This window comes from Nostoc sp. (assembly GCF_036917515.1).
In the GTDB taxonomy this organism is placed as follows: domain Bacteria; phylum Cyanobacteriota; class Cyanobacteriia; order Cyanobacteriales; family Nostocaceae; genus Nostoc.
In genome coordinates, this window is the sequence record NZ_JBALDE010000148.1 from 1 (window position 1) to 41,853 (window position 41,853).

Consider the following 41,853-nt stretch of genomic DNA (forward strand, 5'->3'; position numbering starts at 1 on the left):
GAATTTACTACTTATTCCTTTCTTTCTTCTGCCTTCTGCCTTCTGCCCTCTGCCTTCCCCTAACCTAGATCACCAAAAGTTGCCAAGAACCCATAATATTTCCAAGATGCATTAGAAGCATAAGCTTTCCCTGACGGAAAAGTTATGCTTCCAGTGACAAGTAAATAAATATATCTTTGTATTCTGCTAGTATCATCCCACAGAGGTAATTTGGGAAGTTTAGATGGATAAATTAACAAAACCAGTGCGATTTTGGCTTTGTGCAACTATCATAATTTGGGGTTTGATCGGCTGCGATCGCTTTATCGGTAATTCTGGAGAACCAGTTGAGCGAGTCAGTGATGGTGATACTTTAGTAGTAAAAGATACTAATGGTAAAAACTTTACTGTGCGCTTTGCTTGTCTAGATGCACCAGAAATAGCCCATACAAACAAAGAAAAACAGAGTAGACGCACTAGTGATCGCAATCAATTTACTTGGGGTGTGAAAGCCCAAGAACGGGTACAACAACTGGTGCAACAAGGAGGCGATCGCGTAACCTTGAATATCACTGATAGCGATCGCTACGGGCGTAAAATTGCCGAAGTCCGTTTAAAAAATGGCACTTTTGTGCAACAAGTATTGTTGCAAGAAGGTTTAGCAAAAGTATATCGTCCCTATTTAAATAAGTGTCCTAGTAAAGACTTAGTTCAACAAGCCGAAACTGAGGCGAAGGCACGACGGCTCGGCGTTTGGAGCGATACTAAATTTGTAAATCCTTGGGAATATCGCAGCCTATATAAAAAGTAAAAACTCTAGCTGTTTCTAATTGAATGCACAACATTTTTTAGCATTGCATATTTGCAGTATGATTTAGCAACTTCCAAAATTCTCCCTGCCTCCCTTATTCCTCTCCCCAAGTTTGCAGTTGCAAATAAATTAGTACCAACGTTGCTGCTAATAACACAGTTGCTCCTGCTGCTGCATAACCAAAATCAAATTGACCAAAAGCTTCTTGGTAAATGTAGTAAACCAGCAAATTAGTCGAATTCAGTGGCCCGCCGCCAGTCATCACAAAAATTTGCTCAAAACTCCGCAATGTAAAAATTGCGGTAGTAATGATTGCAAATATGACAGTCGGACGCAATCCGGGCAAAGTAATATACCAAAATTGTTGCCAAGCATTTGCTCCATCCAAATCTGCTGCTTCATAACGACTGGGAGGAATTGCTTGCAACCCTGCTAAAAAAACCACCATATTGAAACCCAGTTGTTTCCAAATACTCATTAAAATAATTACTGGCATTGCCCAAAATGTGTCTCCTAACCAAGGTATGTCTGAAATGCCAAAAAAAACTAAAAGTCCGTTAACTGGCCCTGATGTTTGAAACAGCCAGCGAAATCCTAAACCTGCTGCCACAATTGAAATAATTGAGGGTAAAAAATAAGCACTTCGCAGGATGCCCCGCAAGGGAATGGAGCGGTTTAATAGTATTGCCAATCCCAAAGAGATAACTAAACTGGGAATGATGGTGGCAACCGTAAAATAAAAGGTGTTACCCAGAACTTGCCAAAAGTCGGGGTTGAGTAGCAAGCGCCAATAGTTTTTTAAGCCTATCCAATAAGTACCTTTTAAGGTAAAACTACCAGCAGTGAAGCTGAGGTAAAACAAATAGGCGATCGGCCAAATGATAAAAACACCGAGCAAAATTAGTGCTGGTGTGAGAAAAATCCACGCGGCTACTGTATCATTATCCAACCACGACTTAGTATATATTTTTGGCATCTATAATTAACCCTCTTAGCTGTTATGACCCTCCGTTCTGATTCTACCCTTGGCTTGGTTTCTCCTAGTATTAGCGATATTTGTCAACAATTCGCCCCTTTAAAACTGGGAATTATGGCATCTGGGAATGGCAGCAATTTTGATGTAGTTGCTCAAGCTATCCAAGATGGGCGGCTAAATGCCCAAATTCAAGTTTTAATTTACAATAACCCCTCGGCTAAGGCAGCCGTAAGAGCAGCCAATAGAGGTGTAGAAACTGTCTTATTAAATCACCGCAACTATCAAAGTAGAGAAGAGTTTGATGAGAAAATTGTGCAGACATTGCAGTACTATAATGTGGAATGGGTGATTTTGGCAGGTTGGATGCGATTATTAACGTCAGTTTTCATTAATGCCTTTCCTGAGAGAATTATTAATATCCATCCTAGTTTGTTACCTAGTTTCAAGGGAATCCATGCTGTAGAACAAGCCTTGGCATCTGGGGTAAAAATCACTGGTTGTACAGTGCATATAGCTTGCTTAGAAATGGATAGCGGCCCAATATTAATGCAAGCCGCAGTACCAGTATTGCCAGATGATACAGCAGAAACACTCCACGCCAGGATTCAAATTCAAGAACATCAAATTTTACCATTAGCGATCGCTCTGGCAGCTTCTTCGTCAAAAGTTACACTAAGCCTAACGTAAAAATACTAATACAGACTTAACCCCAACCCATTCCCAATAAAGAATTCAAAGCCTCTCTCCTAAAAAAAGAGGTTTGGAGTGAGGTCAAATTTTATTGCATACATAGACATATAGCGGCTTCCTGTAGGGTACAAGAACCGCTATGCTTAACGACGAGGTGTTCGTTAAGCATAGCTGCTAACAAATTTTACTAATCTCCCACAAAACTATTCATCAAAGTTAGCTTCAGTAGCTTGATACGCTTGTAGGAGCCTAGCATGATCGAGAGTAAATCCTACTTGCATCGCTATCTGGGCAAATAAATCAATCTCAGATTGTTGCCAATCACGGGGTTCAGAACACTGATGTGCAATTAACAAGCCAAATAGCTGCTCATCTTTAATAATTGGTGCTACTAAATTTGCTTTCACACCAAAAGATTCGAGCAGTTTAATGTGACAATCAGCCAAACTAGACTCATAAATGTTGTTGATTGCGACAACGCGACCAGACTGGTACTTTTCTACATAGCCTTGAGTGAAACAGGGGTCATGGATTTTAGACCGCAAAACTTTGGGATAACCTGGAACCACTGATTCAGCAATAATAATTCCGAACCAATTAGCGTAAAAGCTATAAACCAACACTCGGTCAGTGTTTAGTGCTTTGCGAACCTCTTCCACAGTAGTTTTGATAATATCCTCTTCCTTAAGTGATTGGCGAATTTTGCGGATAATATCCACCAATAATTGACTTCGCATACTTTCAGCTTCGATTCGTTGCAAGAGTCTTGCATGGTCGAGAGCAAATCCTACTTGTATCGCTATCTGGGCAAATAAATCAATCTCAGATTGTTGCCAATCACGGGGCTTGGAGCACTGATGTGCAACTAACAAGCCAAATAGCTGCTTATCTTTAATAATGGGGGCTACTAAATTTGCTTTCACAGCAAAGGATTCGAGCAGTTTAATGTGACAATCAACTAAACCGACTTCATAAATGTTGTTTATGGCTAGAACGCGACCAGACTGATACTGTTCTACATAGCCTTGACCAAAACATGGGTCTCGGATTTCAGCTTGCAAAACTTTTGGGTAAGTGAGAACAACTGATTCAGCAATTACAATTCCAGACCAATCAGGGTTAAAACTATAAACCAATACTCGGTCAGTACTCAGTACTTTACGAACCTCTTCTACGGTGGTTTTCAGGACATCCTCTTCGTTGAGCGATTGGCGAATGCTGCCAATCGTATCCGCCAGCAACCGACTTTGAACACCTTCAGCATCGATTCGTTGCAGGAGTCTGGCATGGTCTAGAGCAAATCCCACTTGCATCGCTATCTGGGCAAATAAATCAATCTCAGGCTTTTGCCAATCACGGGGCCTGGAGCATTGATGTGCAATTAATAAGCCAAATAGATGTTCATCTTTGAGAATGGGGGCAACCAAATTTGCTTTCACAGCAAAGGATTCGAGCAGGTTAATGTGACAATCAGTCAAACTTGCTTCATAAACGTTGTTTGTGGCTTGAACGCGACCAGACTGATACTGTTCTATATAACCCTGAGTGAAACATGGGTCTTGGATTTCGGCTCGCAAAACTTTTGGATAACCTGGAACCACTGATTCGGCAATCACAGTTCCAACCCAATTAGCGTTAAAGCTATAAACCAGCACTCGGTCAGTACTCAGTACTTTGCGAACCTTTTCTACAGTCGTTTTCAAGACATCCTCTTCGTTGAGTGATTGGCGAATGCTGCGGGTAGTTTCGATACATACTTGAGCTCGATCTGCCTTGGTATCTACTTGTTGTAGAAGCTTGGCGTAGTCAAGAGCAAATCCTACTTGCATGGCTATCTGAGCAAACAAATCAATCTCAGACTGTTGCCAAAAGCGAAGTCTAGAACACTGATGTGCAATCAATAAACCGAATAGCTGCTTGCCTTTGATAATCGGTGCTACCAAATTAGATTTGACAGCAAATTGCTCTAGCATCTCAATATCACCATCGCTGAGATTGGCTTGATAGATATCATCAATAGCCCGGATGCAACCATTCTGATATTTTTCTATATATCCTGTTTCAAACCCAGTATTAGAGATTGTAACCCCTAACATTTTCGGTAAGCCAGGTGCTACTGATTCGGCGATAAAGGTTCCATTACAGTTGGAGTTGAAACAAAAGATGGTTACGCGATCAATACTTAAAGCTTTACGAATTTCTTCTGAGGTAGTTTTGAGAACATCCTCTTCATTGAATGATTCTCGAACCCACTGGGTAATTTTTATCGATAGCTGGGAGTAATCAGCTTCGGTTTCTTTTTGTTGTAGCAAACCCGAAAGCATATCTGTGAATAAGTTTATGTTGCTCTCTAACATCACTAATTCATCTTGGCTAGCGATGAATTGAGTAAACTCACTGTTTGGACGTAGCTTATTTTTAATATTATTAGAAGTTGCAGCAGCCTTGCTGACTCGACTCATCACTCGATTTGTTACAAAAACAGCGATCGCACCTGCTAAAATTGCTGTCACTCCCATACCAGTTAACAAGAGTGACAATTGTGTTTGTAGATCAAGTTCACTTTCTGTTAAATTTTTTGCACCTTCTTGTCTAAATTGCGGAATTTCTGTATTAATTAAATTAGTGCCATAGTTGTAAGTAGCTGTTCCAATTGCAACTATAGGAAGTACACTGATACTTAGTGCCCAAACTATTGCTTTAGTCTTTAAACTCCATTTTTGTTGCCAGTATCTCTGTTGACGATTTTGTCTTGCTTGGTTTTGAGAAAAAGACTGACTCATAAATGAAACCTGGATTGTTGCAATTGAGAATCAAGTAAATAACCTTACTACCAAATTCTACACAAACCTTATTAAATAAGGACTAGCTTTCAGGAGTATTTTGAGCACTAATCTTTAAGTCATCTCCCATAATGTATGTTTTTATTTGCTTTCAACTCGAAAAAATTGGATCTGATTAACAGGTTTGTTAAAAATCAAATGGCGCTCGCTTGCTTGGATGTCTTATTTTCTCATTAGGAATTGTGGTTTTCTGGCAAGACAGCGTAAACAATCTTTATTTTTTAATGAGCTTGTACAAACTTCTTTTCGCAGTTACCCTTCGTAATCTCATGTATGCTTTATTACTGACAGCATTTTTCAAGTAGATGAGATGAAGAGTGCTGTTAGTGGTAACAGGGCATTTTTTACAGCCGTGCTGAGTTACAAGACCACCCACAAGCCACCTTACTCAAACCCAAGTACATAACTACTAAGTAATTCTAAATTCACTCGCTTGCTGAGGTACTCACTACTCAGCACTAAGTAGGGTAAAAAATCCAGGATTTAAAATCAAACACAAAGAGTTTCTTCTGCCCCCTGCCTTCTGCCTCTATAGCCTAATCTGCAATCAACTCTACTGCATCTCGTCCATCAGAATTTTGTAAATAAACTTTGACAATTTCTTCTTTAGCTGTAGGCAACTTCTTGCCAATAAAATCTGGGTGAATTGGTAATTCTCGATGGCCTCTGTCTACTAACACAGCTAAACGAATCACCTCTGGTCTACCGTAATCGTTGACTGCATTCAAAGCAGCGCGAATCGTCCGTCCTTTGAAAATCACATCATCCACGAGTACAACCGTTTTCCCAGTAAGGTCAAAAGGAATTTCGCTTTTCGTTGGAGTCCGCAATCCAATTTTGTCAAGGTCATCTCGATAAAATGTAATGTCCAAAGCACCAACTGAGATTGCTACACCTTCGAGCGTCTCAATCTGACGCGCCAATAATTCGGCTAATAATGCACCCCTAGTATAAATACCAAGAAGCACCAGTTGAGACAAATCACGCGTCCTTTCAACAATTTGAGAGGCAAGACGAGTCAAGGTACGACGGATTTCTTCGGATGAGAGAATTTCAATTACTTTAGCAGACATAGCGAGTCATAAGTTAGGAGTGATAAGTTAAGAGTTAGGAGTTTTTATTCTTAACTCCTAACTCCTAACCCCTAACTTTATATTTATCATTACCTATTTGGGAGCATTAAGAATATAGCGATCGCTATCCCTAACCATAGCAAAAAACAATATCGAGTCAGCTGCAAAGCATTCTCAATAGAAGTTGTAGTAATGGCATAAATAGCATCTCCTAGTAGTGGTTTGTATTTAGCTACCCCCCGATACCAATTTGTACCTCCCATCTGCACACCCAAAAAAGCAGCATAGGCGCACTCACTCCAACCAGAATTGGGACTAGGATCGTTAATTGCATCCCGACAACAAATTTGCCAAATATGCATCGGTTTACCCGATAACAGCGCCAGAGTCACGACTGTTAACCGACAAGGTAGCCAAGTCAAATAATCTTCTAACCGCGCAGAGAACCATCCTAAGTAAGTATAGGGTGCTTCCCGATAGCCCACCATTGAATCGAGGGTACTGCTAGCTTTATATGCTAAAGCCAAGGGAGTTGGCCCCACAGCTGGGATAAAGACACCAACAATTGCATAAAAAAGCGGAGCCATTACTCCATCGGTGGCATTTTCTGCAACCGTTTCTAAAACCGCTCGGGAAATTTCTGCTTGTGAGAGGTTTTGGGTATCTCGACCAACGTAATTACTTAAAATCTTCCGAGCCTTCTCCAAATCTCCGACTGTTAAAGGTTGTAAAACAGCCTCTGCTGCTGCTCGCAGACTTCTGCCAGCAAAACAACTAGCCAAAAGAATGCTATCTATTGCAATTCCTAAGAGTGGATGAACCCATTTGGCAACTTGAATAATCAAAAAGCCAACAAGACCGCTACCAATTATTAAGATAATGCTTAGTACAATTCCAGCTAGGCGTTGTGTTAGAGAATTTTGACACAACTGGAGAAAAAATTTGGTTAAGCGAGAAATTACCCACCCCATAACTTGCACTGGATGAGGCCAATCCCAAGGATCACCAATTAAGTAATCTAAAAATGCTGCAATTATTAAGATATAGATATTATTAGTCATAAGTCACCAGTCAAGAGTTAAAAGTCAAGGCTCAATATTTGGACTATTGACGCCTTGGTGGAGCGTCTTTGGCTTTGCTCTTGACTAAACCACAAAACTAGCTTCTTCTCCAAGGGAAGCTTGCCGACTTCGAGCATCGTAATAAAGGTCTGCCAGAGTAATACTGTATAAAGCTTCCTTGATCTTTTGGTTGAGTCTCTGCCAGAGGCTAAACGTTACCCAATCTTCAGCTTGTGTGGGTGCTGGGGTGTGATGAGGTAAATAGCTAATCTCGCCAACAGCTTCTAAAATTTGTCCTATAGATATTTGTGCAGGCTCTCTGGCCAATTGATATCCGCCGATGCTACCACGAATTGATTTCACTAAAGACGCACGACGCATTTCTATTAGTAGTTTTTCGAGGTAAGGAGCTGGAATATCTTGGCGTTTAGCGATCGCTCTCACAGATACAGGCCCATATCTTGGCTGTAAACTTAAATCTAGCAACGCCTTCACACTATAGTGTCCTCTGGTAGTTAATTTCATTTTGGCAAGTTTTGTTTGTCCTTTGTCTTCGTTGGCACTGCATCTCCCTTAAAAGAAATTCTGATGTCGGCTTCTGACTCTTAGACTTCTTTAGTTTGTGATTTGTAAATAACCAATGACTAATTACCAATGACCAATAACTAAGGATCAGTTTTGCTTATCATTCTGTGACTGAGTTCTCATCCTTAAGAAATAGACAACCTCTTGAGCGTTAGTTTAGAAAACTTAAAACTTATATAGTCTAGCAGTAATTCACAAACTATATATATAGTTATCAGCATTGCCAGTATTCTTTCAAATAGATTGTCTTGGCAATATTGGTAATGGCATAACAATTGTGCATCTGAGTGTAATATACTTGGCTAGGTTGAGATAAAAACTAAAGGATTATATTCCTATTAGCTCAACCTCAGCTAAAATAAAATCGATTCAAACACTTCAAACATTCATTTTCGACCTAAGTTGATGCCTAAACAGAAAAAAATTGAACCCCTAATCGGTGAAGAACTGCTCAAAAAAGTCAAAGAGCTAGAGAACGAGAGCAAAGAAGACAAAGCCAAGAAGTGCGGCTACTATACCGTTACCAAAAATGGTATAGAGCGTGTCAATATGATGAAGTTCTTAAATGCCCTAATTGATGCTGAAGGCATTCAGTTAGACAGTACACCCAGTGCTAATGGGCGTGGTGGACGCAGTGCTAGCTATAGAATTAGCGTGCAATCGAATGGTAACTTACTTATAGGTTCAGCTTATACAAAACAGATGAATCTGAAACCAGGAGATGAGTTTGTGATCACTTTAGGCAAAAAGCACATTCGTCTGAGACAGGTAGATCCAGAAGATCGCGAAGATGATGAAGCCATAGAAGCTACAGCTTAATAATTTGTCATTAGTCAATTGTCATTTGTCCTTTGTGAAAACCAATGACTATAAATAGTCAATTGTCATTTGTCTTTTGTGAAAACCAATGACTAATGACTAATGACTATATCTGTAGTGGGTAAGACTGGTAATAGTGGCGAAGTGCTTTGCGCGTTACTGCTAAATTACAGGTTAATGCAATTTGCTCTTTTTCTAATAAACCCAAAATGCGATCGGGTTTGTCTCGTGCTACCACTGGTAATTGATGTAAACCTCGAAGACTCATCCGGTCTAAAGCCTCAGATAAAAGTTCATCTTGCCATGCATAGAGAATTTCAGTAGTACAAATGTCTATGAGGGTTTGACTGGATAAATTATCTGGAATTTCAGTTAGGGAATTTGGGTATGTTTGCCAAATAGCAAGGGCACGGTTAATATCTTCCAAAGAAAGTATACCAACTAATTGCTCTGCTTGATCAAATACTAAAGCACTACGAACGCGATCGCGGATCATTTCCACAGCTGCATCTAATACTCCCAGGGTTGCAGGTAACTTTTTGGGACAGGGGTACATAGCATCTTCGACCAAAATTTGCTGCACAATTTCTGCTTGTTCATCTTTCAATTCTGAAAGCCCAATCTGTTGTAGATTAGAGTTAGAATTAAAAGTTGGTTTAATCCTTTCTACTAGCCAAACACTCAAACCTACAGCTGCCATCAACGGTAAAACAATTCGATAATCGCGGGTTAATTCAAACAGCATCAAAATAGACGTTAACGGCGCTCTCACACTAGCAGCCAGCACTGCTGCCATTCCCACCATTGCGTAAGCTGGGGGAGCCGCCATTTGATCGCAAATTGTCGGGAATGCTACAGCTAAGATTTTGGCGTAAGCCGATCCAAAAGAAGCACCTAAAAACATTGCTGGTGCGAACAAACCACCGATGAAACCGCTACCCGCACTAATTGCAGTCATCAATAACTTCACCACCAACAACACCACTAATAAGTAGAGTGGAAATTCCACATCTTGAAGCATTGCTTCTACTGTTTCATAACCGACACCCAGAATTTGCGGAAAGTGCAAAGCAACAGCGCCAATGATTGCACCGCCAATAATTGGATGAATTGGCTGAGGAATTCGTCCCAAAAAATCAAAACCTGGAACCTTCCCAGCAAAGCAAGCTTTTGCTAAACGAATTGATTGAGTATAAGCCAGAGAAACTAGGCTGGCCCCTAAACCCAAACCAAGATAAAGAGGTAATTCCAAAGGACTGCGAACTTGGTAAACAGGTAAATCAAAAGCAGGTTGTGCCCCCAAACCAATTTGAGCAATTAATGCTGCTACGACCGCCGCTAGCAGCACCACACTGACAGCAGAAGTAGCAAAAGATGTAGCTCCCATCACCACCTCTAGGGCAAAAAAGACTCCAGCGATGGGAGCATTAAATCCCGCAGCCAGTCCAGCCGCCGCGCCAGCACCTAACAGCAAACGTCGTCGTTCTTGAGATACATTGAGGATCACAGACAACAACATTCCAAAATTTGCACCAATTTCCACACTCGGCCCCTCTGGCCCCAAAGAAGCACCACTCCCCAAAGAAACAGATGCAGCCAGCATTTTTGTCACTGGTCGTAGTGGTCGCTTAATCTCTGTTTCCTGAGAAGCGGCGATCAAAGATGAAAGTCCAGGGCCAAAGTCTTGAGTGCGCCAGCGCATCAAACCAACAATTAATCCGCCAAGGGTAGGAACGCAGGCCAAAGTCCAAGCACCCCAAATGCCAATTTGACCCATTAAATTTTCCAGCATCAACTGGTGAATCAGCTGGATTAAATAGTGAAAGGTGACTATACCCATACCAGTACCACCGCCAATGAGCATGGCTAAAAACAGCACAACTGTTTCTGGGGATGGTTGAAAACGATTAATTAGGTAAGCTAAACGAGCGGAAGGTGTAGGAAAGGCAGGTTGTTCCGTTACCTTCCTTAGTTGAGTGGGAGGCAAGAGAGTCATTGAGAGGCGGGGTAAATGTAAGAAAAAATTTAAATTTTTATCTGTTATTTATCATTGTGAGCCATTATTTAGCAACCGGACAAGTAGACTTTATTTGCTTAACTTCCAAAGCTTTAGCTAAAAACGTCATTGTGCAAAATTTTTGTGGAGAGAATGGTTAAATGAGAGAGAATTATTTAAGGGTCAGCGATACCTAAGTTAGGCGTAGCTGCGACTAGTGAAGTGCGAGCGATCGCCAACGCTATTTTTTCTACAGACAACAAAGTTTTTTCGGCTGGGTGGATGCACCCGTAAACATTAACTATGAGTCATCCTTGCTTAAATCTAGCTATACTCGTGTTGCCACCATTAAGCCAACCTTGGTAGTAATAGAATGTATGTATGATTGATGCCTGATGTTAGATCGTACATTGATCTCAATTCAATATAGCTATGGTTATAGAGCGAGAAATGGACTAGGCGGACGAGGTAAATGAATATACACACTTTTGATAATCATTATGTTACTTGCCCAATTTGCCAAAGAAATGCTACACCCAAACCAGTTAAAACGCGTATGGGCTTGTTTTGCTGTCCTTATTGCCAGGAAAGGCTAGTAGTTTGCCAAAGTGGTCATTATGTCCGCGATCCGTTTACTTGGAGACAATTGATGATGTCTTCATCGCTACGTCGTCAAAGCCGACCTTTAGCGAGGATTATCAGAGATTTTGTTTTACTCAAGCGTCCTATGGTAGCCTTGGCTGTAGGAAGTGCCATTTTCTTTAGTGCGATTGCTTTGACCCAAGAAAAGACAAGCTATGATAACCAAATTCTTCCCACAACAGAGAAAATTAATGACCCAGGAAGCAAATCTCAGTAAATGGATTACTTTTGTATAAATCAAATTCTACTTTGATTCTTGTAATATTATAACTAAATACTCTGATAATACCGTGTCTTATTGCCCCAAATAGGACGCGGTTTTATATTATGTCCGTTCAAAAACCGATCGCCTTTTAGACATCTAATGAAATTAAATATAGGTTATCTATAACTCTTGTAAAGACGTAGTAGTACTACATCTTTACATTTATTTTTAGTCGTATCTATATATATTATTAGTTGAACAAAAGTTTTAAGTGCAGTCCTCCCGATAATTTTAATTTAGGTGCTGTCAGGGAAACCATTCTCAAAAGTGCAAGTATATAATGCACCCAAACAACAGTTATTAACCTGATGACTTCTTGTTCCACCAAGTACGATCTCTTTATTTTTGCCAAACTGTGCAAGTAAATATTTCTTTATTGTAGAAAAATCATTAATTCTTTACTAAATTTGTAAAAAGTTAACTGAAAAAACCATTGATAAATTTGTGACTTCGCCTTATTCTTCTCTAATGATCTTTAATTACTATCATCAGAGAATAAAGCTAAGTTTCTTAATTTACAAAATTTTTGCTCAAAAATCATGATTAATAGGATTGTGTTAAAAAATAAAGATTTCAAACCTATTGCTATATGAGATTGAAAAGTTAGCTTCGATTTTTAGTTGGTGAGAGTGATGGAAGAGGGTTAACATATCGAACTTCAAACTACTTATTAACAATCGTGGTAAAAACTAATAACTCTAGCAGCGCGTCTGTTGCACAAAAAGATGATTATCCAGGACGTGCATACTTTATTCGGCATGGTGAAAGCACTAGCAACGAACGCAACATTTTTGCAGGAGTACTAGATGTTGATCTCACCGCATTTGGTAGGTTGCAGGCACGCCGTGCAGGCGCTGACATTAAGAAAAAAAATATCAAGTTTGATGCAGTATACGTATCTCACATGAGACGGGCGCGGCAAACTTGTGAAATTGCTCTTGCTGAAAGTCAGGCGTTGAAGTCACCTGATATTCCTGTTGAGATTGACCATCGGATTAGCGAGAAATCCTTTGGTATTTTTGCGGGTCGTAATCTAAATCTACTTCGTCTTGCCCTTGGCTACGAAGGCTTTGAGGAAATGTTGCATTCCCATAACGAAGCACCTCCGGCTGGCGAGAAGATTGCCCAAGTTTACTATCGCGCTGCACATTTTTACGAGGACAAAGTTGTACCGCACTTGCAACGGGGCGAAACTGTTTTAGTAGTGTGCCACCAATATGTATTAGAGCCTCTAGCACTTTATTTAAGTGATTTACCACCGACTGCTTATGAACACCTGAAACTCCCTAACGGTAAAGCTCTCAGTGGTGAGGAGTTAATCAAGTTTCGCGACAAGGAATCTGGCGGTGCAGCTTCGGTGCGTAAACAGATCAACGATCTGTCAATTATGTGGGCAATTTTGCTCTATGCTGCTACGTTCTTACTGGGATGCTTGGTAAGGGCAATCAGCACCTCCTCAGTCGGAATTCCCTCAGAACTATTTCGAGCAATAATCGTTGCCTGTCTAGCGGCTTCAACGTTTTATACTTACCTGGACATTGACTTTGCAGCGAGTAAACGCAAAGTAACTTCAACAGTGAAGTATATAGTCTACGCTTGGATGTTGGTGAGATGGGTAGTTGGGCTACTTTTAATATTTTCTGGAATCTTATATCAAAATCCGGGAGATTTGTACAAAGTTATGTGGGTGCTTTTTTGGATGGTTCCACCCGCCCTTACTTCCCCAGTTTTATCGGTACTCTGGGGCGGTAATCTTTATCCCTCGGCTATCTTATCAAGGACATTATCAATCATCGCTCCAGTGGCACTGATTGTGACATTTGGCTTGGCAAAACAATTACCAATTAACAGTTCAAGCTTGATATTTTTCGGTGTGATTCTAATTGTTGGTTTGGCAATACCGGGAGCGATCGCTCAATTTTGGCGTGACAAATCTCCTGTTGAATCAAATCACCACAGTAAGAACTGGAAATTTATTGGAGTGCTTGCTGTCGCATTAATGGCTTTGGTAACTGGGTTTCAGTTTACTCCATCAACATTCTTGGGTGATTTATTTTCATCAACGGATGCGAACCGCTCCTTAGCTTGTCTGCAACAACTGGCAGTAGCAACATTAGTCTTTATCTTAATGCGCGTCTTTGCCGTATTAACTTCAGTGTTTACAAAAGACAAGCTGATCAAGGCAGAAGCTCAGGATGCTTATATCCTGCTTGTTAATCCCAACTTTTTCCTTTGGGCAGCTCTTTTTCTCGGAGTTAGTGCAACTGCAAATCCTGAAGCTGTAAGATATGCAATTTTTTGGGCAGCACTGGGGTTCTTCTGCATACCACTCATCGAGCAGATATTGTTTATGAATTCATTTGGTAATGAATTACTGCGAGAAACACTGCGTTCTTCGAGAATGGCAACAGAAGATATGAGAAAACTTTTCCAGCAATTGGATACAGATGGCAGCAATGCACTCGATAAAGACGAGATTATGGAGCTTTTAGGTCGAATAGAAGATATGACAACAGGCGAACGTAGTTCTGAAGATGTCAGGAGGTACGTAACTGATTTTCTTTTCAATATTCTTGATGCCGATAAAAATGGCACGGTTGAGTTAGCAGAGTTAGAAGAGTATGTATCAACCTATGGGTTGGTTGCTAACCTTAACGTTGTCTCTGCTGCTGCATCCCCGGTAACAAGATAATTAATTATTGCTAAATCTACTGATTTAGCTGACAAAGACTTTTTAAATCCCATCGTAAATGAGATTTAAAAAAGTCTTTGCCTTATCATAAAAAGTATTTTATAGCGCAATCGACATCAGTCTTTTAACATAAATTTGAATAAAATACATTTTTACTTACTAAATCGAGAATAAAAACCCTTGGTTAAAGTATTTTTAAATTAGGAAAAAATAAATATGAAATTAGATAAGTTTGTCTTAGCACAAAATATGGCTTTCCTAATATCTATTCCTCCAGAAAGCAATCTAGCTAAATTACTGGCTTTTTGCCTGACTACAAAGGCTGGTAAAAATACTCCGGGAACAAAAATATTGGAAATGACTTATGACCTAATAGAAAATCCATCTAAGTTGCCTTATTGGACTCAAGACATTATGGGACAGGATTTAGATTACACTACTGAAGAGTGGAAAGCACTGGCAAATATAGGTATTAAGGATACTAATGATTTTATAGTTACTTTATGGCAGGAATTAGAAAATTTGAGTTTTTAAAGGAAAAAAGTATGTCTTTAAATGTTGAACTTTTAGAGCAAAGCTTTGAAAAAGTTAAACCACGCGCCGATGAATTTGCAGCTAGTTTCTACGATAATCTTTTTCAAGCTCACCCAGAAGTGAAACCACTGTTTACTAAAACAGATATGAAAAACCAAGAGAAAAAACTATTAAGCTCTCTAGTTTTAGTAGTAGAAAATCTCCGCAACCCAGAAGCTTTAGAACCAGTTCTTAAGGCTCTAGGAGCTAGACACGTCGGCTATGGAGCTATTCCCAAATATTATGGACCAGTTGGGGAAGCACTACTGGTAACGTTTGAGCAATATCTCCAGCAAGATTGGACTCTTGAAGTCAAAAAAGCTTGGCTAGATGCTTTTAGAGCTATTACTGCATTGATGTTAAAAGGCGCGGGAGAAGAATCTTCACCAAAACCTGTCCAAGCTGAAAAAAAAACTGAAGTTTTAGCAAAACCTGCAACATTAAAAACAGAAAGCAAAAAAGAATATCAGCTATTTAAATCTACAGCAGAAGTAGAGAATAAATCTTTGATATCAATTCAGTTAAATGGTAAAGTTCTAAAAGAAATTATCAATGATTTTGTCGTTAATTCTCAGCAATTTCAGACCAAAATATCAGAACAGCCATTAAGTGAAGTCTTCAAACAAATTCCCAAGAAACTTATTGATACTTTCTGGATAGCACCAACATGGTTAGTCTGTATAGTTTCAGTAGTTATTTTTACTGTAATTGTTGTAATTGTTGATGAGAATTCAGTGCTGGCAAAGATTTTGGGTGCTGCTGACACTATCAGTTTGGTGGTGGCGGTAGTTCTATTCATTAAGGAAGCTCCAGATCGTAGAAAACAATTTCATTATCAAGCCTGGAGTACGATTGATGCAGCACACGGTGTGAAAGTTAGTTATGCCAGAATTTTGGCACTGCAAGATTTGAATAAGGATGGTGTTTCTTTAAGAGGTTTGGATGCTCCTGGTGCGGAGTTAGTAGATATTGATCTCTCCTATGCCAATCTGAGTAAAGCTAATTTAATGGAAAGTGATTTTACTAATGCCAATCTCAGCTATGCCAATTTAGATAATGCTAATCTCAGTCAGGTTAAACTTAGTGGTGCAAACTTAAGTTATGCAAAATTGGGTTTTTCTCAATTAAATCAGGCTAATCTTAGTAGTGCAAATTTGAGTAGCGCTAATTTGATTTGTGCAGATTTGAGTCATACCAATCTGAGTGGTGCAAATTTGAGAGATGCTAGTTTGAGTGGTGCTAATTTGGAGGGAGCTTATCTAACTGGTGCTAATCTCAAGAATGCTAAAGTGAGTGACGATGAACTGCGTAATGCCTTCCTGGAAGGTGCGATTATGCCTAATGGCTCACGATATAAATCTTCACTTAGCGATCGCTGAAGTTACAATTGGCAAAAATATCTAGATATCTTGCATAAATATTTTTTAATTAATCTTGCGGTTTTACCCGCGAGATTAGGGAGTTGATCATTTATTCAAACTAAATCTTGGACTTTTTACACTTTTTAGAAGAAGGTGATCGCCACACGATTCTAATTACCTTTTCGGCAACAATCTGATTTTTTCCTGAAGGTTTATTTTGTAGTAGTGAAAATTCTTATAAAAATGTTAAAGAATTCAAAATATATCAATTGTTAACTTTTATAAACCAAAAATATTATTTCAGATAAATTACTTAATTTGTTGTAATTTTAAAAGTGGTTTTGTTTCAGGTAAAAAAACCATGTTCAACAAAATTTTAGCAACCAGTGTCGCAACAGTTGGATTGATGATGACTGTTTCAATTTCTGCCGCTCAAGCGAATCCTAAGGCAATGACCTGGAAAGTGTTCGGAAAACCTTTAGTACTTAACTCCAAAACCTATGTTTTGTTCGGTTCAGATAATGATCAACCTGGTGGTACTAATCCTTATGAAGGCGACACTAGTATCAACAAATATCGCTCACTGCTCTGCATTAAAAAGACAAATGCTCCAGTACCAGTGGGTCTACCTCTGTCTAGCATATCTCCTGGCGGTGCGACTTTAGCCTCTTGGTCTGGCGGTACAGTGTTGGTGATTCCCAATATCCAAGGAAAGCAATTAACGTCTGAAGCAGTTGCAGACAATATATGCAACCAGGTAGGACAAATTATTCGTGGTATCTCTGGATATCGGATGGCAGAATTCCATGATGGTACTGGGTATTCCGCTGGATGGAGTTTCTGGGCAGAAGCCTATGGCTATAAAAACGGTTTGGCACAATATACCCGCTATTGGGTTAAGATTAGTGACCAACCTGCGAATCCTTGGCCTTAGGTAGGTAGTAGAAAACGCAGGAGGGTAGAGGGGCAGGAGAAGTAAGGGAAGATAAGGGAGTGGGAGAAAGCAATGCCTAATGCCCCATATTTAGAGCCGATTAGTATCTTTTGTGACTAATTTCCAACCTTCAGCTTGGTCAATTAGCTTCATCGACTCTAATTCAAGATTGTTGAAAGCAGATGCATGAAGCAGGAAGTAGGGTTGACCGTTGTAGTGCCAATAATATTCTAGTTCACCAACAGAAGCAGGAATAATGGTGCGATCGCTATAGTAATCCAACGAGGGACGATGGTAGGGAAAAGATGTGTAAATCTTCCTCGTCGCTGGATTTGCTCGTACAATCATGGCGGCGACTGGTTTAACTGGATAGGCTTGTGATAATTCCCAAACCCAGTAATTAGATTTCATTAACAGCAGCAGCGAAATATAACTTCCCCAAAACAGAATTTTTAGAAATTGTCCATCACCTCGTTCTGCCAAAATAGCTGCTAAGGTCATAGTTAAAGCTACTGCGGCAAAAATCAGTTGTAAGTCTGTTTTTGGTGTTGTACCCGAACTAAAATAAATACTACCAGCAGAAGCAGCCACAGCAAGTATTGCCAAACCGGCAACCCAAGTACGGGGATAAGATGAGAGTAAAGGCGAATTTTCCGTTTCTGATAACTGGATACCAAAAGCTAAGGCTAAACTAGGGTAAATCGGGAATAGATACCAGGAAACTTTGGTAATCATGAAAGAAATTACCAGCAGATAAACCCCACTCCACGCCATTACTAGTTTCGCCCAACTAAGATTACGATTTTCCCAGGTTAAGCGGATAGTTTGTGGTAAGAATAATAACCACGGCCATGTGTATTTGAGAAGTTCAATCACATAGTACCAAGGTGGTTCAGAATTTCCTTCTACAACTGAGCCAATTCGGACTGGTGATGGGTTTGCAAGGCCAATTTGGGCGAAAGTATAACCATAGTGAATCAGTTGGGCACTATACCAAGCAACCACAGGTAGAATGCCAATTAAGATTGCTATCCAGAAATAGTAACAAGTGAGCAGTCGTGGTGTATCCCAAAACAGAAATACAAATGCGATCGCACCGAGTAATATACCTAGCAGTCCTTGAGTTAAACAAATAAACCCAAAGCTGATGCCAACACCAAGACAATAACGTAAATCTCGGCGCGATCGCAGCACGCACAACATCATCACCATCAAAAAGCTTACCATCGCCCCATCCAACATTGCCAGCCGCCCATGACGCACCACAGGTAGCATTGTTAGATAAATCAAGGCGCCATAAATAGCAGCCCAACGTTGGCGAAATATTTCTCGAGCAATGCAATACAGTAAAGGTACAGATGTTGCTGTTAAAATTGCTCCAGGTAGGCGCGTTGTCAACTCATTTTCGCCTCCCAAAGAATACGCCCAAGCAATCAGCAAATGCATCAAAGGCGGCTTGTCATGATATGGTTCGCCTCCTAACGTTGGGTAAAGCCAAGGCATTGAACCTGCTGGAGCGTGCCAAATTTCACGAGCAACCTGTGCCACTGTACCTTCATCCCAATCTCGCAGCGGCAATCCTCCCAGATTGATGCTAAACAGTAATACTGCTGCCAACAGCAATACTATCAGCCATACCCAATCAATCCATTTGCCAACCGTGCGATGCTGTTTTTCCAAATGACTCCAAATAAAGCTTCCTTCTTGCATATTCTCTGGTAATCATTTTACTTGCTGGTTTGATTACATAGAGACATCTAGCGAATCTCCAATGTTGCCACCCAGTAACAACCTATGTTCTTAACATTTGCTAGTTTCCAAGGTTAACTCAAATTTTTATAATTAGCGCTATTTTCTGAAAAACTTATATTGGTTATTTAAATAACATTTAAGCCAATAAATGATAAAAATAATACAAGTAATCAATTATTTACTACTTTTTAAATAATCCGTAAATAAACTTGTATTTTATTTTGAAGGTGACGGTTAGTACCGCAAGGCGAAAGTCACGCATAATTGTATTTCAAGCTCTTACGCCATTTGAAATAGTATGTTTATTTCCGCCGTGCTGTACTATTTTAAATCTTCAGGACTTACTTTTTATCTTTTTATTTAGTTAATTTCATAAAACTAGTAAGTGATTGCTACGCTAAAACCGTATACTGAATATTCAAATGAATTATTTATATTTTTTAACAGTAGCTTTGAGATAAAACACAATTATTTGTTACATGAAAGTTTAATTTGATCATTAAAAATATCTCTAAATAAATTAGACTTTTTTAACTTTAATTAAGTAGTTATTTAATTAAAACATCTATATTGTACAATTTTTAAGTACTTTTTAGAACAATAAACAACTAAAAAAATATTGGAGACTGTCAATGAATTTACCTGTAGTCGTAGATATTACTCTTGGCTTAGTTTTTATTTACTTGATTTTGAGCTTACTAGCTTCGGAAATCCAAGAACTAATTGCCACATTATTACAATGGAGAGCTAAACATTTAAGAACTTCAATTGAATTACTTTTATCAGGTGGTAGTGAAAGTGAAAAATCAGATATTATTAATGCAATCCAGTTGGTACAGAAACTTTATAATGATCCATTGATTAATACATTGAATCACCAAGCCAAGGGTAAAATAGAAAAGCATTTCCAGGAAATTAATAAAAACCCTGATAAACGAATATTAGAAAAACAAAGCGGCCCTTCCTATCTTCCTTCTGAAACATTTGCAACTACTTTATTAGATACTTTAAAAATTTCTCAGTTAATTAATCATGTTAAGCATCCTAGTGAAGAAGTAAAAACCAACTTGTACATGATATTAGCCTCTTATAAAGAACTTAAAAAAGGTATAAACGATCCAACGAGTGCAAGTTATATGAAAATTCAAGAAGTTTATGGAGAAATTGACCAGAAATTTATAGATTTTGTTAATAATGAGTTACCTGATGAAGTACCTAATAATTTAATTAAGAGCCTTTGTGTAATTGCTCAACGTAGCAGAATAAAAGTTGGCGACCTTACAGAAGAAGCGAATCAATTTAAAAATGAAGTAGAAACATGGTTTGATCGTTCGATGGATCGAGCAAGCGGTGTTTATAAGCGCAATGCCAAAGGAGTTGCTATTTTAATTGGAATATCAGTTGCCTTTTTAACCAATACTGATACATTTCACTTGGTTAAAAGACTATCGGAGGATTCGGTTATCCGCTCTACTATTACTCAAAGTGCAAGTCAACGAATCGATTATATCAATGATGAAGCAGCCCGAAGAGATATTGAAAAACTATTAGGAAATTCTTCTATACCAATTGGATGGCAAAATATTAATCAACAGTTTGAATTATTAGATACGACAAAATCGAATAGAGTTTACATCAGAATTTCACAAGTTGTTAAATTAATTTGTGGTTGGATAGTCAGTGGTTTTGCGATTGCTATGGGTGCGCCTTTTTGGTTTGAGATCCTCAATAAATTTATCAATGTACGGAATGCAGGGCCAAAACCTGTTGCGTATACTAAGGATCAACCATTTGAAAAATAGCATTTAAATTAAATCAAAAAATAAAAATAACTTGGAGTTTTAATTCTTGATTCTGACAAACAATCTCAATTTGTTTGATAAATTCTCGAAAGTAAAATCTTCGTTCTGTTTCTGACAAATCTAACCAAAATTGTGGTATAGAAACAGCTTGAGCAACAGAACGCAAGTTAACTGGAGGGAGAATTGCCAACTTTGCTTCGAGTGCAGAAATTTCTGTGCGGAGTTTGTAAGCCCTTAACTTTGCTGTTTCGGCATCTAAAATTCCAGTTTCAATTAAAGCGGGTAACTGAGCAAGTATTTCTTGCTGACGAGCGATCGCTTGTCCTAAACTATTCTTGACTGCATCCAACTGAGGAAAATTCATTCCTGCTACCGCCAGAGGTAAATCACGGCAAACGGTTTCAATGGTACGTTCCAACACCTCTTGGTAGGGAATAGCTTTACACTTGGGGCGTTGGGGACAGCTAGTAGAACGTAAATAAAGATACTCTTTATCTTGGTTGCGTTGAGTAACACGGGTAACTGTTAGATGCAACTGACATTCAGTACAGACAACCAACCCAGCCAGAGAACGCGGTGCGCTAGCAGTTCGAGATGGTAAACGGCTGTTACGGCGTAAAAGTCGGTCAACTTGGGCTGCTTCTTCCTTAGAAATTATCGGAATATGGGTATTGGAGATAATTTCACCATTTTGGTAAGCTGTATTGCCGCGATAGACTGGATTAATCAGCCAGCGTCTTCCGGTGGTGACAGAGATTTTCTTGCCGTATTTTTTCGCCAAGTAACGCACTGAACCCCGCAGGGAACCATAGAGTAAAAAGTGTTCAAAAAAATCTTTGACTACTGGTGAAGTACTGCGATCAATGGTATATTTTCCCTGACCTCTGCGATAGCCGTAGGGAACTTTGCCCGGTGGTGGTGCAACCTCAAGACGATTACGGGCGTGTCCTTGGCGGATGCGGCGACTACGTTGCTGACGTTGGATTGCGTGTAGCAAATTCAGCAAGTCAGCGCCTAGAGGGTAATTTTCGGAAGTGTAAGGTTGTTCAGTAGCGATTACTGCGATTCCCATAACTTCGAGTTGATTGAGGCGATCGCTAATTTCCTCTACAGTATCTCCCAATTCTTCCAATCGACGAATCAGGAGATAATCTGCTGGTTCAGTTTGGCAATCGCTAAATAATTGTTGTAATTGCGATCGTTCAGAAGAGTCTGGCTTGCCCAAATCTTCATAAACCCGATCCACCTCCCATCCCCAATCGGCTTGATCGGGAGAAGATTCTAATAGCGGATCGGTGTAAGAGTAAGCAATTATTTTCAAAGGTTTAGCGCAGCATCACAAAGAAATGATATCAGTTGTAACTACTAGCTTGACGACAAAACATTAAGTGATACTGTCCGCCTATATAGGAATCCGATTTGATTCCTAAATCACTCGTAGAGGTAGGGGACTGGGAATAAGGAATAAAGGTGTACTGATTTTTGAACAAAAATCAAATATGAGTCCTATATTATCCATAAGTGGTGACACCCACGAAGTAAAGGCAAGTTTCTGAGCGTCAAAAGCCGGGGATTCTACTGTTATGGCAAAACTTACACTTCCAAAGCTGGAACGTCACTTATTTGCAGCGGCTGATATTTTACGCGGCAAAATGGACGCTTCTGAATATAAGGAATTTATCTTTGGGATGTTGTTCTTAAAGCGGGCTGCTGATGTGTTTGAGGTGCGTTATCAGCAAATTGTTAAGGAATTTATGGATAAAGGGGAGAGTGAAGAAGCCGCTAAGGAAAGGGCTGACAATCCTAAACGCTATGTTCCAACTGATAGAGAAGCTTATACGTTATTTGTACCACCACAATCTCGTTGGAGTACTATAGTTAACACCTTTCATCAACAGATAGGTAATAAACTTAATACTGCCTTACATAGTCTTGCTGATGCTAATCCAGCGGTGCTGCGGGATGTTTTTGAGCATATTGATTTTAATCGGCAGGTAGGTGGCAAAAGTACCTTAAGCGATTTGCAATTACGTCAAATGATAGAACATTTTGACAAGCGATCGCTACGGAATGAAGATTTAGAATTTCCCGATTTATTGGGTGCAGCCTATGAGTATTTAATTTATTTCTTTGCTGACTCTGCTGGTAAAAAGGGCGGTGAATTTTATACTCCCCGTGGAGTGGTGAAGTTAATGGTGCGAATTGTCAACCCCCAAGAAAGGATGGAGGTTTATGACCCCTGTGTGGGTTCGGGGGGAATGTTAATTTTATCTAAGCAGCACATAGAAGAACACGGTGGAAATTCTCGCAATTTGAGACTTTACGGACAAGACAATAACGGGGGAGTTTGGGCTATCTGCAAGATGAATTTATTGCTGCATGGTATCCCCAATGCTGTGCTTCAGAATGACGATACTTTGATGGTGCCGATTAAAGAGGGGGGTAACTTAAAGCATTATGACCGAATATTGAGTAATCCACCGTTTTCGCAAAACTACAGCCGGGGTAATAAAGATAATGATATGGAGTTTAAAGACCGATTCCGTGTTTTTTGCCCTACGAGTGGAAAAGCTGATTTGATGTTCGCCCAGCACATGCTAGCGGTGTTAAAGCAAGATGGAATTATGGCGACAGTAATGCCTCACGGGGTACTGTTTCGCGGTGGTGAAGAAAAGAAAATTCGCCAGTTATTTATTGAAGAAGATAATTTAGAGGCAGTGATTGGCTTACCACCACAATTATTTTATGGGACGGGGATTCCGGCGTGTATTTTGGTGATGCGTCCCAAAGGTGCTAAACCAAAGGCGACACAAGGTAAGGTGTTATTTATCAATGCTGATGCCGAATTTAATTTCAGGCTGGACGCGCTCAAAATTCTTTGCGTCCTGAACATATAGAAAAAATTGTCTCAGCTTATGAAGATTTTACAACCAATGCCGATTATCCTGGGATTCCTGGTTATGCGGCGGTGGTGACTCAACAACAATTAGCTGACTACGAATACAACTGCAATATTCGCCGCTATGCTGATAATACCCCACCGCCAGAACCTCAAGATGTGCGATCGCATCTTTTGGGTGGTGTACCCAAGTCTGAGGTGGATGCAAAGCAAGAATTGTTTACTAGTCACGGTTTTGACCCGATGACTTTGTTGCAACGAAGGGTAGGGTAAACCGTTATTCTGTAACTCGTGCGTATGCCGAAATAACAAATGCGATCGCCAAAGCAACAAATGCGTTCGCAAAAGTAACAAATGAGTTCGCAAAAGCAACAAATGCGTTCGCAAAAGCAACAAATGCGATCGCAAAAGCAACAAATGAGTTCGCAAAAGCAACAAATGCGATCGCAAAAGTAACAAATGCGTTCGCAAAAGTAACAAATGCGTTCGCCGAAGTAACAAATGAGTTCGCCAAAGCAACAAATGCGATCGCTCTTGGGGATAATTCCCAAAGATTGGGATGTTGTAAGGCTTGAATCTATATGTGAACGTGTTACAGATGGTTCGCATCAGTCGGTAACTACCTCTGATACTGGCATACCATTTTTATATGTGTCTTGTATAAGAGACGGTCGAATTCTATGGGAACAAGCTGCAAGAATTGCTGAAACTATTTATAAAGAAATATCTAGAGGTAAAGAGCCAAAACACGGCTTGATTTTATATACTGTCGTTGGCTCATACGGTCACGCAGCCCTCATTCAAGACAACAGACAATTTAGTTTTCAGCGCCATATTGCATATATTCTTCCAAATCAAGAAAAAATTATTCCTGGATATCTTTGTTTATGGCTAAATAGCCCAAATTGCAAAATTTATGCAGATAAAGTAGCTCTTGGGAATGCTCAAAAGACAGTAACGCTTGGTGCGCTTAATGCTTTTCCTATTGCACTTTCTGAAACTTTAGAAGAACAAAAATACATACTGGAATATTTTGATATTTATGAAAAAGAAATTGCTAACAAAGAAACACGATTAGAAAAACTCAAATTATTAAAAAAAGGTTTAATGTCAGACCTATTAACCGGACGAGTGCGCGTCAAAATTTAACCAAAAAAGGAGAATATAAAATACAAGAAAAGCCGGGAGAAAAGGCAATGATTGCAACACCTAATAAATACCACTTAACCCCTGACGAATATCTCCAATGGGAAGCGAGATAGGAGATTAAACACGAGTATATAAATGGCGAAGTTTACGCCATGACAGGCGGGACAATTCCCCATAACGCCATAGCTGTTAACCTCATCGCCGCACTTAGATCCCATGTTAGAGGAAGTGCTTGCAGGGTTTTAGGAACTGAAGCCAAAGTGGGAATTACAGAAAAAGGTTCCTTTTTCTATCCTGATGTACTTGTAACCTGCAACGCCCAAGATAGACAAGCGATTCAAGTCATTCGATTCCCTAAACTGATTGTTGAAGTTCTTTCTCCCGGAACTGAAGCCTACGACCGAGGTGCTAAATTTGCCCAATATCGCCGGCTAGAAAGTTTGCAGGAATACGTACTAATTAATTCCGAAAGCATTGGCGTAGAAATATTCCGCCTCAACGAACGCAGCAAATGGGAACTAACTTCTTATACCACCGATGACGAAATCGAGTTAATTAGCATAGAGTTTAAATTTCCTATCGCACTGCTGTACGAAGATGTAGAATTTCCGCCACAGGGGGCGCAAAATGACGGGACTTGAATATACATATACAGAACTACCCACAATAGAACAACTCCAAAAAATGCGACAACTTCCCGGCGGTTTAGGCTGGGAACACATCGAAGCAAACCCCTTCGCTACAACCCCCGAACAACGGGACGATTACCACGAAGTTCTCCTAATTCCCCGACTCCAGCGCCAACTCAGAGAAATCAACCTCGACGACAACAGACAACCCTGGCTAGACCAACGCCGCATCAACCAAGCCATCAGCCAACTGCAAAACCTCAGCCCCGGTAAACTGATGGAGAAAAACGAAACCCTGACAAAACTCCTCCTCACAGGCGTGAAAGTTGAAGGACTCACAGGAAAACAAATTACCATCAACCTGATAGACTTCGACCACCCCGAACGTAACGACTTCCTCGCCATCAGCCAATTCCGCATCGACCCACCGGGAGTAAAAGGCCCCAAAGGTCACTACCGCCCCGATATCATTTTGTTTGTCAACGGTATCCCCCTCGTCGTCATCGAATGCAAAGCCCCAGGTGCAGATATGCTCAAATCTGGGATTCAAGACTTGCTAAAATACTCCAACCAACGCCACAGCCTGCAACCAGAAGGAATTGAGCGCCTTTTTCACTACAACCAACTGATGATTTCCTGCACCTCCGGGCGGGCTGTTGTGGGTACGGTGGGAAGTCAACCCAAGCATTATCTCGAATGGAAAGACACCAGCCCTTTTGATTCCAACTTAATCACCCAGGTTTTAGACATCACAAACCCTACCCTTCCCGAAGAAGAATTAATCTCAAGTGCATCCAATTACTTATTACCTGAATCTTCCCCTACTAACGAAGGTGAGATAACAGCAGTCAAAAGCGGCGAAAAGTTAGAAGATTTAATTGACCCATCCAAACTTAACCGCCGCCAGCAACTCATCGCCGGAATGCTTCACCCCGCCAACTTGCTGGATATCCTGCGCCACTACACTCTGTTCACAACCAAACACAACCGTCGCATCAAAATAGTCCCGCGCTATCAACAATTTCGTGGCGTATTCAAAGCCGTTGACCGCTTGCTACACGGTAAAACCAAAACACAACACGGTAGCCAAGACCAGCGCGGCGGTATTATCTGGCACTACCAAGGCTCTGGTAAAAGCTTGGATATGGTGTTTATCCTCCGCAAACTGCGGACAATTCCCCAACTTCAACAGTTTAAAGCTGTCATCGTTACCGATCGCACAGATTTAGAAGACCAACTTCAACAAACAGCAACCCTTTCCGGTCAAACTCTGCAAGTAGCAACAAGTATCAAAGATTTAGCGAAGAAACTGCGACAAACAGGGCCGGGTATTGTTTTTGGAATGGTTCAGAAATTTAACAAAATTAATGGGGCGGAAGAATACGCTGATATCGATCAACTCAAGTATGCTCTTAATTCCTCCAAGGATATTTTACTGTTAATCGACGAAGCACACCGCTCTCATAATAAAACTCTCCACGGGTATTTATCAGCAGCTCTACCTAATTGCGCCAAAATTGGTTTTACAGGAACTCCCATCATCTCCGCAAAGAAAAAGAAAACAAAAGAAATCTTTGCTCATGACGAAAATTCTTATATTGATATCTACAGTATCCGCGATTCCCAAAAAGATAATGTCACCGTTCCCATTTTCTACGAAGGGCTAGAAACAATGGGAGCAGTCAAAGGAGCCAACACCCTAGACCAACTTTTTGAGGTGCTATTTCAAGACTATACCGCAGAAGAACGGGCAGCAATTAAATCCAAATACGTTGGTAAGAAAAACGTCCTCAACTCCAAAGAACTGATGAAGGACAAGGCTAGACATATCTTACGGCACTATGTCACCCGGATCATGCAGGGTAAATTTAAAGCTCAGGTAGCAGCAAGCGATCGCGATGCTTGCGTTTTGTACCAGCAATATCTTACCGCAGCCAAAGAGGAACTGATTCAAGAATTAGAATCAAAAGCCATTATTCTGCAAAGTCTGAAATTAGAATCAGCACCTCCCGAATACCGCACCCTCGTACAAGCTTATCCTTACCTCGATACCATCAAACGTTTAGAATTTGCGGCGATTATCTCCGCCGACAGCAAAAAAGACCCCCAAGCCTGGAAACAATGGACGGATGAAAATAACCATACCACCTACAAAAACCGTTTCTGGAAAAACTTAGATGAAGATGGTTTAGCTTTTTTAATTGTGAATAATAAACTCTTAGTGGGCTTCGACGCACCTTTAGAACAAGTCCTATATGTAGACCGCAGCTTAGTAGAACATGATTTATTACAAGCGATCGCTCGTACCAACCGCACCGCCGAAGGTAAAGACTACGGTTTAATTGTAGACTATTACGGTATCGACATCGCCGCCGCGATGAGTGTCTACGACCAAGAAGATGTCGCTGGTGCTTGGTTTGATATCCAAGAAGAACTACCCAAACTAGACCGAGCTTATCAACGGGTAATCAACTTTTGGCAAGAACGCAACTTAAATATTTACGATGACCAAGAAGCTTGTGTAAATATCCTAAATCATGATGAGCAATCGCGTGCAGAATTTTATCAACTTCTGCGGGAGTTTCTGCAAGCAATGGATGCCTTTTTACCTCGTCCCCAAGCTTTGCGCTACCTGAAGGACGCGAAAAAATTGGGAGAATTAAAGAAATTAGTCGATGATATTTTCCGAGATGAACACCCAGAAGATGCTAAAGAAAAAGTTCAAGCGCTGATAGACCAACACATTCAATCTCAGGGGATTAACCTGAAAGTCTCACTAGTAAATATCCTTGACCTAGACTTTGAACAACGGGTACAACAAAGACATTCTGTCCAAACTCGTGCGGCCGAAATGGAACACGCTATCCGTTACCACATCCGCACCCACCTAGACGATGACCCAGTTTATTATCGCAATCTCAGCGACAAACTAGAAGAAATTTTACAACGTTTGGGTGCAGATTGGAATGCGATCGCTACAGAATTTTTAAACCTAGCGCAAAAAGTTCGAGCCGAACAAACCGAAGTCAGCGAAAATCAACCATCAGCCCAAATTCGCCCATTCTTCAATGCTCTCATCGATACGCTGGAGTCATCAACACCCGAAATTGCCACCCAACTACAAATCTTTACCACCGAACTGGTAGACTTTATCTACAACCAAAGTTATGTAATCGGCTTCTGGAACGATTTGGTAGCCAGAGAAAACCTCTGCAAAAATATCTGGCTGAAATTAGAAGATTTAAATGTCTTCCCAGATAGTAAACTGGATGGTTTAGCAGACCAAATCACCCAATTAGCCGAACGACACGATGCAAATCGAAGCAGATGAAAACCATTAATGTTGGAGAACTTTCTTTTGAACTGCGCGAAAGTCCCCGTCGTCGCACAGTTGAAATTACCATAGAACGCGACGGTCAACTAATCATCACAACACCACCTCAAGTCCCAGTAGAAAAACTAGGACAAATTATCGAACAACGCCGCTTCTGGATTTACAGCAAACTCCTCAAAAAAGCAGCTATCAAACCGCCATCTGCACAAAAAACTTATTTACCAGGCGAAGGCTTCCACTATTTAGGACGCAGCTATCGCCTCAAATTAGTAAACAGCGCAGACAACCCCCTGAGACTTTACCAAGGACGCTTTGAACTTTTGCGATCGCATCAAGACCAAGGTCGAGATTTATTTATTCAATGGTATCGCGGTCATATTCAACAGCATTTAGAATCAATTATTACATCTTTTACTAACAGAATCGGCAAAGCACCGACTTCGATGCAAGTCCGTGAACTCGGTAATCGTTGGGGTTCATGTAATCCAAAAGGTGATATTTATTTCCACTGGCGGGTTGCTTTGCTTCCTAGTTCCATGATTGAATATCTGGTAGTGCATGAAATGGTTCACTTAGTTCAACCCAACCACAATAGAGACTTTTGGGACAGGGTAGAGCGAATTTTACCTGACTGCGTGGATAGAAAAGAGTGGTTGGCAAAAAACGGCGCAACTTTCAGTTTATAAATATGGAGAATAACGGATTCGAACCGATGACCTCTGCGGTGCGATCGCAGCACTCTACCAACTGAGCTAATTCCCCTTAATCGGTGCTAAGTCAAGAGTACTATGACTCATTAATTTCAGACATTATCACCATAGATTATTCTAACATTCAGTTACCGATGGTTGAGGCTGTTTTTGGGAATAAACTTTTTGCACCCGTTCGAGTTCCAAATCACTCAGATAATCAACAGTCCAGTTACAGCAGCGCTGGAGCATGTGGAATGGGTAAGTATTTGCGACGCCAACTACTTGCATCTGCGATCGCTTTGCTGCTTCGATACCTGCTGGAGTATCTTCTATTGCCAGACACTCTTGTGGTTGAAGATTCAATTCGGGATATTCTTGATTCAGACGTTTTACTGCCAGTAGATAACCGTCGGGTTCTGGTTTACTGGTGGTAATGTCATCACCCGCGACGATAATTTTAAAATGTTCGGCTAGTTTAGCTCGCTGGAGCACTAATTCTATTTCTTTGCGAAAAGCGCCACTGACTAATCCTAATTTTAGATTCCGCGATCGCACCTGAAATATTAAGTCTTCCACACCTGGATATAAAGGCAGTCTCTCTATTTTCTCTAGTTCGACCACATACGCTTGGGCTTTCCGGTACAGCAACTGAGTTAAATATTTTTCATTGCCTACTCTACCACGATTAGCGAGTAGTTGCCCAAAACAAGCGCGATCGCTGCGTCCTAGAGAAGCTTGACGCTCACTCACCCTTTGGGGTTGGAGATTTTCTTCCATGAGAATCTCATCGATCAGTTGCAGGTGGATTGGCTCATCGTTAATGATCACGCCATTAAAATCAAAGAGAACTGCCTTTAAACTCATGCCATTATGCCAAACGCTGGAGAACCAAGTCCCTCCAAATCATTATTATCTACTGATGTGGCAGTATACTGACGGACATTTTTGGTTACTATTGGTTTAATGCCGCTAGTTACCTGATTTATCCACCATACATCCTGCGATCGTACCGCTTCAAATCCGGCTGCACCCATATTCGCCTCTACGCTACCAGCAGCATACTCACGAATATATGGCTCCTCAAAAACATCATTAAGCCATTCTAACTGACGCAGAGTCTTCTGATTCCCATCTAAAATTAACACTTGACCTCCAGTTACCAGCAACCGGAAGCTTTCTTTTAGAATTGCTAAAGACGCCGCATCTGGTGTTTCGTGGAATAACAAGGAAGCTGTTACTAAGTCAAATGTTGCATCTTTCAAACCCGTTTTTTCAGCATTTCCATGTCGCCATACTATATCTAAATCAGCATTTCTAGCTTTATCTTCTGCCCTTACCAACATATATGGTGATAAGTCCAAACCTATAACTTCCGCTTCCGGGAAAGCCTGTTTTAACATTAAAGTAGTGGAACCTGTGCCACAGCCTAAATCGAGTATGCGTCGTGGTTTTACCTTGATGGCATCAACTAAAGCTTGACGAACAATACTTTCATTAGGCGGTATAACGTATTGAGTAATCGGATCGTAAGTAACTGCTGCATTGTAAGTCAGATATCCGCCAGTAATACCGTGAAAGTTTTGATTACTGTAGTACCACGGAATTATGACATCATCTCGTCGATAGCGATCGCACTCTTTCTCCCAATTAATACTATCAGCGTAACGCCGTAATCCATCTTCATCAATCAAAAGACGCACTACGGGTGATAAAAAACGTTCCCAGATTGTATCTTGACGCACTGCCATATTGTGTCAGAACTTTAAGAAGCTATTTAAACAAACTGATTTTCTTTACAAATTTTAATACATCTGGCAATTATCTGCTTTCTCTGTATGGTGTAGGCTTGATTTTTGTAATTTGTGTATTACAATTGTAATATACAAATTACTCCTATAAGGAGTTCTTCAGCTTCACGAAAATTGAGAGAGCCAAATGAAAGACAATACAACATTTAAATTGCTACAACTAACTAAGTAGTGGGTTATAAACTATAGCGATAATTATTAGTGCCCTATATTTAATCCTTGCAAGTGACGTTCCTTTGTCGCTAGCGCTGCGCTAACGGCAGTTGCTCATCAGGGAAACCCCAGACGTTCTCTACGAGACGCTATGCCTTCTACAAAGAAGCAAGCTACACGCAGTGTGTCGCAGACAAGCCTCGTGTTCGCGTTAGAGTCTTTGACAAAAGAAGGAGAAGAGAAGGCTTTACGCTGCCCTATAGCCAAGGGAGAAGACCGCACTGCCTCACCAAAATCTAAAATTTAAAATCTAAAATAGAAACGATTATGCCCTACGAAAAGTTAGAAATTACCACACCAGCACCCGTCTTATCTTGGGCAAATCACTCTTTGGGGCCAGAAGAAACCAAGATGGCCAAGAATGTAGCATCATTACCATTTGTATTTAAGCACGTAGCTTTGATGCCAGATGTTCATTTAGGAAAAGGTGCTTTAGTGGGTTCTGTAATTGCGACCAAAGAGGCAATTATCCCTGCTGCTGTCGGCGTGGATATTGGTTGTGGGATGAGCGCTATTAAAACAGCATTTACTGCCGAACAACTAGAAGGTAAACTTAAGAAAATCCGCCTTGATATTGAAGCAGCAATTCCGACTGGATTCAACGAAAATAAAGACATTGAAAAATCTGTCAGTAACTGGCAACACTGGGATGATTTTAAAGACTTGCATCGTGGTGTGCAAGACCTACAAACTAAAGCAATGAAACAGATGGGTTCTCTCGGTGGAGGAAACCACTTTATTGAGGTGTGCCTCGATACAGAGAATCAAGTTTGGCTAATGCTGCATTCTGGTTCGCGTAACATCGGTAATAAACTTGCCCAGTGTCATATTCACACAGCCAGAGAATTAGCAAAGATGGCAGGTAATAAATTGCCTGACCCTGATTTAGCTCATTTTGTCGCTGATACACCAGAATTCCAAGCATACTGGCACGATTTGCAATGGTCACAAAACTATGCGCGTGTCAACCGCGATGTGATGATGGCGCGTTTTAAACATATAGTTGAGAAGCATTTAGCCGGTGGAAAAGCAACTAAACCTTTATTGCAGGTTAATTGTCATCACAATTACGCCGAAAAAGAAGTGCATTTTGACGAGGATGTATACGTTACTCGTAAAGGTGCAGTCCGTGCCCAAACTGAAGATTATGGGATTATTCCTGGTTCGATGGGGGCAAAGTCTTTCATCATTAAGGGTAAAGGTAATGCCCATAGCTTTTGTTCTTGTTCTCATGGTGCAGGGCGTTTGTTGTCTAGAAATAAGGCCAAAAATGTTTACACACTTGATGATTTGATAGAGCAAACAAATGGTGTAGAATGCCGCAAAGATGAGGGTGTGTTAGATGAGATTCCTGGTGCTTATAAACCGATAGAACAAGTGATGGAAAATCAGGCAGATTTGGTTGAGGTTGTAGCAACACTTAAGCAAGTTCTTTGTGTTAAGGGCTAAATTTATGTAGAGTGGGCAACGCCCACTTTTTTATTTTTTAAACGCTAAAAGCCTAGCAAATATAAGTTTTAATTTTAATACTTAACAAAATAAGTTTTCTTTATAAAATTTATTGAAGCATTAAGTATGAGGTTTTGAAGTGCAGAATGTGGTATATAAAGTTTGTTTATAGTATCTTGCATAAAACTAAAAAACTAGACTGATTGATATTTGAGGGTTCGATAAACAACATTCTCAAACTTAAAAACTCTAACTAAACAAATGATTGCAATATTTTTAGAAGATTCAAAGCAATGATTATCTTCATGAGATTAGGGACGCCATCAGTATAAATTGAGCGTGTTGTTGAAGAAATTCTTCGTCATGAAATCACGCCAGAAATATGCCAATTGTATACATTCCTGTATAGGCGGTAACATCCACCAACTCTATAATACCTTTATCTTCTGGAAATACTTCTGGGCATTGATATTCTTAGGCAATCGCTAGCATAATATCCTCAATAAAACGTTCTGCTTCATTTGAATTAAGCATAATCACAACATATGAAAATCGCACTTCAACTTTCCCAACTTAGCAAGTATTATGGTTCTCACCAAGCTGTAAACAATCTCAGCTTGCAGATTGCAGAAGGTTCATTTTATGCTCTTTTAGGTCCCAACGGTGCAGGAAAAACTACTACTCTACGAATGATTGCAGGGTTACTACGACCAGATAACGGGGATATTATGATCTTAGGACATAGTATCCGGCGATCGCCTCAAAAAGCAAAGCAACTTTTAGCATACCTACCTGAAGAACCTCTACTCTACAACAAGTTACGTCCGATAGAGTATTTAGAGTTTATCGCCGGACTTTGGGGAATTCCTCCTTCTAAAGCTCAATCTTCTGCCGAAGAACTCCTTAAACAATTAAACTTGTGGGATAACAGAGGAGATTTTAGTGAAACTTTTTCGCGAGGGATGAGGCAAAAACTTGCTTTAGCAGGGGCATTAATTCATCAGCCGAGAATTATTATCTTAGATGAACCGCTAACAGGATTAGATGCAGCCGCAGCCCGCTTAGTCAAAAATATGCTCACCGAGTTTGTAAACCAAGGTGGTGTGGTAATTTTAACTACTCATATTATGGAAATTGCCGAGCGTATGGCGCAGCGAATTGGGATTATTAATCATGGGTATTTAGTTGCCGAAGGTACTTTAGATGAACTTAGAACTCAAAGTGGTGAAGCAGGCGGTAGTTTGGAGAGGGTCTTTTTAGAATTAACTCAAGATAATAATGTTGAAGGTGCAAAATGAAAGTAGGGACATTACCTTGGCTTTTAGGCTACGAATTAAGTCTGTGGTGGCGTGAAAATACTGTTAGATATGTAGCAATATTTGTTTTCAGTATTTTTACACTTTTGGCTAGTATTCTTTATTTAACTTTGTTATGGGTTACGTCTGGTAATATTCGAGGTGCGATATCATTTCATACCATACCAGATTCTGCTATTTGGATAGCGGTAGTAGTCTGGTTGTTCGGATTTTATTATAGCTTTATCCAAGCGATGAGAAGTAGCTTGATGGCGTTATTTGAACGCGGGGATTTAGATTTACTCGTGTCATCACCAATTTCGAGTCAAGTGATTTTTGCGAGTCAAGTGTTAAGAATTGCCTTGAAAACTTTTTTCAGTGGTTGTTTATTTGTAATTCCTATAAGTTTAATCGCTTTATTACTTGGTATTCCTCAACTTTTAGGGCTTTACCCGGCTTTGATTGGTCTTAGCTTAAGCGCTACAAGTTTAGCAATGTTATTTGTTTTAGCGCTAGTTCGTGTTATAGGTGCAAAACGGACGCGGACTTTTGCTCAAGTTCTTACAGTTTTATTTATCATCACTATATATTTGAGTTCTCAGTTACCTAATCTCCTGAAAAAAACGGATGGAAACACGGCATCAATTTGGTTTCAGTTAGAACATTGGTTAGCGAAAGGAAACTTTTTGAGTGCAGATAGTTGGGTCTGGTTTCCTGCAAGGGCTATTTTCTTTGATCCGGTGTCAGTAGTGTTAGTGTTGTTAATTAGTATCAGTTTGACGTGGTTAACGGTGGAAGTTTTACATCGTTATTTTATTGCAGGTATACAGCAGCAAATTACAAGTGAACACCGTCAACTGCGTCCAACCCAAGCAACTCGCCTTGTTGGTGGTTTTAATCGTGTTGCTTTACTAAAAGAATGGCGGATTATGCGGCGCAATCCTTATTTAATTTCACGCCTATTTCTGCAAATATTTCTCCTCACATTCGCATTTTGGAGTATATTCCGACAACATAATAATGGTGGTATTTTAGGGATGAGTTTAGTGTTGGCAGAAGCTTTGACATCAAATTTAGTGCAAATTTGCGTTTCTGGGGAAGAAGCACCAGATTTGCTCAAATCTTCACCAGTAAATAGTTCAAAGCTGCATCAATTGAAGTTGTTAGCGGCATTAATTCCTATCTGGTTATTCATATCACCACTGTTTATTGTTTTGATAGTCAACGGTAAACCGTGGTTTATACCGATGGTGGTTTTTTTCGCTGGTACTACTTGTGCAGCAACTCTCAGTCTATGGAATTCTCGCCCTGTAAAGTTTACAGAATTGTTTCGACGACGGAAAAATAGTAAACTCGATGTATGGTTAAGTTTACTCGAAATTATTTCCTTGCTTTCTTGGGGATGGTTAGGATTTAGCTTGCAACAAGGTCATTTGCACACCGTTTTGACTTTACTGGCTGTGATTGGTTTAGTTGTAGCATTAGCATACGGGCGTAGTCGTCAGTTAGGGCGTGTCATCAATTAAGCCAGATAACAATAGCAAGATAAATTGCGCCTAGAAAGTTCTTTGACTCGGTATTTGCTCAAAGCAAAGTCCAGCATCCGTAGTGGCAAGGGTGGAGTCGATGCTAGTAAGGTTTGAAACTCCAAATGCAGTATTTGATTGGCAGTTTGCAAAAAGGTTACTGAGTCGGCACGAATTGGTTCTTGATTTAATTCTGTTTTGAGAATCTGGATATCCGTTACCTCAGATGCAAGTAAATAGTGGATAAAATTTTTTGGATACTGCTCAACCAGATATTTAAGAGTGTTGTCGTATGTCACTTTGATATTAGTTTGGACATAAACTTATGTAAAGATGTGATATCGCTACATAGTTTGTCCATCAAAAATTTAAGTCTACGTATTGTTTATTGTTAGCGCTACTCTACGATAAACTGCTGCTCGCTGATAGCGCTAACGTTTAAATTTTGTGTCTTTTCAAAACTACAGTGTCAAAGATTGAGGATTTGTCTCAATCAATTTTGCCAAATCTTGCAAGAACGCCGCAGCATGTGCACCATAAATAATTCGGTGATCTGAAGTAATATTTACTTGCATTTGTTGGCGCACGCCAAATAAACCATCGGGTGTTGCTACCACTTGCGGACGGGATGCCCCGATCGCTAAAATTGAACCTTGTCCAGGCGGCAAAATTGCATCAAATTTATCTACGCCAAACATCCCCAAATTTGACAAGGTAAATGTACCGCTGTTGTATTCTTGGGGTTGTAGTTGTTTTGCCCTCGCACGTTCTACCAAAGACTTCCAAGTACGTGATAGAGAATATATATCCACTGTGTCTGCATTTTGCAGGACAGGTGTAATCAATCCGCCATCATCCATCGCTACTGCTACAGAAATGTTGATATCAGAATGATAAACAATACCCTGGTCTGAGTAGCTAGCATTTAACAATGGATGTTTTTGCAATGTCACCGCTACAGCTTTCACCAGTAGCGCTGTCATTGTCACGCCTTTAGATTTAATTTGTTTATAAAGTTTGTCTAATCCATCGGTGGTAATTGTATAACCGACACGGAAGACGGGCACGGATATAGTGGCTACCATGTTCCGCACGACAGCATTTTGGAAGGTAGTTAGAGGCACGGTTTGACCAGGAACAGCCGCTACCACTGGTGTAGGTGTTGGTGTCCGAGGTGCTGGGGGTGCAACTGGGGCGCTGGTTGGTACGGGTGCTGGTGGGGCAACTGGGGCAGGGGTGGGTTGTTTGCCTTTATTAGACAATGCTTCTACATCTTCAGCGACAATGCGCCCGTGGGGGCCACTGCCTTGGAGTGTAGTTAAATCAACTTTGAGTTCTTTGGCTAACTTGCGCGCACGGGGTGAAACTACAAGCCTTCCTTCTTTGTGGTTAGAACCGTTTTGAGACGCTAAGGCAGGTGTGGCGACTGAGGCAGTGGCAGTAACTGGTTCAGGGGAAGAGGTAGTAGTAGCTGCGCCGCTGGAATTAGCCTGAGATTTGGCAGTTTCAATTTCAGCTTCCGTTTCGGCAATGAATGCGATCGCAGATCCTACTGGGGCAGTTTCACCAGCTTCAACTATGATATGGGCAAGAAATCCCTCATAGAAGGTTTCTACATCCATATCTGCCTTATCTGACTCTACAACCACCACTGTTTCGCCTTTTTCCACTTTGTCCCCTGGTGATTTCACCCAAGAGACGATTTTGCCTTCCGTCATGGTGGAACTCAGCGCCGGCATAAATACTTCGTGAATGCTCATAGGGTGGTTTGGAAATCAATGGTTTATGGACTTTAACAGCTTTTGTCAGATCGAATTGTATCTTGATGGGAGAGTTTTAGACTGTTTATATTTTAGGTTGGGGATTGGGCATTGGGCATGGGGCATTGGTTATTCGCTGATGACTCTAGGAACCTAAATATAGCTTAAAGGTCTATAATACAGAGCTATCCTCTATGGTTAGCCAATATCTCGATCTCGTTTTAGTCATTGACTTGCAAAAACCACCACGAATTTCTCACAGATTAAATAGGATTGCTATTTAATATTCCTCATAACCACTATTTAAGATACAAGAGCTTCTCACGGATAGAGGATATAGGATGTAGTTCAATCTAGAATTCAAAACTGGTAATAAACCTATTTGAAATTCCTGTTTATTTTTATGTCGGCAAAGCTGAAATTCTTTTTGATTGTGATATCAAGTATCTCTGCCACGGCTGGTGCTGGAGTTTATATTATTCAGCACCAGCAATCTGCACCGATTGTCGAGACTAGTGATGAGCGAACTCAGCAGATGGGAGCAATACATCAGTCTCAGGAAGTTGCAGTATTCTCAGAGCGTTCTGATTATCAAACTATACCTTTAGAAAAACTTAACTCATCTCTCCAAGGCAGTAATCCTACTACCCTTGCCCTGAATGCCTTTGAGGATATAGCAGCGGGAGGAACGCGAAAAATAGATGTAGTTTATCCGCAACCAAATCAGGCGTTAGTGACAATTACGCAAATCAAGCGGGGTAATAATTCAGTTGGGACAGTTAAATATCGAGCTGAGATGACAACCTTTGGGCGATCGCTTTTTATTAGCTCACCTCCAGTGTGGCAAATTGTTTGGGCTGGCTCCCAGGCAGAATGTTGGGCTGGGAGCCGTTACACTAAGTTAAATCACATCTGTCATTAGTCATTGGTCATTGGTAACAAAACAAATGACTAATGACTAATGACAACGGACAAGTGAAAAATTTAAATGTCGCCGCGAATTTCTTCGACAACGCCATCGCGTAGAACGATTTCGACTTGCATTTTGCTAATCAGGTTATCACCAGTTTCTACCCGGAAAAAGCCTTCCATTTGAAATTGGTTAACTTCCTGATCTTGCTGGAGAAACTGTACTTGCTGGAGGTTTTGCAGCAACTGGTTTTTTTGCTCCAAAAATTCACTTTTCTTTTGATTGACTTGGAGTTGGATATTGTCAATTTGTTGGAGGGTCTGCGGGCCAGGTGGTTGCAGACTCTGCTTTTGAATTGCCGCGATCGCTCTTTGTCCTTCAACGTCTAGCTGTTGCAGTTGCTGGTCAAGTTGATTGATTTGGGTTTGCAGCTGCTGTTGTACTTCCTCTTTCCAGAGGGGAGTCACAATAACTTTGACGTTGACGACGCGTTTGAGAAGCAAATTAGATTTGGAGACATCCATAAATATTTCACGTTCACTCTTTACAGTTAGCAGGTGGAATGATCAGGCAAACATGCCGTCAATAATATCGCGATAGCGTTCCGTGACGATGTGTCGGCGAACTTTTAGTGTTTGTGTCATCAAGCCATTTTCAATGGAAAACGGTTCCAGGATGAGTTTAAACGTTCCGATGCGGTCATCCGGTCGATAGCCTGGACGATTTTGGACTTCCCGATTTAATTCTTGGCGAAATAAATCCTGGATCATTCTACTCTCGAAGTCAATTTTTTGACTATCTGAGGAAATTTCTTGATCGTTGGGCGCATCCAGCGTCAGATTCTGACTTGCTGCCCATTTTTCTAAGGCTTCGACATTGGGGATAATTAAGGCTCCCAGGCTACGCCGATCTTGGCCGATGAGCATAATTTGATCGATGTATGGCGATCGCAAACACGCATCTTCGATCGGCTGTGGCTCGATGTTTTCCCCGTTCGTCAATACAATCGTATCCTTAGACCTGCCAGTTAGCACTAAGTCGTCTTGTGGTGTCAGCCAACCCAAATCGCCGCTATCAAACCAACCTTCAGCGTCAATTGCTTTCGCTGTCGCTTCGGGATTTTGGTAATAGCCTTGCATAATCTGCGGGCCCCTCAACAATAGCAAGCCTCGCTTCTCTATTGGTAGAGGCGCTTTTGTCTCAGGATCTACAATTTTAGCCTCGGTTGCAGGGAGTGGTAGCCCTGCTGCACCAATCAAATTTCGCCAAGGACGCCGTACATGGGTAACAGGAGAAGTTTCTGTCAAGCCATAGCCTTGCAAAATCTGCACACCAATAATTTCAAAGAAATTATCTATATGTCTGGGAAGCGCACCACCACCGCTAATCATCTGCTTAACTTGTCCTCCTGTGGCTTCTCGAACTTTGGCGTAAACCAGTCGTTCTCCCAATGCATGGAAGGGTAATAAAGCTGATGCTTGAATCTTAGCTGCTAATCGTTCGACGGCTGAAGCATGAAGATTATTTATATCCAATCCCTGAGCAGTTCGCTGCGCTTTGATATATTTGTCGCTAATGCCCAATAAAAAGTTAACTAGGCGTTGCTTATTCGCTGGTTGTTCGCGGAACTGCTTTTGCACTCCTTCATAAATTGATTCCCACAGGCGGGGTACACCCACCATGTAATTGGGTTTAAATTGTCTCAAATCCCCTTTTACAGAGCGCAAATTAGTATAAACTTGGGTGCAACCTTGAGATAGTAGGTAATATTCAACGGTTCGTTCGTAGCTGTGCCACGAAGGTAGGATACTGAGAACAATATCGCCAGCGTTTGGTTGCAATACTGTCCCAAATGTTGTTACTTGGTGCATCAAGTTACTATAAGACAGCATTACACCCTTGGGTTTACCTGTAGTACCAGAAGTATAAATTAAGGTTGCCAGAGCGTCACGATTTTGGTTGACTGGCACAACATTATAACTTTTCCCAATTTCGAGCAACTGCAAAAAGTTGAGTACCTTTAGGGTTTCGTCTGTTGGTGGTGTTTCATCGGAAAGTAAAATTACCACCTGAATTGGTAAATCTTTGAGGCGGTCTTGTAGTTTTTTAAATGTTTTTAAATCCTCAACGACGATCGCTGTACTGCCGCTATTAGTGATAATAAACAGCAATTCTTCTTTTTCGGCTTGAGAACTACGCACTGCATCAACGCCTCCAGCAGTCATTATGCCCTGATCAGCAATAAACCACCGAGGACTATTGTCAGCAATTAGGGAAATGCGATCGCCTACCTTTACTCCTAACGCCTGTAAGCCAGCAGCAAATAGTTGCATTTGCTCTGCCATCTGGGTATAAGTAATCACTAATTCTGGTTTAGCGTGAGGATTGCGGAGAGCGACAATATCACCAAATCGTTGAGCTGCCAAAGGCCAAATTTCTGGTAGCGATTCCACATTTGTGTAATCTACCAATCGCTTTAATGCCTGCCGTTCTTGCTCACTGATGTTAGATAAAAAAGAAGACGCGGTTTGGGTTTTTGACATAAACCTTACCTAAATATTTTTAACTGATCGTTTTCCAGCTTATTTTGTTATTAGGCTACAATAACCGTCCTTATTATCCACATTCCCTTCTGTGTATGATAATTCCAGGAATTCCACGTTTATATTTACAAAAATTTATGTTAAAGTTAATTTACATAGAGTGCAAGCAATGATTGTGTTTGCATCAAAGAACAGTGATCGCCTATGTTTCACAGGAGATGATTACCTATGAATTTTATCGATGCCATAATGCTAACGTTGCTCAATATTGCTGCTTGCATGGTGTTACCTAAGCTTTTAGCTATCCTTTTGGATGATAAAACCAAACTTACTGAAGCGTTGGCGAATAGTTCCAAATTACAAGCAGCCAAAATTGAACTTACAAGTTTTCCTTATTGTACAGCTTACCAATTGACAGGTAGCCAATACTGCAAATTCAGTCCTGATTTTTGTGCTAGGTGTTCTCCAAATTGATGGACTATTCGCTAGGAAAAATTCCTCAGTACTTCCGAAAACCAGCAATTCAATTAATTCTTCAACACATATTCATTCTCATTTCGACAGCTTAAAATCCCCGACTTCTTGAAGAAGTCGGGGATCTTTTTGTTCGTAATTCCTGTAAGGTTAACTAAACCTCGTTTATATTTACACTTTCTTGGTTACAAAATAACTCGTGAAGTTCAGTTTTATCTGACTTCCTTAGAGGATGTTTTAAAAGTCCAAGAAAGTAAAAACTCATGCGAGTCGTCGAAGCATAATACGTATCATCGCAATATAAATAAAAGTCTCGGA

33 protein-coding genes, 1 tRNA gene and 2 pseudogenes are annotated in these 41,853 nt (G+C 40.5%); 21 read left to right on the top strand and 15 right to left on the bottom strand.

The window, feature by feature from the left end; all coding sequences use genetic code 11:
- The first annotated feature begins 223 nt into the window (after positions 1-223).
- A complete protein-coding gene (locus V7K89_RS19010) occupies positions 224-790 on the top strand; it encodes a thermonuclease family protein (protein WP_335189765.1) in 567 nt (188 codons plus the stop codon).
- Positions 791-884: 94 nt separating this feature from the next.
- Here the strand turns inward: V7K89_RS19010 and V7K89_RS19015 are convergent, their stop codons facing one another.
- Positions 885-1,766: a carbohydrate ABC transporter permease gene (locus V7K89_RS19015; RefSeq protein WP_335189767.1), complete on the bottom strand. Its 882-nt coding sequence runs from the start codon at positions 1,764-1,766 to the stop codon at positions 885-887.
- Positions 1,767-1,790: 24 nt separating this feature from the next.
- Between V7K89_RS19015 and purN the strand changes: the two genes are divergently transcribed.
- Positions 1,791-2,453 carry a phosphoribosylglycinamide formyltransferase gene (gene purN, locus V7K89_RS19020; protein ID WP_335189769.1) on the top strand — a complete coding sequence of 221 codons (663 nt, stop codon included), beginning with the start codon at positions 1,791-1,793 and terminating at the stop codon, positions 2,451-2,453.
- Between the two features lie 206 nt (positions 2,454-2,659).
- Here purN and V7K89_RS19025 read toward each other — a convergent pair whose 3' ends face one another.
- The 4 genes from V7K89_RS19025 to V7K89_RS19040 all read right to left on the bottom strand — a co-directional run bounded on the left by V7K89_RS19025 (position 2,660) and on the right by V7K89_RS19040 (position 7,958).
- Positions 2,660-5,239, bottom strand: a complete 2,580-nt coding sequence (locus V7K89_RS19025; protein ID WP_335189771.1) for a GAF domain-containing protein — start codon at positions 5,237-5,239, stop codon at positions 2,660-2,662.
- 596 nt (positions 5,240-5,835) lie between these two features.
- Positions 5,836-6,372 (bottom strand): bifunctional pyr operon transcriptional regulator/uracil phosphoribosyltransferase PyrR, encoded by a 537-nt coding sequence (gene pyrR, locus V7K89_RS19030; protein ID WP_335189774.1) that lies wholly within the window; start codon positions 6,370-6,372, stop codon positions 5,836-5,838.
- Between the two features lie 89 nt (positions 6,373-6,461).
- Positions 6,462-7,433, bottom strand: a complete 972-nt coding sequence (gene cbiB / locus V7K89_RS19035; protein ID WP_335189776.1) for an adenosylcobinamide-phosphate synthase CbiB — start codon at positions 7,431-7,433, stop codon at positions 6,462-6,464.
- Positions 7,434-7,517: 84 nt separating this feature from the next.
- Positions 7,518-7,958 (bottom strand): Rrf2 family transcriptional regulator, encoded by a 441-nt coding sequence (locus V7K89_RS19040; protein WP_335189778.1) that lies wholly within the window; start codon positions 7,956-7,958, stop codon positions 7,518-7,520.
- Between the two features lie 465 nt (positions 7,959-8,423).
- Here V7K89_RS19040 and V7K89_RS19045 point away from each other — a divergent pair, with 465 nt between their 5' ends.
- Positions 8,424-8,837: an AbrB family transcriptional regulator gene (locus tag V7K89_RS19045; RefSeq protein ID WP_335189780.1), complete on the top strand. Its 414-nt coding sequence runs from the start codon at positions 8,424-8,426 to the stop codon at positions 8,835-8,837.
- A 92-nt stretch (positions 8,838-8,929) separates the two neighbouring features.
- On the opposite strand, the pseudogene V7K89_RS19050 reads toward V7K89_RS19045, so the two are convergent.
- A pseudogene (locus tag V7K89_RS19050) lies at positions 8,930-10,833 on the bottom strand (chloride channel protein).
- 472 nt (positions 10,834-11,305) lie between these two features.
- On the opposite strand from V7K89_RS19050, the gene V7K89_RS19055 reads away from it, so the two are divergent.
- The 5 genes from V7K89_RS19055 (at position 11,306) to V7K89_RS19075 (ending at position 17,300) form a co-directional block, all read left to right on the top strand.
- Positions 11,306-11,692: a hypothetical protein gene (locus V7K89_RS19055; protein ID WP_335189782.1), complete on the top strand. Its 387-nt coding sequence runs from the start codon at positions 11,306-11,308 to the stop codon at positions 11,690-11,692.
- 727 nt (positions 11,693-12,419) lie between these two features.
- Entirely contained in the window at positions 12,420-14,432 is a 2,013-nt protein-coding gene (locus V7K89_RS19060; RefSeq protein ID WP_335189784.1) for a histidine phosphatase family protein, read from the top strand.
- Positions 14,433-14,648: 216 nt separating this feature from the next.
- Positions 14,649-14,966: a hypothetical protein gene (locus V7K89_RS19065; protein WP_335189786.1), complete on the top strand. Its 318-nt coding sequence runs from the start codon at positions 14,649-14,651 to the stop codon at positions 14,964-14,966.
- 11 nt (positions 14,967-14,977) lie between these two features.
- On the top strand, positions 14,978-16,384 hold the full coding sequence (locus V7K89_RS19070; protein WP_335189788.1) for a pentapeptide repeat-containing protein: 1,407 nt from the start codon (positions 14,978-14,980) through the stop codon (positions 16,382-16,384).
- Positions 16,385-16,727: 343 nt separating this feature from the next.
- Positions 16,728-17,300 (top strand): hypothetical protein, encoded by a 573-nt coding sequence (locus V7K89_RS19075; RefSeq protein ID WP_335189790.1) that lies wholly within the window; start codon positions 16,728-16,730, stop codon positions 17,298-17,300.
- Between the two features lie 90 nt (positions 17,301-17,390).
- Here V7K89_RS19075 and V7K89_RS19080 read toward each other — a convergent pair whose 3' ends face one another.
- A complete protein-coding gene (locus V7K89_RS19080; protein WP_335189792.1) occupies positions 17,391-19,010 on the bottom strand; it encodes an ArnT family glycosyltransferase in 1,620 nt (539 codons plus the stop codon).
- 674 nt (positions 19,011-19,684) lie between these two features.
- Here V7K89_RS19080 and V7K89_RS19085 point away from each other — a divergent pair.
- A complete protein-coding gene (locus V7K89_RS19085; RefSeq protein ID WP_335189794.1) occupies positions 19,685-20,854 on the top strand; it encodes a hypothetical protein in 1,170 nt (389 codons plus the stop codon).
- A 13-nt stretch (positions 20,855-20,867) separates the two neighbouring features.
- Here V7K89_RS19085 and V7K89_RS19090 read toward each other — a convergent pair whose 3' ends face one another.
- Positions 20,868-22,175, bottom strand: coding sequence for a recombinase family protein (locus V7K89_RS19090; RefSeq protein WP_335189796.1), 1,308 nt, complete (start codon positions 22,173-22,175; stop codon positions 20,868-20,870).
- Between the two features lie 262 nt (positions 22,176-22,437).
- Between V7K89_RS19090 and V7K89_RS19095 the strand changes: the two genes are divergently transcribed.
- The 6 genes from V7K89_RS19095 to V7K89_RS19120 all read left to right on the top strand — a co-directional run bounded on the left by V7K89_RS19095 (position 22,438) and on the right by V7K89_RS19120 (position 29,551).
- Positions 22,438-23,751 carry a type I restriction-modification system subunit M gene (locus V7K89_RS19095; protein ID WP_335189798.1) on the top strand — a complete coding sequence of 438 codons (1,314 nt, stop codon included), beginning with the start codon at positions 22,438-22,440 and terminating at the stop codon, positions 23,749-23,751.
- On the top strand, positions 23,733-24,026 hold the full coding sequence (locus V7K89_RS19100) for a hypothetical protein (RefSeq protein ID WP_335189800.1): 294 nt from the start codon (positions 23,733-23,735) through the stop codon (positions 24,024-24,026). The genes V7K89_RS19095 and V7K89_RS19100 overlap by 19 nt, the downstream gene beginning before the upstream one ends.
- A 228-nt stretch (positions 24,027-24,254) precedes the next feature.
- Positions 24,255-24,902 (top strand): restriction endonuclease subunit S, encoded by a 648-nt coding sequence (locus V7K89_RS19105; protein ID WP_335189802.1) that lies wholly within the window; start codon positions 24,255-24,257, stop codon positions 24,900-24,902.
- A gap of 116 nt (positions 24,903-25,018) precedes the next feature.
- Complete coding sequence (locus tag V7K89_RS19110) at positions 25,019-25,543, top strand: Uma2 family endonuclease (RefSeq protein ID WP_335189831.1); 525 nt, start codon at positions 25,019-25,021, stop codon at positions 25,541-25,543.
- Positions 25,530-28,862 (top strand): type I restriction endonuclease subunit R, encoded by a 3,333-nt coding sequence (locus V7K89_RS19115; protein WP_335189804.1) that lies wholly within the window; start codon positions 25,530-25,532, stop codon positions 28,860-28,862. The genes V7K89_RS19110 and V7K89_RS19115 overlap by 14 nt, the downstream gene beginning before the upstream one ends.
- A complete protein-coding gene (locus V7K89_RS19120) occupies positions 28,859-29,551 on the top strand; it encodes a M48 family metallopeptidase (RefSeq protein WP_335189806.1) in 693 nt (230 codons plus the stop codon). The genes V7K89_RS19115 and V7K89_RS19120 overlap by 4 nt, the downstream gene beginning before the upstream one ends.
- 3 nt (positions 29,552-29,554) lie before the next feature.
- Here V7K89_RS19120 and V7K89_RS19125 read toward each other — a convergent pair.
- From V7K89_RS19125 to V7K89_RS19135, 3 genes are all read right to left on the bottom strand, one after another.
- Positions 29,555-29,627 (bottom strand) — tRNA-Ala (locus V7K89_RS19125).
- 65 nt (positions 29,628-29,692) lie between these two features.
- Positions 29,693-30,421, bottom strand: coding sequence for an HAD family hydrolase (locus V7K89_RS19130; RefSeq protein WP_335189808.1), 729 nt, complete (start codon positions 30,419-30,421; stop codon positions 29,693-29,695).
- A complete protein-coding gene (locus V7K89_RS19135) occupies positions 30,418-31,305 on the bottom strand; it encodes a class I SAM-dependent methyltransferase (protein ID WP_335189810.1) in 888 nt (295 codons plus the stop codon). The genes V7K89_RS19130 and V7K89_RS19135 overlap by 4 nt, the downstream gene beginning before the upstream one ends.
- A 364-nt stretch (positions 31,306-31,669) precedes the next feature.
- Between V7K89_RS19135 and V7K89_RS19140 the strand changes: the two genes are divergently transcribed.
- From V7K89_RS19140 to V7K89_RS19155, 4 genes are all read left to right on the top strand, one after another.
- Positions 31,670-31,825: a hypothetical protein gene (locus tag V7K89_RS19140; RefSeq protein WP_335189812.1), complete on the top strand. Its 156-nt coding sequence runs from the start codon at positions 31,670-31,672 to the stop codon at positions 31,823-31,825.
- A gap of 20 nt (positions 31,826-31,845) precedes the next feature.
- On the top strand, positions 31,846-33,027 hold the full coding sequence (locus V7K89_RS19145; protein WP_335189814.1) for an RtcB family protein: 1,182 nt from the start codon (positions 31,846-31,848) through the stop codon (positions 33,025-33,027).
- Positions 33,028-33,572: 545 nt separating this feature from the next.
- A complete protein-coding gene (locus tag V7K89_RS19150; protein ID WP_335189817.1) occupies positions 33,573-34,325 on the top strand; it encodes an ABC transporter ATP-binding protein in 753 nt (250 codons plus the stop codon).
- On the top strand, positions 34,322-35,848 hold the full coding sequence (locus tag V7K89_RS19155; protein WP_335189819.1) for a hypothetical protein: 1,527 nt from the start codon (positions 34,322-34,324) through the stop codon (positions 35,846-35,848). Before V7K89_RS19150 ends, V7K89_RS19155 begins: the two co-directional genes overlap by 4 nt.
- 59 nt (positions 35,849-35,907) lie before the next feature.
- Here the strand turns inward: V7K89_RS19155 and V7K89_RS19160 are convergent.
- Both V7K89_RS19160 and V7K89_RS19165 read right to left on the bottom strand, forming a co-directional pair.
- A pseudogene (locus V7K89_RS19160) lies at positions 35,908-36,147 on the bottom strand (hypothetical protein); the annotation flags it as partial.
- Positions 36,148-36,309: 162 nt separating this feature from the next.
- Positions 36,310-37,608, bottom strand: coding sequence for a dihydrolipoamide acetyltransferase family protein (locus V7K89_RS19165; RefSeq protein WP_335189821.1), 1,299 nt, complete (start codon positions 37,606-37,608; stop codon positions 36,310-36,312).
- Positions 37,609-38,011: 403 nt separating this feature from the next.
- Between V7K89_RS19165 and V7K89_RS19170 the strand changes: the two genes are divergently transcribed.
- The gene (locus V7K89_RS19170) at positions 38,012-38,530 is read left to right on the top strand and encodes a hypothetical protein (RefSeq protein ID WP_335189823.1); all 519 of its coding nucleotides are present in this window, start codon (positions 38,012-38,014) and stop codon (positions 38,528-38,530) included.
- A 62-nt stretch (positions 38,531-38,592) separates the two neighbouring features.
- Here the strand turns inward: V7K89_RS19170 and V7K89_RS19175 are convergent, their stop codons facing one another.
- Both V7K89_RS19175 and V7K89_RS19180 read right to left on the bottom strand, forming a co-directional pair.
- Positions 38,593-39,042, bottom strand: a complete 450-nt coding sequence (locus V7K89_RS19175; RefSeq protein ID WP_069072569.1) for a YlqD family protein — start codon at positions 39,040-39,042, stop codon at positions 38,593-38,595.
- Positions 39,043-39,084: 42 nt separating this feature from the next.
- Positions 39,085-41,061 carry an AMP-dependent synthetase/ligase gene (locus V7K89_RS19180; protein WP_335189825.1) on the bottom strand — a complete coding sequence of 659 codons (1,977 nt, stop codon included), beginning with the start codon at positions 41,059-41,061 and terminating at the stop codon, positions 39,085-39,087.
- A gap of 228 nt (positions 41,062-41,289) precedes the next feature.
- Between V7K89_RS19180 and V7K89_RS19185 the strand changes: the two genes are divergently transcribed.
- Entirely contained in the window at positions 41,290-41,535 is a 246-nt protein-coding gene (locus V7K89_RS19185; RefSeq protein WP_335189828.1) for a hypothetical protein, read from the top strand.
- Positions 41,536-41,853 lie beyond the last annotated feature (318 nt).

Bases quoted from the DNA above. Each gene is read 5' to 3' on its own strand.
- V7K89_RS19180 (WP_335189825.1), bottom strand. From the start codon at position 41,061: ATGTCAAAAACCCAAACCGCGTCTTCTTTTTTATCTAACATCAGTGAG.
- purN (WP_335189769.1), top strand. From the start codon at position 1,791: ATGACCCTCCGTTCTGATTCTACCCTTGGCTTGGTTTCTCCTAGTATT.
- V7K89_RS19045 (WP_335189780.1), top strand. From the start codon at position 8,424: ATGCCTAAACAGAAAAAAATTGAACCCCTAATCGGTGAAGAACTGCTC.
- V7K89_RS19040 (WP_335189778.1), bottom strand. From the start codon at position 7,958: ATGAAATTAACTACCAGAGGACACTATAGTGTGAAGGCGTTGCTAGAT.
- V7K89_RS19010 (WP_335189765.1), top strand. From the start codon at position 224: ATGGATAAATTAACAAAACCAGTGCGATTTTGGCTTTGTGCAACTATC.
- V7K89_RS19175 (WP_069072569.1), bottom strand. From the start codon at position 39,042: ATGGATGTCTCCAAATCTAATTTGCTTCTCAAACGCGTCGTCAACGTC.
- V7K89_RS19015 (WP_335189767.1), bottom strand. From the start codon at position 1,766: ATGCCAAAAATATATACTAAGTCGTGGTTGGATAATGATACAGTAGCC.
- V7K89_RS19085 (WP_335189794.1), top strand. From the start codon at position 19,685: ATGAATTTACCTGTAGTCGTAGATATTACTCTTGGCTTAGTTTTTATT.
- V7K89_RS19170 (WP_335189823.1), top strand. From the start codon at position 38,012: ATGTCGGCAAAGCTGAAATTCTTTTTGATTGTGATATCAAGTATCTCT.
- V7K89_RS19055 (WP_335189782.1), top strand. From the start codon at position 11,306: ATGAATATACACACTTTTGATAATCATTATGTTACTTGCCCAATTTGC.
- V7K89_RS19095 (WP_335189798.1), top strand. From the start codon at position 22,438: ATGGCAAAACTTACACTTCCAAAGCTGGAACGTCACTTATTTGCAGCG.
- V7K89_RS19025 (WP_335189771.1), bottom strand. From the start codon at position 5,239: ATGAGTCAGTCTTTTTCTCAAAACCAAGCAAGACAAAATCGTCAACAG.
- V7K89_RS19070 (WP_335189788.1), top strand. From the start codon at position 14,978: ATGTCTTTAAATGTTGAACTTTTAGAGCAAAGCTTTGAAAAAGTTAAA.
- V7K89_RS19140 (WP_335189812.1), top strand. From the start codon at position 31,670: ATGCCTTCTACAAAGAAGCAAGCTACACGCAGTGTGTCGCAGACAAGC.
- V7K89_RS19165 (WP_335189821.1), bottom strand. From the start codon at position 37,608: ATGAGCATTCACGAAGTATTTATGCCGGCGCTGAGTTCCACCATGACG.
- V7K89_RS19155 (WP_335189819.1), top strand. From the start codon at position 34,322: ATGAAAGTAGGGACATTACCTTGGCTTTTAGGCTACGAATTAAGTCTG.
- V7K89_RS19150 (WP_335189817.1), top strand. From the start codon at position 33,573: ATGAAAATCGCACTTCAACTTTCCCAACTTAGCAAGTATTATGGTTCT.
- V7K89_RS19185 (WP_335189828.1), top strand. From the start codon at position 41,290: ATGAATTTTATCGATGCCATAATGCTAACGTTGCTCAATATTGCTGCT.
- V7K89_RS19130 (WP_335189808.1), bottom strand. From the start codon at position 30,421: ATGAGTTTAAAGGCAGTTCTCTTTGATTTTAATGGCGTGATCATTAAC.
- V7K89_RS19145 (WP_335189814.1), top strand. From the start codon at position 31,846: ATGCCCTACGAAAAGTTAGAAATTACCACACCAGCACCCGTCTTATCT.
- V7K89_RS19115 (WP_335189804.1), top strand. From the start codon at position 25,530: ATGACGGGACTTGAATATACATATACAGAACTACCCACAATAGAACAA.
- pyrR (WP_335189774.1), bottom strand. From the start codon at position 6,372: ATGTCTGCTAAAGTAATTGAAATTCTCTCATCCGAAGAAATCCGTCGT.
- V7K89_RS19120 (WP_335189806.1), top strand. From the start codon at position 28,859: ATGAAAACCATTAATGTTGGAGAACTTTCTTTTGAACTGCGCGAAAGT.
- V7K89_RS19080 (WP_335189792.1), bottom strand. From the start codon at position 19,010: ATGCAAGAAGGAAGCTTTATTTGGAGTCATTTGGAAAAACAGCATCGC.
- V7K89_RS19075 (WP_335189790.1), top strand. From the start codon at position 16,728: ATGTTCAACAAAATTTTAGCAACCAGTGTCGCAACAGTTGGATTGATG.
- V7K89_RS19135 (WP_335189810.1), bottom strand. From the start codon at position 31,305: ATGGCAGTGCGTCAAGATACAATCTGGGAACGTTTTTTATCACCCGTA.
- V7K89_RS19065 (WP_335189786.1), top strand. From the start codon at position 14,649: ATGAAATTAGATAAGTTTGTCTTAGCACAAAATATGGCTTTCCTAATA.
- V7K89_RS19105 (WP_335189802.1), top strand. From the start codon at position 24,255: ATGAGTTCGCCAAAGCAACAAATGCGATCGCTCTTGGGGATAATTCCC.
- cbiB (WP_335189776.1), bottom strand. From the start codon at position 7,433: ATGACTAATAATATCTATATCTTAATAATTGCAGCATTTTTAGATTAC.